The organism is Pseudonocardia yunnanensis, from assembly GCF_039534065.1.
GTDB lineage: Bacteria > Actinomycetota > Actinomycetes > Mycobacteriales > Pseudonocardiaceae > Pseudonocardia > Pseudonocardia yunnanensis.
The window spans coordinates 1-48120 of sequence record NZ_BAAAUS010000056.1; the positions used below are offsets into that span (position 1 = coordinate 1).

General features: G+C 71.5%; 38 protein-coding genes. 15 read left to right on the forward strand and 23 right to left on the reverse strand.

The window, feature by feature from the left end; all coding sequences use genetic code 11:
- Positions 1–286 precede the first annotated feature (286 nt).
- The 7 genes from ssb to ABD743_RS38875 all read left to right on the forward strand — a co-directional run bounded on the left by ssb (position 287) and on the right by ABD743_RS38875 (position 14196).
- A complete protein-coding gene (gene ssb / locus ABD743_RS38845) occupies positions 287–868 on the forward strand; it encodes a single-stranded DNA-binding protein (RefSeq protein WP_344728783.1) in 582 nt (193 codons plus the stop codon).
- 25 nt (positions 869–893) lie between these two features.
- Positions 894–2570, forward strand: a complete 1677-nt coding sequence (ettA, locus tag ABD743_RS38850; RefSeq protein ID WP_344728785.1) for an energy-dependent translational throttle protein EttA — start codon at positions 894–896, stop codon at positions 2568–2570.
- Positions 2571–2628: 58 nt separating this feature from the next.
- A complete protein-coding gene (locus ABD743_RS38855; RefSeq protein ID WP_344728787.1) occupies positions 2629–7353 on the forward strand; it encodes a hypothetical protein in 4725 nt (1574 codons plus the stop codon).
- A 149-nt stretch (positions 7354–7502) separates the two neighbouring features.
- Positions 7503–12266, forward strand: coding sequence for an NAD-glutamate dehydrogenase (locus ABD743_RS38860; RefSeq protein WP_379659349.1), 4764 nt, complete (start codon positions 7503–7505; stop codon positions 12264–12266).
- Positions 12267–12339: 73 nt separating this feature from the next.
- Positions 12340–12756, forward strand: coding sequence for an acyl-CoA thioesterase (locus tag ABD743_RS38865; RefSeq protein ID WP_344728791.1), 417 nt, complete (start codon positions 12340–12342; stop codon positions 12754–12756).
- Between the two features lie 46 nt (positions 12757–12802).
- The gene (locus ABD743_RS38870) at positions 12803–13429 is read left to right on the forward strand and encodes a DUF8185 domain-containing protein (RefSeq protein WP_344728793.1); all 627 of its coding nucleotides are present in this window, start codon (positions 12803–12805) and stop codon (positions 13427–13429) included.
- Between the two features lie 548 nt (positions 13430–13977).
- A complete protein-coding gene (locus ABD743_RS38875; protein ID WP_344728795.1) occupies positions 13978–14196 on the forward strand; it encodes a hypothetical protein in 219 nt (72 codons plus the stop codon).
- 84 nt (positions 14197–14280) lie between these two features.
- Here the strand turns inward: ABD743_RS38875 and ABD743_RS38880 are convergent, their stop codons facing one another.
- From ABD743_RS38880 to ABD743_RS38900, 5 genes are all read right to left on the reverse strand, one after another.
- On the reverse strand, positions 14281–15870 hold the full coding sequence (locus ABD743_RS38880) for a glycoside hydrolase family 13 protein (RefSeq protein ID WP_344728852.1): 1590 nt from the start codon (positions 15868–15870) through the stop codon (positions 14281–14283).
- A 48-nt stretch (positions 15871–15918) separates the two neighbouring features.
- Positions 15919–16302: a globin gene (locus ABD743_RS38885; RefSeq protein WP_344728797.1), complete on the reverse strand. Its 384-nt coding sequence runs from the start codon at positions 16300–16302 to the stop codon at positions 15919–15921.
- Between the two features lie 34 nt (positions 16303–16336).
- The gene (locus tag ABD743_RS38890) at positions 16337–17386 is read right to left on the reverse strand and encodes a mechanosensitive ion channel family protein (protein ID WP_344728799.1); all 1050 of its coding nucleotides are present in this window, start codon (positions 17384–17386) and stop codon (positions 16337–16339) included.
- A complete protein-coding gene (locus ABD743_RS38895) occupies positions 17383–19491 on the reverse strand; it encodes a prolyl oligopeptidase family serine peptidase (RefSeq protein ID WP_344728801.1) in 2109 nt (702 codons plus the stop codon). The genes ABD743_RS38890 and ABD743_RS38895 overlap by 4 nt, the downstream gene beginning before the upstream one ends.
- Before the next feature lie 97 nt (positions 19492–19588).
- Positions 19589–20248: a pyridoxamine 5'-phosphate oxidase family protein gene (locus ABD743_RS38900; RefSeq protein WP_344728803.1), complete on the reverse strand. Its 660-nt coding sequence runs from the start codon at positions 20246–20248 to the stop codon at positions 19589–19591.
- Positions 20249–20316: 68 nt separating this feature from the next.
- On the opposite strand from ABD743_RS38900, the gene pdxR reads away from it, so the two are divergent.
- Complete coding sequence (gene pdxR, locus ABD743_RS38905; RefSeq protein WP_344728805.1) at positions 20317–21699, forward strand: MocR-like pyridoxine biosynthesis transcription factor PdxR; 1383 nt, start codon at positions 20317–20319, stop codon at positions 21697–21699.
- Here the strand turns inward: pdxR and ABD743_RS38910 are convergent.
- From ABD743_RS38910 to ABD743_RS38920, 3 genes are all read right to left on the reverse strand, one after another.
- Complete coding sequence (locus ABD743_RS38910) at positions 21679–24306, reverse strand: MFS transporter (RefSeq protein ID WP_379659348.1); 2628 nt, start codon at positions 24304–24306, stop codon at positions 21679–21681. The two genes, pdxR and ABD743_RS38910, sit on opposite strands and share 21 nt — an antisense overlap.
- A gap of 88 nt (positions 24307–24394) precedes the next feature.
- Entirely contained in the window at positions 24395–26020 is a 1626-nt protein-coding gene (gene pruA / locus ABD743_RS38915; protein ID WP_344728807.1) for an L-glutamate gamma-semialdehyde dehydrogenase, read from the reverse strand.
- Positions 26021–26083: 63 nt separating this feature from the next.
- Entirely contained in the window at positions 26084–27748 is a 1665-nt protein-coding gene (locus ABD743_RS38920; protein WP_344728810.1) for a PucR family transcriptional regulator, read from the reverse strand.
- Positions 27749–27863: 115 nt separating this feature from the next.
- Here ABD743_RS38920 and ABD743_RS38925 point away from each other — a divergent pair, with 115 nt between their 5' ends.
- A complete protein-coding gene (locus ABD743_RS38925; protein WP_344728812.1) occupies positions 27864–28787 on the forward strand; it encodes a proline dehydrogenase family protein in 924 nt (307 codons plus the stop codon).
- A 77-nt stretch (positions 28788–28864) separates the two neighbouring features.
- Here the strand turns inward: ABD743_RS38925 and ABD743_RS38930 are convergent, their stop codons facing one another.
- Positions 28865–29323, reverse strand: coding sequence for a nitroreductase/quinone reductase family protein (locus ABD743_RS38930; protein WP_344728814.1), 459 nt, complete (start codon positions 29321–29323; stop codon positions 28865–28867).
- Between the two features lie 50 nt (positions 29324–29373).
- On the opposite strand from ABD743_RS38930, the gene ABD743_RS38935 reads away from it, so the two are divergent.
- On the forward strand, positions 29374–29874 hold the full coding sequence (locus ABD743_RS38935; protein ID WP_344728815.1) for a MarR family winged helix-turn-helix transcriptional regulator: 501 nt from the start codon (positions 29374–29376) through the stop codon (positions 29872–29874).
- Here the strand turns inward: ABD743_RS38935 and ABD743_RS38940 are convergent.
- The 6 genes from ABD743_RS38940 to ABD743_RS38965 all read right to left on the reverse strand — a co-directional run bounded on the left by ABD743_RS38940 (position 29859) and on the right by ABD743_RS38965 (position 36128).
- Positions 29859–30305, reverse strand: coding sequence for a pyridoxamine 5'-phosphate oxidase family protein (locus tag ABD743_RS38940; protein WP_344728816.1), 447 nt, complete (start codon positions 30303–30305; stop codon positions 29859–29861). The genes ABD743_RS38935 and ABD743_RS38940 overlap by 16 nt on opposite strands.
- Before the next feature lie 64 nt (positions 30306–30369).
- Positions 30370–30783: a hypothetical protein gene (locus ABD743_RS38945; RefSeq protein WP_344728818.1), complete on the reverse strand. Its 414-nt coding sequence runs from the start codon at positions 30781–30783 to the stop codon at positions 30370–30372.
- A gap of 144 nt (positions 30784–30927) precedes the next feature.
- The gene (locus tag ABD743_RS38950; RefSeq protein WP_344728820.1) at positions 30928–31539 is read right to left on the reverse strand and encodes an isochorismatase family protein; all 612 of its coding nucleotides are present in this window, start codon (positions 31537–31539) and stop codon (positions 30928–30930) included.
- Positions 31536–33413 (reverse strand): hydantoinase B/oxoprolinase family protein, encoded by a 1878-nt coding sequence (locus tag ABD743_RS38955; RefSeq protein WP_344728821.1) that lies wholly within the window; start codon positions 33411–33413, stop codon positions 31536–31538. Before ABD743_RS38955 ends, ABD743_RS38950 begins: the two co-directional genes overlap by 4 nt.
- A gap of 4 nt (positions 33414–33417) precedes the next feature.
- Positions 33418–35475: a hydantoinase/oxoprolinase family protein gene (locus ABD743_RS38960; protein WP_344728823.1), complete on the reverse strand. Its 2058-nt coding sequence runs from the start codon at positions 35473–35475 to the stop codon at positions 33418–33420.
- Positions 35472–36128, reverse strand: coding sequence for a GntR family transcriptional regulator (locus ABD743_RS38965; protein WP_344728825.1), 657 nt, complete (start codon positions 36126–36128; stop codon positions 35472–35474). Before ABD743_RS38965 ends, ABD743_RS38960 begins: the two co-directional genes overlap by 4 nt.
- 106 nt (positions 36129–36234) lie before the next feature.
- Between ABD743_RS38965 and ABD743_RS38970 the strand changes: the two genes are divergently transcribed.
- Positions 36235–37128: an isocitrate lyase/PEP mutase family protein gene (locus ABD743_RS38970; protein ID WP_344728827.1), complete on the forward strand. Its 894-nt coding sequence runs from the start codon at positions 36235–36237 to the stop codon at positions 37126–37128.
- Between the two features lie 31 nt (positions 37129–37159).
- Here the strand turns inward: ABD743_RS38970 and ABD743_RS38975 are convergent, their stop codons facing one another.
- Entirely contained in the window at positions 37160–37621 is a 462-nt protein-coding gene (locus ABD743_RS38975; protein ID WP_344728829.1) for a hypothetical protein, read from the reverse strand.
- 107 nt (positions 37622–37728) lie between these two features.
- Positions 37729–37956 (reverse strand): type II toxin-antitoxin system Phd/YefM family antitoxin, encoded by a 228-nt coding sequence (locus ABD743_RS38980; RefSeq protein WP_344728831.1) that lies wholly within the window; start codon positions 37954–37956, stop codon positions 37729–37731.
- A gap of 102 nt (positions 37957–38058) precedes the next feature.
- Between ABD743_RS38980 and ABD743_RS38985 the strand changes: the two genes are divergently transcribed.
- Complete coding sequence (locus tag ABD743_RS38985; protein ID WP_344728833.1) at positions 38059–39171, forward strand: D-alanine--D-alanine ligase family protein; 1113 nt, start codon at positions 38059–38061, stop codon at positions 39169–39171.
- 1 nt (position 39172) lies between these two features.
- On the opposite strand, the gene ABD743_RS38990 is transcribed toward ABD743_RS38985, so the two are convergent.
- From ABD743_RS38990 to ABD743_RS39005, 4 genes are read right to left on the reverse strand one after another with little or no spacing between them, the layout of a single operon-like run.
- The gene (locus ABD743_RS38990; protein ID WP_344728835.1) at positions 39173–40435 is read right to left on the reverse strand and encodes an Nramp family divalent metal transporter; all 1263 of its coding nucleotides are present in this window, start codon (positions 40433–40435) and stop codon (positions 39173–39175) included.
- A complete protein-coding gene (locus ABD743_RS38995; protein WP_344728837.1) occupies positions 40432–41124 on the reverse strand; it encodes a metal-dependent transcriptional regulator in 693 nt (230 codons plus the stop codon). The genes ABD743_RS38990 and ABD743_RS38995 overlap by 4 nt, the downstream gene beginning before the upstream one ends.
- Before the next feature lie 34 nt (positions 41125–41158).
- A complete protein-coding gene (locus tag ABD743_RS39000; RefSeq protein ID WP_344728839.1) occupies positions 41159–41731 on the reverse strand; it encodes a DUF3515 domain-containing protein in 573 nt (190 codons plus the stop codon).
- Positions 41732–41734: 3 nt separating this feature from the next.
- On the reverse strand, positions 41735–41974 hold the full coding sequence (locus ABD743_RS39005) for an Lrp/AsnC ligand binding domain-containing protein (protein WP_344728841.1): 240 nt from the start codon (positions 41972–41974) through the stop codon (positions 41735–41737).
- 74 nt (positions 41975–42048) lie between these two features.
- Here ABD743_RS39005 and ABD743_RS39010 point away from each other — a divergent pair, with 74 nt between their 5' ends.
- The 3 genes from ABD743_RS39010 to ABD743_RS39020 all read left to right on the forward strand — a co-directional run bounded on the left by ABD743_RS39010 (position 42049) and on the right by ABD743_RS39020 (position 45456).
- Positions 42049–43035, forward strand: coding sequence for a thiamine-phosphate kinase (locus tag ABD743_RS39010; protein WP_344728843.1), 987 nt, complete (start codon positions 42049–42051; stop codon positions 43033–43035).
- A 135-nt stretch (positions 43036–43170) separates the two neighbouring features.
- Positions 43171–43782: a TetR family transcriptional regulator gene (locus ABD743_RS39015; protein ID WP_344728844.1), complete on the forward strand. Its 612-nt coding sequence runs from the start codon at positions 43171–43173 to the stop codon at positions 43780–43782.
- 18 nt (positions 43783–43800) lie between these two features.
- Positions 43801–45456: an acyl-CoA dehydrogenase family protein gene (locus ABD743_RS39020; protein WP_344728846.1), complete on the forward strand. Its 1656-nt coding sequence runs from the start codon at positions 43801–43803 to the stop codon at positions 45454–45456.
- Between the two features lie 50 nt (positions 45457–45506).
- On the opposite strand, the gene ABD743_RS39025 is transcribed toward ABD743_RS39020, so the two are convergent.
- The gene (locus ABD743_RS39025) at positions 45507–47192 is read right to left on the reverse strand and encodes an L-lactate permease (protein WP_344728848.1); all 1686 of its coding nucleotides are present in this window, start codon (positions 47190–47192) and stop codon (positions 45507–45509) included.
- An 82-nt stretch (positions 47193–47274) separates the two neighbouring features.
- Positions 47275–47835, reverse strand: coding sequence for a DinB family protein (locus ABD743_RS39030; RefSeq protein WP_344728849.1), 561 nt, complete (start codon positions 47833–47835; stop codon positions 47275–47277).
- Positions 47836–48120 lie beyond the last annotated feature (285 nt).

Sequence of the window (48120 nt, forward strand, 5' to 3'; positions counted from 1 at the left end):
GCCCTCCAGCGCCGATGGTACTGCACTCGTTAGGGTGTGGGAGAGTAGGTCGCCGCCGACATCAAACGTTTTGTGGGCCCCCGCCGGAAGGCGGGGGCCCACTTTTTTGTGCATTTTTTGAGCTAGCTTCGCTGTCGGGGCCGACACTGTGCGCCGGCCCGCCGGTGCGGGCATGGAGTTGTCCACCTCGGGCTGCGGCTGTCCACAGAAGGGTCGACCGTCTGGTTCGGGCGGCTGCAGGAGCCCACTCTCGTTCTCGCGGGATCACCAGCGAGCAAGGAGAGAGATGCACGAGACCTACACCACCGTTGTCGGCAACATCGCCACCCGAGTGGATCTGCGCAACCTTCAGGACGGCACGGTTCTTGCGAGCTTTCGGGTGGCCACCACCGAGCGGAGGCGCGATCGCGACACGGGTTCGTGGCGCGACGGTGAGAGCCTCTACCTGCACGTCACCTGCTGGCGGGCGCTCGCTGAGAACGTGCATCGCTCGCTCGGGGTGGGCGATCCGGTCATCATCCACGGCAAGTTGTTCACCCGCAGCTGGGAGAAGGACGGGAAGCGCCAGAGCGCCGTCGAGATGGAAGGCCACACTGTAGGCCCCGACCTCGCCCGTTCCACGGCCGTGGTCGCTCGTCCTTCGCGGTCCAACGGTGCCGGGGCCCCGGCCGTCGTAGGCGACCCGGCCAACGGTCCGCAATCCGGCGGAACGGCGGAAGGTGCCGGCACCCGCCCACCGGATTCGGTCGGCGCAGAGGCGGGGTGGGAGTCACAGCCGGGTGCGCCGCATACCCGTGGACCTGCGACGACCGGTGGCAGCTTTCCTGCCATGCGGCCTGCGCCGCTGGAGGCGGGCGTGGGGGGCTGAGGTGGACGGAACTACCATCGTTGACGTGGCGGAGTTCATCTACAGCATGCAGAAGGTCCGGAAGGCCCACGGCGACAAGGTCATCCTCGACAACGTGACGTTGAACTTCCTGCCGGGCGCGAAAATCGGCGTGGTGGGGCCGAACGGCGCGGGGAAGTCGACCGTTTTGAAGATCATGGCCGGCCTGGAACAACCCAACAACGGCGACGCCATGTTGGCGCCCGGTGCCACTGTCGGCATCCTTCAACAGGAGCCGCCGCTCAATGAGGAGAAGACGGTCCTCGGCAACGTCGAGGAAGGACTGGGCGAGATCAAGCAACAGCTCGACCGGTACAACGAGATCGCCGAGTTGATGGCCACCGACTACTCCGATGAACTGATGGAGGAGATGGGGCAGCTCCAGGAGATCCTCGATCACAACGACGCCTGGGAGCTCGACTCCCAGCTCGAGCAGGCGATGGACGCCCTGCGGTGTCCGCCGCCGGATGCGTCGGTCAGCCAGCTGTCCGGCGGTGAGCGACGGCGGGTTGCGTTGTGCAAGCTGCTGTTGAGCAAGCCCGATCTGCTGCTCCTCGACGAGCCCACCAACCACCTCGACGCGGAGAGCGTCCTGTGGCTGGAGCAGCATCTGGCCGGCTACGCCGGGGCGGTCCTGGCGGTCACCCACGACCGGTACTTCCTGGACAACGTCGCAGAGTGGATCCTCGAGATCGACCGCGGACGGACCTACCCCTACGAGGGCAACTACTCCACCTACCTGGAGAAGAAGGCCGAGCGTCTCGCGGTCCAGGGGCGCAAGGACGCCAAGCTGCAGAAGCGACTCGTGGAGGAGCTCGCGTGGGTGCGCTCCGGGGCCAAGGCCCGGCAAGCGAAGAGCCGCGCACGTCTGCAGCGCTACGACGAAATGGCGGCCGAGGCCGAGCGGCACCGCAAGCTCGACTTCGAGGAGATCCAGATCCCCGCAGGGCCGCGCCTGGGCAACATCGTGGTCGAGGTCAACAACCTCGACAAGGGCTTCGACGGCCGGATGCTGATCAAGGATCTCTCCTTTTCGTTGCCGCGCAACGGCATCGTCGGCGTGATCGGGCCTAACGGTGTCGGCAAGACCACCCTGTTCAAGACGATCGTCGGTCTGGAGGAGCCCGATTCCGGCACCGTCCGGGTCGGCGACACCGTGCGGCTGTCGTACGTCGACCAGAACCGCGCCGGGATCGACCCGAAGAAGAACGTGTGGGAAGTGGTCTCCGACGGGCTCGACCACATCAAGGTCGGGCAGTCCGAGATGCCCTCGCGCGCCTACGTTGCCGCGTTCGGCTTCAAGGGGCCCGACCAGCAGAAGCCCGCGGGTGTCCTGTCCGGGGGCGAGCGCAACCGGCTCAACCTGGCCATGACCCTCAAGCAGGGGGGCAACACGATCCTGCTCGACGAACCGACCAACGACCTGGACGTCGAGACGCTGTCGTCGCTGGAGAACGCGCTCGAACAGTTCCCCGGGTGTGCAGTGGTCATCTCGCACGACCGGTGGTTCCTCGACCGTGTGGTCACCCACATCCTCGCGTGGGAGGGCACCGACGAGAACCCGGCGTCGTGGTTCTGGTTCGAGGGCAACTTCGAGGCGTATGAGAAGAACAAGGTCGAGCGTCTCGGAGTCGACGCCGCGCGTCCCCACAGAGTGACCCACCGTAAGCTCACGCGCGACTGAACGCTTACGCTCACCCGGCTGGTGGATCAGGATCAGCCGGGTGGCATCAGGAGGTCACGTGGGGTTGCCGGGCGGAGTTGCCAAAGCTGGAAAGCCCGACCTCCTCGCGGTTGCCTCCTCGCTCCGATGGGTCCGGCCGGACCTCACCGCGGCGCTCGCCGACCACGTACTCGAATGGGCTTCCGCGGTCGGCGAGCGGGACCTGTGGCTCACCGCAGCAGGATGGGCGTTGAACGCGCGCCTGGCCACAGGCGACGGGCGCACGATGGCGTCCGACATCGTGGAGGAACTGTCCCGGTGGGGCGCAGCGCCCCTGGCGGGCCCGTCCGCCCACCGGCTGCGCGTGGAGTTGGCGCTCGCGGCCGGCCGCGTCGGGGAGCGGGATCTCGCGCGGAGCCTCGTCGCGCCGGTCACTGCGGACGCCGCCGTACCGGAGGCACAGGCCGATGCGTTCTGCGTCCTCGCCCGGTGCGCGGTGGACGATGCCCCCGACCTCGTCGCCGATGCGCTGCGCCGAGCCGAGCAGGCATGGTCACAGGTGGAGGCTCCCTACGGGGAGATCGGTGCTGCATCCGTGGCCCTGATCAGGGCCGCAGCCCAGCGCGCGGCCGACCGGCCCGACACTGCGGTCGAGCACGCCGCTGAGGGGCTCGCCCGCTTGGAGCGCAGCCGGGGATCGGCGACGCCGGGCACACCGTCGGCGCACCTCGCCGCCGCCTTGGCAGCGGAGTGGATCTCGGCACTGCTCGACGCCGGTCGCGTGGACGAGGCCCGCGAGGGTTGCGTCCCGCTGATGCCGAGGCTCTCCGAACCCGCGCGGCCCAGTAGGCACCTCGCTCGTCTCCGGCTGACGGTTGCCAGAACGGTCACCACCGGCGGCGTCGAGACGAACACCGTCAACACACTGGAACAGGCTGCACGCGATGCAGCTGACAGTGATGTTCCGGACCTCGAGGCGGTGTGCCGCTCCGCACTCGCCGCCGTGCACGCGAAAGCAGGTCGGTCGGTCGCGGCGCAGGAGGTGATGCAGCTCGGTGACGCCGCCGAAGTACGTGACAGCGAGCGCACCGAAAGGCTCCACGCCGTGCTCGCGGCTCTTCCGGCAGCGACGCTGTCGACCGACGAACCCGCGAAGGCAGAAGAGAACAGGCGGAGTGCCGGCCACAACGGGGCCGTCCACCCGACGGACCCGCTGAACGACGACCTGCCCGGCGAGTGGACGGCCGGGTGGAATGACGCCTCCGACGAGTGCCCCATCGGCGACTTGTTGTTCCGGAGTCTCCGGTCCGGTCCGAACGGAACCGGGCACGGTGAGGAGGACGCGGCTCAGAGCGACCCGTTGGGAGCGGTCTGGTCCGACAGCAGCAGGCCGGGCGACCGCTGGCTGGAGAGTGACTGGCCGGGCGAGAGCGCACCGGCCACACCCAACGGCCGGCGCGGCAGCCGTCTCGATGGCAGGCCGGAAGACCACCTGCCCGCCCGCGCGGATTCGCTGTCGAGCGGCTCGGGTGCGGATCTGATCGCCGGCAGCGGTCGCGGAAGCCGGGATCGGACGCAGAGAGAGCAGCGCGGTGACGCCCGCCGGGCGGGCGCGGATTCGTCGAGCAGCTCGGGTAAGGATCTTTTCGGCTTCGGCCGTCGTGAGGGCCTGGGCCGGTCGGAGCGCGATCGTCGGCAGGACGACGAGCCGGGCGGCGCGGGCGACGACCTGTTCGAACCCGGCAGCCGCGCGCGGGGCAGGTCGAACGTCAACCCGCAGGACGACCCGGCAACCGGTGCCGCGGTGATCGATCGCGCCGGCCGCCGTCGCAACGGCAGCGGAAGTCCGCGGTCTGAGAACGGCCGGCGCGACGAGGACCCGCTGACGGGGTTGGACTGGTTGAACGGTGGTTCGAACGGCGCCGGGCGCAACTGGTCGAGGCTCGACCGTCGGACGGGTGCGGATCGTGTCAACGGTCGATCGGGCCGAGGCCGGTCCGACGACGGGATGCTGACCAGCGCGGAGTGGTTGGCGGGCGCCTCGCGCAAGGAGTTCGGCACCAGCCGTGCGGGCCGTGGTCCGACAGATGCCGAAGACGACCGGCCGATCGGCACCGACCGTCCGGCGGAGGGCCTGGACGGAGGCGCGCTCGGTGGCGCCGGTCGCCGTGACCACGGCCGGTCGGAGCACAACTCGCTGACTGCGGAGGACTGGCTGACCGGTCGGTCGGGCAGTGACGTTCGGCGCAATGGCCGGGGAAGTGCGCGGTCGGGCCGCGACCGCCAGGACGAGCAGCCGCCGACCGGAGTGTCGAACGGCCGCTCGTTCCGCAACGGCCTGGCCAACGGCCGCCGTATCGGTAGCGACAGCCGCGATCGGCAGGATCAGGACTCGCTGACCGGTGTGGACTGGCTGGCGGCCGCCCCGCGTCGGGACGAACTCGGGAACGGGAGCCGCTCGGGCGGCGACCGGCACCATGACGCGCCGCTGACCGGCGCGGACTGGCTGGCGGGCGACCTGCATGGGGACGTGCTCGGCAGGAGCGGCCGGCGCGGTGGGAGGCCGGATGACGATCTCCTGCGCGGTGAACAGGGCGGCGCCGACGGCCGTTCCGCCGGCACTCATTCCTCCGACGAGCGGGAGCGGCCCACGAACGGCACGTCGGGCTCGTGGTCGCGCCGGAGGGACGGTGGCGGCCGTGGCGCCGATCGAGCGCTGCGCGGCCTCGGCCGTTCCCGCGATGACCAGGGCGGAGACATCTCCGGTGGGCGTGGCCGACGCGATGAGCCCGGCCCGCGCAACGGGCGGCGCAAGCACCGGCTCGACGATCCCTGGGCAACCGGGCAGTGGTCGATCGTGCCGAGTGCCGACGAGCAGGGCGGAGGCGTTCGGAAAGGCCGTCGAAACGGCTCGGACGCGGGACCGGCCGCCACCCCGCCCACGCCGGAGCGCGAGTCCGCCGTCTCGGCCGTGGCGAACCCCGAGGCCTGGCTGAACGCTGCGCTTGCCGACCTGGAACGCATCCGGAAACGGCCGAAGCCCGCCGACGCGCCGCCCGCGCCGGAGCCTGTGGCTCCGGACGTCGACGGGAGCGTCGTCGCGATCGACGTCGTCAGGGACGGGCGCCGCTTCGCCGGCAAGCGCGCCGCTGCCGTCGTCCGGTCTTTGGCCGACCGGCTGGTCGACAGGTTGCCGTCCGGCGCCCGGCTCCGGTTCGACGAGGCGGACGCGCTCTCGGTGGTGCTCCCGGGATGGGACCACGGCGACGCGGTGGCCTGGATGCATCGGACGCTGCCCGGACTGCTGTCCGGCGTCACCTCCGGCGAGGACATGCCGGGAGCGCACCTGCGGGCCGCGGTGCACGACGGGGACGGCCCCGTCGGTGCGCAGATCATGCAGCGCCTGGACAACGTCACCAGCAGGTCGGCGACGACCGAGCGAAAGCACGCCGGCCGGGCCGGAAACAGCCGCAGTGCCAACGGGACCTGGGGCGATCTCGGCGCAGCAGCCCGCTCCGCGGCGCGGGACACCGGCACGGTGAACGGCTCGTCACGGCGGCGCTCCCGCGAGAGCAGCCCCGGCCGGACCAGGGACAGCGACCGGGGCGATCCCGGCGACTTACCGAGGAACGGCGCACCGGCGGCCCATCCGTTGCAGGACTCCCGGCGGGAGGAGCCCAGCGACGCACCGGGCAAGGGTGGACCTGCGGTCCGCTTGACGCGTGGCGCCGGCCGGGAGGATTTCAGCGATGCGCCGGGGAACGGTGCGTCCGCGCTCCGCTCGCCGGGCGAGACCGGCCGGGATGACGACGGTGATGCACTCAGGAACGGTGCGTCTGCGGTCCGGGCGTCCCGCGTTGCCGGCGGGAGTGATTTCGGTGCCGCACTGGGAAGCGGTGCCGGTCGGGAGGGCTCCGGTGACGAGCCGGCGAACGGTGTGTCCGCGGTCCGCTCGACCCGCCATGCCAGCGGGGCGGGCTCCTCTGACGCGCCGGGGAAGGGCGCGTCTGCGGTCCGTTCGCCCGGCGGTGCCGGCCGGGATGATGTCGGTGATGGACCGGAGAGCGGTGGCTGGGCGGTTCGTTCCACTCACGCCGCTCACGATGCCGATCACGAGGACTCCCACGACACGCCGGCCGAGGGCACATCGCCGTCCGGGTCGCAGAAGGGCGGCGCTCTCCGCAGGTTCTCGAGCCGGACTTCGGGGCGAGATGGCTCGCGGGTGGACGTCGCGTCGGGCGAGTCCTTCTCAGCCGGGGGCTCCGATGTCAGGGACTCGTCGGCTGCAGGCTCGCGGGGGGATCGTGCCGGACGCGTGTCGGGCTCCGCTGGAGGAAGTCGTTCGGCCGGTGCGACTGAGTCCTCGGACGGGCGGCCTCGGCCGGAGCGTGCGGGGCGGGAGTCCGGCGCAGGCGCGAAGAATGGCGCCGGTCGGCGTTCAGCGTCCGGGGCCCTGAATGGTTCTGCGCGAGACGCCGATCCCGCTGTGCCGTCACGTGCGCACGGCCCGGGGGAGGGCTCGCGGTCAGCGGACACGTCCTCGGGTGACGCCGCGAGCCCGTCCACGTCCGGGGGCGTGACGGAACGGGACCCGGACGGAGAGTCGGGGGCGGGCGGTCGGCACGAGGCCGGCGGTCGCACACCGTTCCGCGTGGCCGGGGAGGCGGGCTCCGAGGGCAACCGGCACCGCCGCAACGGCGCGGAGAACCCGTCCCAACCGGCGCAGGAGGAGGCCCGGTCGACGGAAGGTCTCGGGATCGCGGACCTCCTTGCGGGTGCCCTCGCTGCCTACCGGGGGATCTGAGCATGGGTCTGACCAGGCGTGTTCCCAACAGGCGGGAGCGGTCGTAGGGGCAACCGACCATTAGGCCGACGGGGCTAGGGTGGCAAGGTCGGCATGGGGGAACCCGTGGCGACCGGCCTGAACGACATGGCCGCCGTCGATCTCCGGAGTTGCCTGTGACGAGCCGGACCCGTGAACGGGACTCAGTTCCCGCGCCGGACCCCGAGCTGACCGACCTGGGGGCGCTCTACGCCCGCCACGCCCCCGACCTGGAGCGGGGCGATCATCTGCCGCTGCTGCGGGCCGCCGCGCGCGGGCACCTCCAGCTCGCCCGGCTACGGGCCCGTGGCGAGCCGCTGATCCGGGTTCGTGCCCCTGAGCCCGCCCCGGACTCCAGCGGCCAGGTGGGGCTCGTGGTGGAGATCGTCACCGACGACATGCCGTTCCTGGTGGAGTCGTTGCTGGCAGGCGTCGGCAGGGTGGGCGGCGATGTGCAGCGACTGATCCACCCCATCGTCGTCGTGCGCCGCACCGACGAGGGCGAGCTGACGGAGGTGCTGACGGAGGCCGACCCGGCCGCTCCGCCTCCTGGTGCGCTCGTGGAGTCGTGGATCCACCTCGACCTGACCCCCGCCCCGATCGACGCCGCAGAGCTCGAGCGCGAGCTCGGCAGAGTGCTGCGCGATGTGCGTGAGGTGGTCGACGACGTCGAGCCCATGGCCGCCAAGGCGCGGGAGGTGGCCGACGCGCTGCCTGCGCAGCCTGCCGTGGCCGGTGGCACGGACCCGGCCGACGTCGCGGAGCTGCTGCGCTGGCTCGCCGACGACCACTTCACGTTTCTCGGCTACCGCTGCTACACGGTGCCGGAGGACTCAGGGGAGCTGCGTGCCGTCCCCGAGTCCGGGCTGGGCGTGCTGCGCGGTGAGAAGGGGATCGCCGAGACCTTCACCCCTCAGGTCGACCTGGGGGACGGCCCGGGTGACGTGCTGGTGCTCACGCGCGCCAACGCGCTGAGCCCGCTGCGGCCCGTGCACCCGTACTACCTGGCCGTGCGCACCGTCGACGCCGACGGACGGCTCGTCGGTGAGCACCGCTTCCTCGGCATGCTCACGGTGGCGGCGCTGTACGAGAGCGTCCTCGACATTCCGGTCATCGAGCGCAGGGTGCGCAACGCCATCCACCGGGCCGGGTTCCCGCTGGAGTCCTACTCCGGTCAGCAGATGCTCGAGGTGGTCTCCGGGCTGCCGCGGGAGGAGCTGTTCAGCGCGAGCGAGCAGCGCCTGCACGACACGGCGGTCGGTGTGCTCGCCGTGGCCGGGCGGCGGGCGGTGCGGCTGTTCCTGCGGCCCGACCCCTACCGGCGGTTCATCTCCTGCCTCGTCTACCTGCCCCGCGACCGCTACACCACGGCGTCCCGGCTGCAGATGGCCGACGTGCTGCAACGCCGCCTCGGTGGGCGCAGCGTCGACCAGAACGCCCGCGTCTCGGAGTCGAACCTCGCGCTCGTGCACTTCACGGTGCACACGGATGCGAACGCGTCGGGCTTCGGTGACGTCGACGTGCAGGCGCTGCAGGACGAGCTGACCGAGGCCGCCCGCACGTGGGACGACCGGTTGCTCAGCCAGCCGGGGGCAGCGGGTTTCGCCGCGCTCCTGCCCGGTGTGCCGGAGCCCTACAAGGCTGCCGTGGCGCCGCAGCACGCCGTCGAGGATCTGCGCCGGGTAGCCGCACTGGCCGGTCCCGGCGCGTTCGATGTGCGCCTCTACTCCGCGCAAGGGCCGTCGGCCGGCACCGGGGACCGGCGGTTCAGCCTCTACCTGGCCGGGGCGCCCGCCACGCTGACCTCGGTGCTGCCGCTTCTCCAGCAGCTCGGTGTGGAGGTGCTCGACGAGCGTCCGTCGGAGTTCGTCCGGGCCGACGGATTGCGCTGCTGGCTCTACGACTTCGGGATTCAGGTCGACGACGCCACGAGCGCCGTGCTGGCCGAGCGCACCGACGAGGCGATCGAACGCGGCTTCTGCATGGCGTTCAGCGCTGCGTGGCGCGGTGACGCCGAGACCGACAGGTTCTCCGCGCTCGTGCTGCGGGCCGGGCTGCCGTGGCGTGAGGTCGCCGTGCTGCGCGCCTACGCCCGCTACGCCCGCCAGCTCGGCTCGCCCTACGGGGCGCAGTACATGGCCGACACGCTGCTCGCGCAGCCTGCCGTGGCGCGGGCCCTCCTCGCGCTGTTCCGGGCCCGGTTCGACCCGTCTCTCGACGACCGCGAGCGGGAGATGGACGCAGCGCTCACCGAGGTGCGGAGCCTGATCGACGCCGTGACGGGCCTCGACGCCGACCGCATCCTGCGCTCCTACCTGGCGATGATCACCGCGACGCTGCGCACCAACTGGTTTCGCGAGCGCCCCTTCTTCTCGTTCAAGATCGATCCGAACGCTGTGCCCGACATGCCGGCGCCACGGCCGAAGTTCGAGATCTTCGTGTACTCGCCGCGGGTGGAGGGCGTCCACCTGCGATTCGGGCCGGTCGCCCGGGGTGGTCTGCGCTACTCCGATCGACCGCAGGACTACCGCACCGAGATCTTGGGTCTGGTCAAGGCGCAGGCGGTCAAGAACGCGGTGATCGTGCCGGTCGGGGCCAAGGGCGGGTTCATCGTGCGCAGGGCCGACCCCGGCCCCGACGAAGTCGAGTACTGCTACCGCACCTTCATCTCCGGCCTGCTCGACCTGACCGACAACCTGGTCAGCCACGAGGGCAAGCCGAGCGTCACGATCGCGCCCACCGGCGTGGTCCGCCATGACGCGGACGACTCGTACCTCGTGGTCGCGGCCGACAAGGGCACGGCACGGTTCTCCGACACGGCCAACGAGGTGGCCGCGTCCTACGGCTTCTGGCTGGGCGACGCGTTCGCCTCCGGTGGGTCGGTCGGCTACGACCACAAGGCCATGGGCATCACGGCGAAGGGCGCGTGGGAGAGCGTCAAGCGCCACTTCCGCGAGCTCGGCATCGACACGCAGAGCCAGGAGTTCACCGTCGTCGGTGTCGGTGACATGTCCGGCGACGTGTTCGGCAACGGGATGCTGTTGTCGCCGCACATCCGGCTGCTCGCGGCGTTCGACCACCGGCACGTCTTCGTCGACCCGTCCCCCGACGCGGCCCGCAGCTTCGCCGAGCGGGAGCGGATGTTCGCGCTGCCGCGGTCGTCGTGGGACGACTACGACCGGTCGGTGATCAGCGCGGGTGGTGGTGTCTGGCCCCGATCCGCGAAGTCCGTTCCGGTCGGGCCGGAGATCCGGGCCGCGCTGGGACTCGCCGAAGACGTGTCGAGGCTGAGCCCACCGGAGCTGATCGCTGCGATCCTGCGGGCCCCGGCCGACCTGCTCTGGAACGGCGGGATCGGCACCTACGTGAAGGCGACGGACGAGTCGAACGCCGACGCGGGGGACAAGGCGAACGACGCCGTTCGGGCCGACGCCGCCGAACTGCGCGTGAAGGTGGTGGGCGAGGGCGGCAACCTCGGGCTGACCCAGCGCGGGCGCATCGAGTTCGCCCGCCGCGGGGGCAAGATCAACACCGACGCCATCGACAACTCGGCGGGCGTCGACCTCTCCGACCACGAGGTCAACATCAAGATCCTGCTCGACCGGCTCGTCGCAGCGGGAGAGTTGGACAAGAGCGGTCGGGATGCCCTGCTCGTCGAGATGACCGACGAGGTGACCGATCTCGTGCTGCACGACAACCGCGACCAGAACGCGGTGCTGGGCATCGCGCGGGCGCACGCCGCGGCGATGGTCAACGTGCACGGCAGGCTCACCAGCGACCTTGCGGTACGTCACGGGCTGGACCGGAAGCTCGAGGTGCTGCCCGACAAGAGGGGCTTCGCCGCGCTCGAGGCCGCGGGTACCGGCCTGAGCAGCCCGGAGCTCGCCACGCTGCTCGCGCACACCAAGCTCGACCTGACCACCCAGGTGCTGGCCACGGACCTTCCCGACAGCGTGACGTTCGCCGCCCGGCTCCCGGAGTACTTCCCGCACCCGCTGCGCATCCGCTTCCCCGCGGCGATCACCGGCCACCCGCTGCGGCGGGAGATCGTGACCACACAGCTGGTCAACGAGATGGTCGACGGCGCCGGCATCACCTACGCGTTCCGCCTCGGCGAGGAGCTCTCCGCCGACGCCGCCGACGCCGTGCGGGCCTACGCCGTGACCACCACCGTGTTCGACCTGCCTGAGCTGTGGGAGGCCGTGCGCGCACCGCAGATCCCGACGGCGGTGTCGGACGAGATCGTGCTGGAGACGCGGCGCCTGCTCGACCGGGTGTCGCGCTGGTTCCTCACCAACCGGCCGCAGCCGCTGGCCGTCGCCGCGGAGACTGCGCGCTTCGCTGCCACGGTGCGGGAGCTGCGCGCCGAGCTGCCGCGGCTGATGCGCGGCCGGGAGCTCCTCGCCGTCGAGAAGCGGTCGGCGGAGCTGCGCTCAAGCGGTGTGCCCAAGGACCTCGCGTTGCGGGCAGCGGCGCTGATGTACGGCTACGGCATGCTCGACGTCGTCGAGCTGACCGAGCTGGCGGAGCGCGACCGGGAGCCGCGCGAGCCGCGCGAGGTGGCCGCCCTGTACCTCGGCCTGTCCGAGCACCTGGGCATCGACGTGGCGCTGACCTCGGTCAGCGCGTTGGAACGCGGCGACCGCTGGCACGCGCTGGCGCGACTCGCGCTGCGTGACGACCTGTACGCGTCGCTGCGGGCGATCACTCTCGACGGACTGCGCGAGGCGGCGCCGGGCACTCCGGTGGATGCGGCCATCGCGCAGTGGGAGAAGGCGAACGCCTCCCGGTTGGTGCGGGCGCGGGCAGCGTTGCACGAGGTCGGCACGGCGGGGCAGCTCGACCTCGCGACCCTCTCGGTGATCTCTCGGCAGCTGCGAGGGCTCGCTCGCTGAGTCAGTGACAGGCCGGACGGATCGGGCACCCTGGGTGCCCGGCCGTCCGGACCGTCCTGAAAGGGTGAGTGGCGTGACTCGCTTCGTCACGCAGGTTCCCCTGCGCTGGACCGACCAGGACTCCTACCGGCATCTCAACCACGCCCGCGCGGTGACGTTGCTGGAGGAGGCGCGCATCGATCTGTTCTTCGAGACTGCGGCGGCGGAGGGGATACTCGGCTTCACCCACGGGTTGCTCGTCGCCGGTCTGAACATGGAGTACCGGCGGCAGATCCCGTATCGACCACACCCGCTGCGGGTGGGGATGTGGGTGGACGAAGTGCGTGCGGCGTCGTTCCGGATCTGCTACGAGATGCACGACGGACCGGAGGCGAGCGATCCGGTGGCCGTCGAGGCCTGGACCCGGATGGCCACCTTCGACCTTGCGGCGCAGCGGCCGCGACGGCTGACCGCCGACGAGCGCGTTTTCTTGGGGAGATGGGCCGCATGACCCGCCTTGTGACCGCCGACGTGCTTTTTCCCGCGGAGGGGGAGTCATGACAGCGCTCACCGTTCCCGACCCCGCCGAGCGCGGCGATCTCGGAGCTTTCGTGGCGCGGGTGGTCCGGCTCGACCAGGCGGCGATCGTGCGGCTGCGGGCGAGCGGCGGCACCGTCACGGCGTGGGCCACCACCCCGTTCGACGTGCTGGCATCGCGCTCGGTGCACGGCACACTCGATCCCGCCGACGTCACGGTGCCGGGCGCCAGTCTGCTCACGGCGCTCACCGTGGACCGTGCCGAGACGGTCGACCCTGGGGCCGGTGGGCTGTGGCCGGGCGACCTGCCGCCGGACGAGGGCTGGGCCCCCGTGGACGACGTGCCGGCCGCGGAGGTCGACGCGGTGACCGAGCGCGGACTCGCGCTGGCCAGGGAGAACGCGGGACCGCTCGGTCCGCCGGCCTCGTTGCTGGATCAGACGGTGCTCACCGTGACCAACTCGGCGGGGCCCGTGGTCAAGATCCCGCTGCGCTGCTTGTTCGCGCTGTCCGGGATGGGGTTCCTGGGCGACGCGGACGCCGGCGCGGTACGTGTCTCGGCCACCGGAAGCTGGCTGCGGCTCGACGCCCGCTACGGCGCTGTGGTCCGTCGCCGCGTCACGACGCTGCCTCTGCTGCTGGCCTGACGGCCGTCGGATGCGTCACTCGGGTCTCGGCGGTGGCGTCGACCGGACCATCCCGCGCCCTCGGTGATCTTCTCCGGCAGAGGTTGAACGCGATACGGGAGAGGGTTCGACAGGGCGAGCGAGGTGGTCGCGCGGGTCACGCCGGCGCAGTCGGAGAGGCGCGGGGTGATCAAGCTGTCGGGGGGCCTGCCGGATCCTGCGGTGTTCCCAGCAGCGCGGGTCGCTGCGGTCACCGCGCATCTCATGAGGACCGATCCGGTGGCCGCGATGCAGTACTCCCCGACCCGGGGTCTGGCAGGCGTCCGCGAAGCGATCGCGGACTGGCGCGAGACGACCGGTGACCGGCGACCCGGAGATGACGAGCTGATGGTCACCAGCGGCGCCATCATGGCGTTCCGCGGTCAACACGCCGATTTCCGGCGCACCGGCACAACGCCTGCCCAGCGCGAAGTCGTTCCTCGACCAGTACGTGGCCGCCGGGTACCCCGAGCCAGAGAGCGTCTATGGGTCGTTGGCCTTCGACTCGGCCAATGTGGTGATCGGATGCGTTGGCGAAGGTCGTCAGCGGCGGCGATTTCACCAACTCCCGTCGGCAGGAGCTGATCGACGCGGTTCAGCGGACGAATCTCGAGGGCGCCACCGGCCACGTGTCGTTCGACCGGTTCGGCGACACCACCGACAAGGTGCTCACCGTCTATGCGGTGCAGGGTGGCGAGTTCGTGCCGGTGGAGACCGGCACCCTCGAGGGCGGGGCACCCGCACACTGACGCTCGCGCTGTGGGTCTGTGGGGTGGATCTGTGAGTGCCTGTGCTGGGCGGCGCCCATGCGGCGGCGAGAATTCCGAACGGCGTCAGGCCAGCCAGGCTGCCGTGTCCGGTGGGAGAAGTTTGCCCTTCAGTGGGCCGCTGGCCAGCAGCAGATCGCCCGGTGGGAGTGGGACGGCGTCGGTGGAGGCGTTGAGGGCGCACACCAGGGTGGAGCCGGCACGGCGGAACGCCAAGCAGCCGCTCGGTGCCCCGAACCACTCGACTCCGTCGCCTGTGAAGGCCGGATGCGATTTGCGCAGTTCCACGGCCCGGCGGATCAGCGACAGCGTGGAGGTGGTGTCCTCGAGCTGGCCGGCCACGGTGAGCTCGCCGTACTCCGGTGGCATCGGCAACCACGGCTGGCCGCTGGTGAAGCCGTAGCCGGGCGCGTCGCCTTCCCACGGCATGGGCACGCGGCAGCTGTCGCGTCCGCGTTCGGCGTGGCCGGAGCGTTCCCAGATCGGGTCCTGCAGCTCGGCGTCGGGCAGTTCGGCGTCCGGCAGGCCGAGCTCCTCTCCGTTGTAGAGATAGACCGCGCCGGGCAGCGCGAGCTCGACCAGCGTCATCGCCCGCGCCCTCGCTCTGCCGAGCGCGCCCCCGCCGTAGCGGCTGACCGGACGGGGCGCGTCGTGGTTCGACAGCGTCCAGGTCGGCGGGGCGCCCACCCGCTTCACCGCGGCGAGCGAATGCTCGATGGCCTCCCGCACGGCGCGGGCGTCGAAAGGCGCCCGCAGGAGCCGGAAGTTGACGCCGAGATGCAGCTCGTCGGAACGCACGTAGCGGGCGAAGCGCTCGTCGTCGCTCACCGCGATCTCGCCGATCGCCGTGCGCCCGGGATAGTGGTCGAGCACCGCACGGATCATCCGGTGCACGTCGTGCACGCCGTCGTGGTCGAAGCGCGGGTCGCCGTCGATCGCCGCCAGCAACCCCACCGCGGCAGCCTCGTCGCCGCGCCGATCGTCGGGCAGTCCGTCCGACTTGCTCATTCCGTGAGCCATGTGGACGCGGAAGCCGTCGATCCCCCGGTCCAGCCAGAAGCGCAGCGTCTTCTCCAGGTCTGCCCACACCTCGGGGTTGGTCCAGTTCAGATCGGGCTGGTCGGGCGAGAGGAGGTGCAGGTACCAGCCGCCGGGAGCCCACTCGCCTGCGGAATCCAGGTCCAGCGCGCGCGTCCAGGCCGGGCCGCCGAACACGCTCGTCCAGTTGTTCGGCGGTAGCTCGCCCTCGTCGCCCCGGCCCCGGCGGAAGTGGTAGCGCGCTCGCTCCGGGCTGCCCGGCACGGAGTCCAGGGCCGCGCGGAACCATTCGTGCTCGGTGGAGGTGTGGTTGGGCACCAGGTCGATCGTGACGCGCAGGCCGTGCTCGTGGGCATCGGTGACGAGCGCGTCGAACGTGCGCAGGTCGCCGAAAACGGGGTCGACGCTCCTCGGGTCGGCGACGTCGTAGCCGTGGTCGGCCATCGGCGAGGTGAAGAACGGCGTGAGCCACAGGGCGTCGACGCCCAGCAGTTCCAGATAGCCCAGCCGCGACCGGACGCCTTCGAGGTCGCCCACGCCGTCGCCGTCGGAGTCCGAGAACGACCGCAGGTACACCTGGTAGATGACGGCGTTCTGCCACCATTGCACGGACGAGATCTTGCCAAACCCGTGCTGATCAGAGGCTTGTGCCGCCCCGGCCGGTCGTCAGAAGTCGCTGTTGACCATGCTCGCCGCGGCGTAGGTCAGGTATTGCCACAGCTGCGCGCGGTGTTGCTCCTCCAGCCCGGCCTCGTCGACGGCGATCCGCATGCAGCGCAGCCAGGCGTCCCGCTGGATCGGGCCGACCTGGAACGGCGCGTGCCGCATCCGCAGCCGGGGATGTCCTCGCTGCTCGGAGTAGGTGCGCGGACCACCCCAGTACTGCTCGAGGAACATGCGCAGCCGGACCTCGGCTCCGTCGAGGTCGTCCTCGGGGTAGAGCGGGCGGAGCACCTCGTCCTCGCGGACCTGCTCGTAGAAACGAGACACGATCTTGTCGAAGACCGGTGCTCCGCCAACTTCGGCGTAGAAGTTCTGGGGATCGGTCACGCGTCCATCATCCTCCGCTTCCGGGAGCCGCGTCTCACGGCACCGACGGACGGAACGTCGTGGTTGCGGGGATCACGCCGGGGCGGGGTACGCCGGCGTCGTCGAGGGCGTCCGTGATCGCTGCGTTCAGGGCCCGCTGCACGGCGAACTGCTGGCCCGGCTTGACCTTGACCGTCATCCGTAGCGTGACGCCTTCCGGCCCGACCTTCTCGACGCCCAGCACGTCCGGCGCTTCCAGCACGGACTCGGCCACGTCCTTCTCCGCCACCCGCGACTGGGCGGTGGTCGCGACGATCTCGGTGGCCTCGGCGATGACAGCACTGTGCGCGAGCGGCAGGTCCACGACGGCCACGGCATAGCCCTGGCTCTTGTTGCCGACCCGGAGGATCTCGCCGTTGCGGACGTACCAGACCGTGCCGTTGACGTCGCGGACCGTGGTGATGCGTAGCCCCACGGACTCGACCACGCCGCTCGCCTCGCCGAGGTCGACGATGTCACCGACGCCGTACTGGTCCTCGAGCAGCATGAACATGCCTGAGAGGAAGTCCCGGACGAGGTTCTGCGCGCCGAAGCCGACCGCGACGCCGACGATGCCGGCCGAGGCGAGGATCGGACCCAGCGCCACGCCGAACTCGGCCAGCACCATCACCGAGCCGATCAGCAGGATCACGACGGAGCTGAGCGAGCGCAGCACCGATCCGATCGTGCGGGCCCGCTGCGCGCGCCGTTGTGACACCGGAGCGCTGCCGTTGCCGTTGCCGGTGGCGGACGGCGCGCGGAACCGCGGGGCGCGGAACCGTGGTGCCCGGCCGACGAGCCGGGTGAGCCGGGAGCTGGTGGCGCCGTCGACGATCTGGTTGATGGCCCGGTGGATGAGGAACCGGGCCGCGCACGCGAGCAACACGATCAGCGCGACGTGCAGTGTGCCCGTGATGATCGCGTCGGCGGAGCGGGCCAGGAAGTCGTTGTTGGTCAGCTGGTAGATCGCTGCGCACAGCGAGCCGGCGTCGTCGGCGCAGGCTGGGCGCACGGGGAGGAAGGACTCGGCGAGGGGGCTGCCGGGGATCGTCGCGAGCACGGTCACGAGAGCTCCAACCCGGTGTGAACGGCCAGGAACGCCAACTGGTCGGTCGCGAGTGCAACGGTGCGCGAGACGGACCGGGCACCGTGACCGACGTCGGTCTCGCGGCGCAGCAGGACAGGGCGGGTGAGGGGGTCGCCGGTGGTGTCGTGCTGCAGGGCGGCGCACATCTTGCGCGCGTGCAGAGGGTCCACCCTGGTGTCGGAGTCGAACACGGTGAACAGCACCGCCGGGTACGCAACACCCGGCCGGACGTGGTGGTAGGGCGAGTAGGACAGCAGCCAGCCCAGCTCCTGGGGGTCGGCGGCCGTGCCGTACTCGTCGTTCCAGGTGCGGCCGAGCGAGAACTCCTCGTAGCGCACCATGTCCAGCAGCGGGGCCGAGCAGACGACGGCCCGGTAGAGCTCCGGTCGCTGGGTGAGCGCTGCCCCGACGAGCAGCCCGCCGTTGGAGCCGCCCATGATCGCGAGCGACCCGGCCGTGGTGTCGCCCGCGTCGATCAGCGCGGCGGCCGCGGCGTGGAGGTCGTCGAACACGTTCTGCTTGTTGGCCCGGTTGCCGGCGAGATGCCAGTCCTCGCCCTCCTCGCCACCGCCGCGCAGCGAGACCAGCGCGTAGACACCACCGGCGGCCACCCACGCCAGGGCCTGCGCCGTGTAGGCGGGCTCGCGGCTGATCCCGAACCCGCCGTAGCCCGTGACGAGCGCCGGTCGGGTGCGGGCCGGTCCCTCCGGCGCGATCACGAACATCCGCACGGTGGTGCCGTCGGCCGAGGTGAACGCCCGGTGCTCCGTGCGGACCGCGGGCACGGTGACCGCGCCGGGGGCGGCGGCCTCGAGCGTGGTCTCTCCGGCGGCGAGATCGAACCGGTGCACCTCTGGTGGGGTGACGAGGTCGGTCCAGCCGAGCCAGACGCGTCCCGCCTGCTCCGGCGTGTCGCGGTCGGCGACGGTGAGCCCGGTGAGCGATCCGGTGCCGGGCAGTGGCACGGTGCGAACCGGTGCCCCGTCAGCGGCCGTGTGCAGGGCCAGCTCGGCTACCGCGTGCCGGGCCCTGGCCAGCACCAGCAACGGTTCACCGTCGGTGCCGGGCGCAGGCTCCAGCCGCCGCACCGCCTGCAGCACCGAACCGGTGTCCTCGCCGACCAGCTCGCGCCAGTGCTCGCGGCCGGGCGTGCGCGGATCGGTGACGGCGAGTCGCCAGCGGGGCGCGCTGTCCGTGGTGTGCAGGTACAGCAGCCCGTCGCGCTCGACCCAGGCGTTGCACTGCACGTCGTCGTCCTGGGTGAGCAACGGCGTGAGGTGCCCGGTCTTCTCTCCGAGCTCGGCGATCCAGACGCTGTCGCGACGCGCCGTGCCGACGTTGCCCGTGACGACGAGCCACGCCCCGTCCCGGGAGATACGCACGCCGTAGTAGGTGTGCTCGTCGTAGAGCCCCGGACCGTCGACGAGCTCGTCGTGCTCTGCGGGCGTGCCCACACGGTGGCGCCACACGCGCCGGTGGAAGGCCTGCTCGCCGTCGGGTGCCTCGTCCTCCTCGACCATCCGGACGAAGACGAACTCGTCGCCGCCGGGTAGCCATGCCACGTCCGAGTAGCGGCAGCGATCGATCGGGGGCTCGACCTCCTCACCAGTCTCGACGTCGAGGACGTGCAGCACGGAGTACTCGTCGCCGCCGCTGGAGAGCTGGTAGGCCAGCCGGCGGCCCTCGAGGTCGGGCACCCAGGCGTCGAGGGTGGTGAGGCCGGTGGGGTCGACAGCGGTCGGGTCGAGCAACATCCGCTCGGTGCCGTCCGCCTCGCGGACATGGAGCACGGCGTGTTCCTGGCCGGGCTCGCGTCGGGTGAAGAACGACCGGCCGGCACGCCACAGCGGCGCCGACACCGACCCGGCGGAGAGCAGGTCGGTCAGCGTCGCGGCGAGGCCGTCGCGGCCGGGAAGGGCATCGAGGTGCTGTCTGGTCAACCCGTCCTGCGCGGCTGACCAGGTGCGGGTGCGGGGGTCTTCGGGGTCTTCCAGCCAGCGGTAGGGATCAGCAACCCGATACCCGTGCAGGTCCTCGACGAGGTCCAGCCGCTCGGCGTCGGGGTAGGGGCGGGGGGCGTCCACGCGGGCCGAGGTTACGTGACGCCGATCAGTGCTCCCCGCCCCCTCCAGCTCACCGTTCCGGAGCCATAGTGCTGTCAAATACCCCGTCTCGACAGCATTACGGCTCCACAACCAGGGTTCTCTCGCTTACGTGTGCTGGCGCAGTGGCGGTGGGCGGGAGCGTGGGGCAGGGTTCGGGCGCTCCGAAGACCGTGCGCACCGGCAGCACCCCCGCCCACCGGCCGCCCGTCTCGATGTCCGTCTCGTCGTCGCCGGGCGGACCTGTGCGCACCTTGACGCTCGCCTCCGTCAGATCGATGCCGAACACCGCGGTGGCGGCGAGCTCGCGAGATGACGGCTGCCGGGCGTGCTCCCACGAGCCGGGGGAGAGCTGTTCGACGATGGCCCGCAGTGCGTCGAGCCGTTCGGTGGGGTCGGTCACGGCCCGCGCCGTGCCGTGCACGACGGCGCTGCGGTAGTTCATCGAGTGGTGGAACACCGAGCGGGCGTAGACGATCCCGTCGAGGTGGGTCACCGTCAGGCAGACCGGCGCGCCGTCGACGATCCGCAGGTAGCCGGCCCCGGTGGACCCGTGCACGTAGACGGTGTCCCCGATCCGTCCGTAACCGGTGGGCAGCACCACCGGGGCGCCGTCGCGGACCAGCCCGAGGTGGCACACCAGCCCCGCGTCGAGCACGGCGTGCAGGTCGTCCCGGCTCGTGCGGGCCCGCTCGCGTAGGCGGGTGACGGTGCTGCGGAGGGTGGGGGAGAGGCTCACGCGCCCATCGTGGGCCGGCAAGTGGCATCGTGGCAGAGCCAATCCCGTCCGCGTTTGAAAGGCCACTGATGGAGCTGCCGCCGCTGGCCCTCGACCGGAACGCCGACCGGCCACTCGCCGTGCAGCTCGCCGACGCGTTGCGGGCGGTCACGGCGGGCGGCGGCCTGCGGGCGGGGGACCGGTTGCCGTCCACCCGCGAGTTGGCTGCCACCCTCGGGGTCAGCCGCACGGTCACCGCCGCGGCCTACGACCAGCTGCTCGCCGAGGGCTGGGCCGTGGGGCGGCGCGGAGCGGGCACGTTCGTGGTCGGGGCGCCCGCCGGCCCTCCCGGCCCTGCCCGGCCCACGGCTCCGTCCCGACCCGGCAGGGAGCGCAAGCTGCGGCCGATCTCCCTGTGGCCGGGCACCCCGTGTCTCGAGGTGCTCGACCGCGCCGCCTGGCGACGGGCCTGGCGCGCGGCGGCCGATCCGCCACCGGACGCGGCTGCGGAGCCCGTCGGCGTGCCGGCGTTCCGCGCCGCCGTGGTGGAGCACCTGCTGCGCCACCGGGGGCTCGCGGTCGACCCCGCGCAGGTGCTCGCCACCGGCGGCAGCACAGCGGCGGTCGCCGAGCTGGCCCGCACACTGCCGCCCGGCTCACGGGTCGCCGTCGAGGAGCCGGGGTACCAACGCGCGGTCGCCGCACTCCGGACGGCAGGGCTCGTGGTCACGCCGGTGCCGGTGGACGCGGCGGGGCTGGTGGTCGAGGCGCTCCCGGCGGGGCTCGCGGGCGTCTACTGCACCCCGGCGCACCAGTTCCCGCTCGGGGCGCGGCTCTCGGCCGCCCGCCGGATGGCGCTCGTGGAGCGGGCCCGGGCCGAGGGGTTCCTCGTGATCGAGGACGACTACGACGGCGAACTGCGCTACGACGTCGCCCCGCTACCGCTGCTCGCCGCGCTCGGCCCGGACGTCGTGGCCCACCTCGGCACGGCGAGCAAGTTGCTGACCCCGACCCTCGGCGTCGGCTGGCTGATGGCACCTCCCGCCGTGCGCTCCGCCGTCCTCGACCTTCGCGATCACACGGGCACGCGGCCCGCGCCTGCCGGGCAGCGCGTGTTCGTGGCCCTTGCCGCACACGGTGACCTGGCCCGGCACCTGCGGCGGCTGCGCCGGGAGCTGTCGCAGCGACGGGCAGCCGTGGCGGACGCGGTGCGCACCGCCGGTCACGTCGTGGAGGGCGACGCTGCCGGCGCCCACGTCGTCGTCCCGCTTCCGGACGCCGCAACGGAACGTGCCGTGATCGACGCGGCGGCGGCCAGGGGTGTCACCCTCGACGGGCTGGCCCGCCATCACGCCGGGGATCCGGGACGGGCGGGAATCGTCCTCGGATACGCCGAACCACCGCGGTCCGCCCTGGAGCGCGGACTCGCGGTGGCCGGGGACGTGCTGGCGTTACTGAACGCGAACCGCTGAGCCGGCGTCGACGGGCGCGCCATTGTTGCCGCCGAGGTTCAGGTCGACCCTGCACTGCTCGCCCGCGGGCAGCTGCACCCGCGCCGCGTTCTGCGCGGTGGCGACCACCGTGTAGTCGCCCGGCTCGAGCCCGACGATCTCGAACGTTCCGTCCGGACCGGTCGTGGCAGCGGCCAGGGTCTCACCGTCGGCGCGGGTGACGGCCACAGTCGCGAACGGCTGGGGTGCGCCGCCGGCCCCGGTCACCCGGCCGCTGAGCAAGGCGATCGTGGACTGCAGCAGCACCTCGACCACCGTGGGCACGTCGGCGGTCACCTCCACCGCGGCGGCGCCCGGGGCGTGACCCGGGAGGCTCGCGGTCACGGTGGTCCGGCCGGCGGGCAGCCCGGCCAGCGTGAACGTGCCGTCGGGGCCGGTGTGGGTACTGCCGACAACGCGGCCCGACGCGTCGGTGGCCAGGGTCATCGCGTCGGCGAGAGGAGCGCCGTGGCGGGCCGCGCGCACGGTCCCGGTGACGGTGCCGTCACCGCGCAGGGCGAAGCGGTGCACGGCGCCCGCACCGTTGATCACGAGCGCCGTGACGTCGGGGCGGAAGCCGGGTGACGTGGCCACGGCCATGTAGGCACCAGGTGCCAGCCCCTGCACGGAGAACCGGCCGTCCTGGTCGACGCCCGAGCGCGCCACCTGGCGTCCGTTCGCATCGGTCAGCGTGACGACGCCGTCGGGGACGGCGCTGCCCGCGGCCGTGCGAACTTCGCCGAGCATCTCGCCCACCGCAGGCGTCAGCACCCGAGGTGCAGCCTGGTGCCGGGGCTCGGTCGCGAAGTCCTCCACGAGCTCGGACGGGCCGATCCCCGCCTCACCCGCCACAGAGGCGAGCTCCGCGCCGACCGAGGTGGTCTCCGCCGTGCGCCGGGCGCCGATGAACCACGAGGCCACGGCGGCGAGCACACACGCGCCGATGGCGAACCAGAAGGCCACGGTGAGGCCGTCCTGGAACGGTCCGGAGATCAGCTCCGGGAAGAAGCTGCGGCCCGTGAGGAACGAGGCCTGGTCGGGCGGCAGCGTCGGCAGGACGTCACCGAGGAGCTGCTGCACGGGGTTGTAGCCGAGGAATGCGGCGAACAGCACGGCGACGGGAGGCAGCGCGGCCACCCGGCTCGCGTCGGCCGCGGGCACCCCGTGCTGCAGCAGCCCCTGCTCCAGCACGGCGGGCAGGTGCTGGGACAGTCCCGCGATCATCAGGCCGAAGAACAGGCCGATGGACAGCACCGTGGCCGAGTTCTGGAAGGTCGCGGTCATCCCGGCGCCCGCGCCCCGCGAACTGGCAGGCAGGCTGTTCATGACGTCGGCCCGGTTCGGTGACGTGAACAGGCCCATACCCACCCCGTTGACCAGCAGGATGGCGGCGAAGCCGAGGTAGGGAAAGTTGATCGGCAAAATCTCGAGCAGCACGAAGCTCAGGCCCGAGACGAGCATGCCGGCGGTGGCGAGGCCGCGTCCGCCCATGCGGTCGGCGAGCACACCCGACACCGGTGCCGCGAGGAGGAAGCCGACCGTCAGGGGCAGCATGTAGATGCCCGCCCACAGCGGGGTCTGCTCGAAGCTGTACCCGTGCAGCGGCAGCCAGATGCCCTGCAGCCAGATGATCAGGATGAACTGCAGGCCGCCACGGCCGAGCGCCGCCAGGAAGCTCGCGAGGTTGCCGAGGGTGAACGGGCGGATGGTGAACAGCGAGAGCGCGAAGAGCGGGCTCGCCACCTTGGCCTCGATGTAGCCGAAGATCCCCAGCACCACGAGGCCGCCGATGATGCAGCTCAGCACGAGAGGGCTGGTCCAGCCCATCGTGTGGTCGCCGTACGGCTGGATGCCGTAGGTGATGCCGACCAACAGCGCGATGAGGCCGACGGCGAACGTGACGTTGCCCCACCAGTCCATCTTGGCCGGATTGCGCTGGCCGGTGTCGCGCAGCTTCAGGTAGGCCCAGACCGTGCCGAAGATCCCGAACGGGATCGAGACGATGAACACGAGGTGCCAGTTCACCGGCGCGAGCACGCCGCCGAGCACGAGGCCGATGAACGAGCCGGCGATCGCCGCGACGCCGTTGATGCCGAGCGCCATGCCGCGCTGGTGCACGGGGAACGCGTCGGTGAGGATCGCGCTGGAGTTCGCGAAGAGGAACGCGCCGCCGATGCCCTGGATGACGCGCCAGCCGATCAACCACATCGCGCCTGCGCCACCGCTCTGCCAGGTGATGGCGAGCAGCACGGACGCGACGGTGAAGATCGCGAATCCGAGCGTGTACATCTTGACGCGGCCGTACATGTCGCCGAGGCGGCCGAACCCGACGACCAGCACCGCCGTGACGACCAGGAAGCCCATGATCATCCACAGCAGGTAGCTGGTGTTGGTGGGCGCCAGCGGGTCGAGGCCGATGCCCCGGAAGATGTCGGGCAGCGCGATCAGCACGATGGAGGAGTTGATCGTCGCCATCAACAACCCAAGGGTTGTGTTGGAGATGGCGATCCACTTGTAGCTGGAATCCGGCTCCTCTGCGCCCGCCGGTCCTCCCGATCCCGGTCCGCGCTCCGCCACTGCCGCTGTCACTCGACCACTCCCGCCGGGCCCGAATAATTACTTGTCCCATGCTAAACACATGGGGCTTCGGGGATGTTCCGGAGGGGCGTCCGGGTAGTTATCCCTGGTGGGGGTAGCCCGTGGCCGTCGGCGGGACGAAGGTCTCCTTGATCGTGCGCGGGCTCACCCAACGCAGGAGGTTGTAGATCGAGCCCGCTTTGTCGTTTGTGCCCGATGCGCGGCCGCCGCCGAAAGGCTGCTGACCGACGACGGCGCCCGTTGGCTTGTCGTTGATGTAGAAGTTACCGGCGGCAAACCTGAGCGTCTCGCTAGCGCGGGCGACCGCGGCCCGGTCCCGGGCGATCACCGCACCCGTCAGCCCGTAGGGCGCGCCGCGGTCGACGTGCGTCAGCACCTGGTCGAAATCCCCGTCGTAGAACACGTGCACGGCGAGCAACGGCCCGAAGTACTCCGTGCGAAACATCTCGTGGTCGGGGTCGGAGCCGACCACCAGCGTCGGTCGGACGAAGAACCCCGTCGAGTCGTCGGCCGTGCCACCCGCCACGACCTCCACCGACGGGTCGTCGTGGGCCGCCCGCTGCGCCGCCGTCACCTTGTCGTACGCCCGGCGGTCGATCACCGCGCCGAGGAAGTTGCGGAAGTCGGTGACGTCGCCCATCGGGAGCGCCTCCACCTCGTCGACGAGGTCGTCGCGCAGGCGGGACCAGACCGACCGGGGGACGAACGCGCGTGAGGCGGCCGAGCACTTCTGACCCTGGTACTCGAAGGCACCGCGGACGAGCGCGGTGCGCAGCACGTCGACGTCGGCCGAGGGGTGGGCGACCACGAAGTCCTTGCCGCCCGTCTCCCCGACCACGCGCGGGTAGGTGGCGTAGGAACCGATGTTCGCGCCGACCTGCTGCCACAGGTGCTGGAAGGTGGCCGTCGAACCGGTGAAATGGATGCCGGCGAGCGCACGGTCGGCGAGCAGCACCTCGGAGATCTCCCGGCCGTCGCCGGTGAGCAGGTTGATCACACCGGGCGGCAGCCCCGCCTCCTCGAGCAGGCGCATCGTCATCTGCGCCGCGAGGCCCTGGGTGGGGGAGGGCTTCCAGATCACCGTGTTGCCCATGAGTGCGGGTGCGGTGGGCAGGTTGCCGGCGATCGCGGTGAAGTTGAACGGAGTGATCGCGTAGACGAAGCCCTCGAGCGGCCGGTAGTCCATGCGGTTCCACACGCCCGCGCCGCTGTTCGGCTGGTTCTGGTGGATCTGACGCGCGAAGTGCACGTTGAAGCGCCAGAAGTCCGCGAGCTCGCAGGCGGAGTCGATCTCCGCCTGGATCGCGGTCTTCGACTGGCCCAGCATCGTGGCGGCGTTCATCCGGTCCCGCCACGGTCCCGAGAGCAGGTCGGCGGCCCGCAGCACCACGGCGGCGCGCTCGTCGAAGGACATCGCGCGCCACACCGGCGCCGCCCGCAGCGCCGCCTCGACCGCGGCCTTGGCGTCCTCGTGACCGGCATTGGCGTAGGTCCCCAGCACGTGCCCGTGGTCGTGCGGGGCGACGACATCGATCCGGGGGCCACCGGGCATGTGCCGGCGTCCGTCGATCGTGACGGTCAGCTCGTGGTGCTGCCCGCCCAACTCGGCGAGCGCGGCCTGCAGGCTCGCACGCTCGGGGGAGCCGGGTGCGTAGTCGCGAATGGGCTCGTTGCGCGGCGGCGGCGTGCTGGTGATCGCGTCCATGGCGAAGCCTCCCCGGGGTCAGGTGACCAGAACCCTAGGAAGGTGCGCGGCCCGGCGGTTCATTCAGACGGATGACGATGCGCATCCGTCCTTGTCCGGTCGGACAACTCCGGGGCGCATGCCGTCGGACCGGACCGCCGCGAGCAGCTGCAGGTGGTGCATCAACCGTGCCCGGGGCTCGTCGAGGCGCAGTCCGCCCACGGCCACCGCCCGACGCACCCGGTACCGCAACGTGTTGGGATGCACGGTGAGCCGTTCTGCGGCCACCCGAACGTCCCCCATCGCGTCGAGCCACGCGAGCACCGAGCCGACGAGGTCGCTGCCGTGCTCGCGGTCGTAGGCGGCAAGGAGTGTCACCGCCGGATCGCGCAGGTCGGGGCTCGCCTCCAACAGGGCGAGGGTCTGGTTGAGCAGCACCTCGGCCCGCAGGTCGGAGAAGGCGGCAACGGTCGGGTCGCCGGGGCCGTCCGGCATCGCGTCGAGCACCCGGTCGGCCTCCCCCCGTGACGTCGCCACGCCGGCGAGCCCGGCCACCGCCGAGCCGATCCCGGCCTGCACACGCACACCGGCGCGCCGCAGCGTCATCGCCGCCACCTCGCTGCACATGGCCAGGAGCGCGGAATCCGGGCGGTCGCCCGGCGCGTCCGGGAGCACGGCGTACACCCGTGCTCCGTCCGACGCCGTGAGCGCGGCCCGGCGGTAGGTCGCGGCGTGCACCGAGACGACGTCGGTGAGCTCGGCCAGGCTGAGTTCGTGGGTCGCCGGGTCCCCGGCCGGCAACGACCCACGGTCGCGGACGGCGAAGGCGACCACGAGCGCCGTCGTCCGCTCGGCCAATCCGAACACGCCGGCGACCAGGCCCGGGTCCGTCCGGCCGTCCAACAGTCCGGTCACCAGTTCGCGGCTCCACCGTGCACCCGGGGTCTCCCTGCTGCGGCGGCGGATCAGGTGCCCGGCCGCCACGCGTGCCGCACCGAGCAGCACGTCCGCCGCACGCTCGGCGAACGGCGTGGCGCCCTCCTGCACCCAGATCGTCCCCAACTGGCGTTGACCTGCGTGGATGCCGACGGCGAGCCTGCGGCGGACGCCGAGGTCGGCGTGCTCGTCGACGTGGACCACCTCCTCGCCGGTGCGCAGCCGGTCGAACACCCCCCACTCGCGCAGCATGCGCAGGTAGTCGGGTGGGCCCTGCCAGCCCAGGATGGACAGCCTGCGCAGCTCGTCGACCTGCGCGGCGTCGCTGTCCGAGCGCGAGTAGGCGAGCACCCGGCTGGCCGTGTCCTCGATGCTGACGATGCCGTGGGTGAGCAGCGCCACCGTCTGGGCGAGCGAGAACAGCTCGCCCGGGCCGTCCTCCGCAGGGTCGCCCCCGCTGTCCAGGACGTCCCTGGCCAGCGACTCCAGCCGTTCCCAGCGGACGTCGGGCCGCACCACGAGCAGCGGGACGCGCGCCGCTGACGCTGCGGCCCGGAGTTCGTCGACGGCGTCACCGGCCTTGACGGCAACGGCGGCGGCGCGGCCGCGGGCCACGGTGCGCACGGCCGCCACGGCGTCGCGGCCCCGGGCGCCGATCACCAGGACGAGCTGCCCCACGTACTGGTCCGGTTCGTCGTCGGGGTCGACGATCGTGAGCCCCGTGACGGGCACGTCGAGCCCCCTGGGTGACTCCACGACGTCGACCAGCGGTTCGCCGACGGCGGCCAGAACCTTCCGCAGGGTGGTGTCCACGGGCGATCGCCCCTTCGTCGCTCTGGCAGCCATGTCGACTCGGACGAGCGTTGCTCCCGAACCTTATCCAATCGGACAAGACTGGCCCGCACGCGCCGGATCTACGGTCCTGCCCATGCTCCGTAGCGCCCTGCTCGCCGCCGCGCGGTCGCGGGCCGTCCGTGCCGCGGTCGAGGCCGGCCCGTTCGACCCGCTGGTGAACCGGTTCGTGGCCGGCACCACCGTGGACGACGCGATCACGGCGGCCCGCCGGATCGCGGCCGACCGGCTCGTGACCGTCGACCACCTCGGCGAGGACACCACCGACCGGGCGCAGGCCGAGGCGACGGTGGTCGCCTACCGGAAGCTGCTGGGGCGGCTGCGCGAGGAGGGCCTGGCCGACCGGGTGGAGGTGTCGGTCAAGCTCTCCGCGCTGGGCCAGAGCCTCCCCGTCGACGCCGACAAGATCGCGCTGGACTCCGCGCGCCAGATCTGCGAGGCGGCCGCCGCGGCCGGCACCACCGTCACCGTCGACATGGAGGACCACACCACCACCGACTCGACGCTGGGCATCGTGCGTGACCTGCGGGTGGATCACCCGTGGGTCGGCGCGGTGCTCCAGGCCCAGCTGCGCCGCACCGAGGGCGACTGCCGCGACCTCGCCGGACCGGGCTCGCGGGTGCGGCTGTGCAAGGGCGCCTACGACGAGCCCGGCTCGGTCGCTTTCCTGCGCCGTTCGGAGGTCGACCGCTCGTACGTCCGCTGCCTGAAGATCCTGATGGCGGGGCAGGGTCTGCCGATGGTGGCCACCCACGACCCACGGCTCGTCGAGATCGCGCGCTTCCTGGCCGGGCGTGGCAGCCGCACGGCGATGGACTACGAGCTCCAGATGCTCTACGGGGTGCGGCCCCGCGCGCAGTCCGAGCTGGCGGCCGAAGGGCTGCAGGTGCGCGTGTACCTGCCCTACGGCACCGAGTGGTTCGGCTACTTCATGCGGAGGCTGGGCGAACGCCCGGCGAACCTGGCCTTCTTCGCGCGCTCGCTGCTCACCCGCGGCTGATCGGCGTCCTCGCAGCACGCGGGCGTCCTCGCAACGTGCCGGCGGGTTGCGAGGAGGTCAGACAGGCTGCGAGGCCGTCAGGTCCGCACCTCCGCGCGCGGGCGGATCTCGAAGACGGCCACCTGATCGGCCGCCGCGGCGAACTGCTCGGGGGTGCCCTGCTCGACGAGCCCGAGGCGCACGAAGAAGTCGACCCCGCCGGGCACCTCCGTCGGAAAGGCCCGCATCACCGTCCGGCGCAGGTCCGGGTCGGTCACCTCGGTCAGCGCGACGTCCTCGCGCCGTCGCCCGCGGGCGAGCTCGCCCCGGCCCGCCGCTCGCGCGTTGCCGGCCCAGTCGGATCGCGGCAGGCCCGCGACGACGTAGCGGCGCCCGTCCACCACGAGCGGCGAGACGGGGGTGGCACGCGGGAGCCCCGTGACCCGGCCCGGGACGGTCAGGACGTGGATCGTCCCGAGCGGGAGGCCAAGCCGCTGGAGGGCCTTGACGAGCCGGTTCGCCACGGGGAGCCAAGACGGTAGCTGCGATGCACCCATGAATATTCCTTCGACAGTCGAAATGATGACTCGAGGCTAGACTCCTTCGAGTGTCGAAGCAATTGGTTGTCGAGCGGGCCGCTCGGGCCGCCGAACGGTTCGGGAGCGCAGCCGACGCCGTGGACGCGGCGGCCGCCGACCTGCTCGGCGTCAACCGCACGGACCTGCGCATCCTCGGCGCGGTGGCGGACGGCGCGCTCACCGCAGGGCAGGTCGCCGCCGCCGTCGGGCTCAGCCCCGCCGCGGCCACCACGGCGATCCAGCGGCTCACGGCCCGTGCGTACCTCACCCGCGAACCCGACCCGGACGACCGCAGGCGCGCCGTCGTCGCGCTGACGCCGTCGGCTCGGCGGCGCGCGGAGGAGATCTACGGGCCGGTGGGGGAGGCCGGCGCGGGCGAGCTGCAGCGTTACACGGTCGCCGAGCTCACGGTGATCGCCGACTTCCTCGAGCGCGGCCGGGCTTTCCAGCTGGCGCAGGCCGAGCGGATCCGTGGACTGGTCGGAAAAGCACCGGCGGACGAACCGGGCGTGGGTCAGGCGTTGCCGTAGACGTGATGCGGCTCCACCAGCACCACCACCCGGCGCTCGTCGCGCATCACGCGGTCGTAGGTGTCCCAGTCGTCGTGCGTGCCGCCGGCGCCGGTGAACACCTCGCGCAGAAGGATCCGCAGGCGCTCGTCGTCGATGCCGTCGACGGGATCGTCCGGACCGATGAGCTCGCTCATGCCGTCGGCGCCCGCCCACTGCCACCCGGCCCGCCAGAGGATCGAGGTCGCGGGCCGGGCCCGCAGATTGCGCAGCTTCACCGGGCCGTAGGTGACGTACCCGACGACGGGCGTGCCGGTCAGCGGATGGTTCACCACCCCCGCGTTGACCAGCGACGAGTGCGGAGTGCCGTCAGCCCGCACGACGGAGACGCTCGCGAGCCCGTTCTCCTTCGGCACGATGCGGTGGATGGGAGCCAGGTCGGGTGCAGCCATGCGAGCGAGTCTTGCACCCTGCGGACCGGATCGCCGTCCCCCGATACGTGCTCGCAGCGGAACCTCAAGCGATGCGGCGCACCGCGGCGTCGGTGCTGAGGAAGAGGCCGCGCAGCCCCATCTCCGCGCGATCACAGGTGAGCGCCAGTGCACGCCTCCACTCGCGGTCGGCCGGCAGCACCGCGTCGGGGCCCCGGCGTTCGAGCGTGAGGATCACCGAGCCCGGACCGAGATCGGTCGTGAGCTCGTCGCGCAGCCCGGACAGAACCATGGCGAGGCCGTCGAGAAGACCGGACTCCGGGTGCTCGGGGATGTCGGAGATCGGCATGACGACGGGAGACTGCCGGCAGTCCCCGTCGACGAACATCATCCAGAGTTGGCGGACCACGGCCGCGGTGCCGACCAGGTCGGTGACGCGCCGGAGCACGTCGGCGTCGGTGACCAGGAGCGGGGCGTCTGCGGCGTTCGGAATCGGCATGACCACGAGGGTGACGACCGACCGAGGTCCGTGTGGCCGTTCCGAACAAGCTGTGGACAACCACCCCGCCATGATCGGGGTGAGATCCGGTTATCCGCCCTCGCGAGGGCAGATAATCGGATCTCGTGGCGATCTTCGGGGCGGTCAGGGCGCGAGGTGTTGCAGGGCCTCCGCCAGGTCGATCACGTCGGCGTACTTGGCGTCGAGGTCGGTGAGGTTGGACTCGTGCAGGGCGGGTGAGCGGTCGGCGCACGCCTGCCGCACCACTTGCGGGCGCAGCCCGTGGCCCAGGGCGTCGGTGGCGGAGGCGCGGACGCAGCCGGACGTCGAGACGCCGCAGACCACCACCGTGTCCACGCCGAGGGCGTGCAGGGTGGGGGCCAGCGACGTGGCGAAGAACGCCGAGGCGTACTGCTTCACGACCAGCGTCTCCCCGGGCAGGGGCTTGAGCGTCAGCTCGCCCCAGCCTCCGGCCGCGCCTTCGGCGAACGCGGTCAGCGCGGGCACCTTCCGCACGAAGAGCCCGCCGTCGACGAGGTCGGGGGAGTATCGCACCACCGTCCAGACGACGGGGTGGCCCTTCGCCCGCGCGGCATCCACCAGTTCGGCGGTGGCAGCCACCGCGGGTGCGGGTTCGGGCAGCTCGAAGGGTCCGCCCCGCTCGGTGTAGGCGCGGACCAGGTCCACCACCAGCACCGCGGGCCGGATGCCCCACCCCACGCGTCCCGAGAACGAACTGCCGTGCGGGCCGGTCACGAGTTCGACCAGACGGGGCGCTTCGGCGCAGGCAGGCCGGTCTCCGCTTCACAGCGTTCGAGGAGCTCGTCGATGGGCGGGCCCATGTCGAACACCGGCAGCTCCGCGGGACGGTCGGCGCGCAGGCGGTCGCGCAGCTCCGCCGTGGCTGCGTCGTCCACCTCGCCTGCCTCGGAGACCACCACGCCATAGCGCTGCGCACCCGCCGCCGTGACGAGCCCGCGCCGCACCTCCAGCGCGACGAGCGCCGGGTCGCGCTCCAGCGGGTCGCCCCAGCCACCCCCGCCCCACGTGACGAAGTGCAGCACATCGCCGGGGAAGACGGGCACGTCGTGGCACTTCGAGGGGAGCACCTCACGGGTGCCGTCGACGCGGTCGATCCACTTCGTGCCACGCGCGCCGGGTGTGCCGCCGTTGACGCCCCACGGGTAGGTCAGCCATCGGTCGTCGTGGATCGCGATGGTGCCCGGCTCCTCGAACACGTACGCCACGTCGACGCCGTTGCCCCCACGATGGAGCCCGGCGCCACCGGTGTCGGCGATCGTCTCCCACTTCTCGATCCGCAGCGGGTAGTAGGACTCCAGGTACTCGCACGGGATGTTGACGAAGCTCGGCCACAGGGAGTGGCCGTCGGGTCCGTCGCCGAGCGGGCGTCCGGGGATGCCGCCGAAGCCGATCGAGTAGAGCTGGAACCACTCGCCCTTGCGGTCGCCGCCGGAGTAGTGCCCCGAATACATGAAGTGTGGGGACGAGGAGAAGCCCGCGGCGTTGAGCAGCGCCGGGTTGGTCTGGCCGAGGAGCCCGCCGAACAGGTCGAACACGCGGCCGATGCCGTGGTTGCGCCCGTTGAGCGACGCCGGGTGCTTCGGCTTCCAGTACGAGCCGTCCGGGATCGTGACGTCGACCAGCGGGTAGAACCCGTCGTTCCAGAGGATCTGCGGGTCGGCCACCGTGATCATGTAGATCCCGAAGAACATCCGGGTGAGGTTCTCGTTGATGTAGTAGTTGATCGGCCCGGCGGCCTGAGGGCTCGACCCGGTGAAGTCCAGGTGCACCTTCTCGCCGGTGCGGGTGAGCGAGAGCTTCAGCTCGTAGGGGCCGTTGCCGACGCCGTCGTCGCAGATGTAGTCGGTGAACGAGAGGGTCTTGCCCTCCTCGAACACCATCTCCAGCAGCACCTTCATCGCGTCGTAGTTGCGCTGCAGCAACGCGTCGAGCGCGGACAGGTAGGTGGCCGTGCCGAACCGCTCGCACATCTCGACCACCCGCCTGCCGGCTGTGCGGCAGGCGGCGACGAGACCGTTGAGGTCGGCGCGGTTCCAGTCCGGCATCCGGACCTGATTGAGGATGATCCGCAGCGCATCCTCGTTCAGCACGCCCTTGCGATAGAGCTTGAAGGGCGGGATCACCACGCCCTCCTCGTAGATCGTGCGGGCGTCGGTGGGCATCGAGCACGGCGTCTTGCCGCCGACGTCGGACATGTGCCCGAACATCGACGCCCAGCCCACGACGCGGCCATCGTGGAAGATCGGCATGACGATCAGCCAGTCGTTGGCGTGGCTGATCGCGGCGCCGCACGCGTACGGGTCGGACGTCAGCAGGACATCGCCCTCCTCGACGGTGTCGTCGAACCCTTCGAGGAAGTCGGGCACGGAGAGCCCGAACTGGCCGACCACCATCTTCCCGCTGGGGTCGCCGATGAGCGGGAACTCGTCGTGCTGCTCCCGGATGCCCGGCGAGAGCGCCGTGCGGAAGAGCACCTCGTCCATCTCGTAGCGGGCGTTGCGCAGCCCGTTCTCGATGAGGTCGAGGGTGACGGGGTCGACGCCGGTCTTCTCGATCTCACCGGTTGCGGTCTCGATGATCCGTGCCATGCGCTCAGCCCTCCACGGGGTTGATCAACAGGCTGCCGGACGGGTGCACCGTCGCCGTGTGACCGGGCAGCACGAGGGTGGTGGAGTCCATCTCCGTGACGATCGCGGGCCCGGTGATCACGTCCCGGGCGCGCAGCTTGGTGCGGTCGTAGACGTGGGCGTCGACCTGCCCGCCGGAGACGTGGATCGGGTGCGTGTCGAGCAGCGCGGCTGACGGGTCGCCGTCGCCGTCGGGCAGGTGGGTGGCCGCCACCTGCGGGCGCGGTCCCGACACGGTGGCGCGGGCGTTGACCAGTTCGTGGTCGGTGCTGAGCAGGAACGAGAACAACCGCTCGTGCTCCAGATCGAATGCGCTGGCGAGCGTGGTGAGCGCCGACGCGGGGTCGTCGAGCCAGCGCGGGTCGACGTCGATGCCGATCTCGAAACCCTGGCCGTGGTAGCGGACGTCCACCTGGTAGGTCGTGGTCTGGTCGGGCCCGGCGACGCCCTGCTCGGCGAGCCGCCCGCCCGCCTCGGTGGCCAGCTCGCGCAGGATGCCGGCGAGGTCGTCGCCGGTCAGGTCGTGGAAGCGACGCAGCACCGTGCGGGCCGACTCGCTGCGCTTGGACGTGGTGGCGTCACCCAGCGCGCAGAGCACGCCCGGTGACGGCGGCACGATCACCGGCCACGCGCCGGTCAGCTTCCCCAGTGCGTTGGCGTGCAACGGGCCGGCGCCGCCGAACGCGACGAGCGCGAAGTCACGTGGATCGAACCCCTGCTGCACCGATACGAGTCGCAGGCCGCCGAGCATGTTCTCGTTGACGATGTCGACGATTCCCGCGGCCGCCGCCTCCGGGGTGGGCAGTCCCATCGCTTCGGCGACCTTGCCGACGGCGTTCCGCGCGGCGTCGACGTCGAGGGTGATCTCGCCGCCCGCCAGCGACGACGGGAGGTAGCCGAGCACCACGTTCGCGTCCGTGACGGTCGGCTCGGTACCCCCCTTGCCGTATCCGGCGGGGCCGGGGTCGGCGCCCGCGGACTGCGGGCCGACGCGCAGCGCCTTCGTCAGCTCGGGCACGTGCGCGATGGAGCCTCCGCCCGCGCCGACGGTCCGGACGTCCACACTGGACGCTCGCACCGTCAGGTCGCCGACCTTCGTTTCCCGGCCGATCCGCGGCGTGAGGTTCTGTACGAGGGCGACGTCGGTGGAGGTGCCGCCCATGTCGAACGTGATCAGGTCGGAGTAGCCGCACTGCTCGGCGGTCCACACCGCCCCCGTGACGCCGCCCGCGGGCCCCGAGAGCAGCATCGTCACGGGGGCGGCGATCGCGGCGTCCGCCGTGGACAGCCCGCCGTCGCTGCGCAGGATGGCCAGCTCGCCGGCCACGCCGCCCTCGGCGAGCTTGCCCGACAGCGTCTCGACATAGCGCTTGACCTGCGGCTGCACGTACCCGTTGGCCACGGTGGTGACGGTGCGCTCGTACTCGCGCAGCTCGGGTAGCACGTCGGAGGAGAGCGAGACCGGCACGCCGGGGAGCATCTCTGCCGCGATCTGCGCGATGCGCCTCTCGTGGGCGGGGTCGGCGAAGGAGTTGATCAGGGCGACGGCCAGCGCGTCGATCCCGTGGAGCTTCGCCAGCTGCGCGCGGACGTCGGCCTCGTCGAGATCGCGGATCACGGTGCCGTCGGAGGCGAGGCGCTCGTCGACCTCCACGGTGTTCTCCAGCGCCGCCAGCGGCTCCGGCTTCGGCCAGATGATCCAGCCGGCCAGACCGCCCGGCACGTACGAGCGCGCGATCTGCAGAACCTGCCGGAAGCCCTTCGTCGTGACCAGCCCGACGGTGGCGCCCTTGCCCTCCAGGATCGCGTTGGTGGCGACCGTGGTGCCGTGCAGCACCTGGGCGACGTCCGAGAGAGCGATCCCGGCCTCGTCGCACACCTTGCCGATGCCGTTCAACACGCCCACGGCCTGATCGGACGGCGTGGAGGCGGTCTTGGCCCGCCACGTGGTGCCGCTCGCCTCCTCCACCAGCAACACATCGGTGAAGGTGCCGCCGACGTCGACACCGAGGCGATAGGTCATGGAGCCTCCTGCTCACGAGCGACCCGCAGCATCACGGTGCGGGCGTTCTGGATGTGTGCGGTCATGACGGCCTGCGCCCACGTCGGATCGCCCGCCCGGATCGCGGCGACGATCTCGACGTGGTGGGCCAGGCTGCGGCGCAGCGAGGCGTCGTCGTAGGCGTGGAAGTTGCGGAGCTGGATCGGGGCATGGATGGCGCCGGCGAGTGCGGTGGCCAGCGCAGGCTGGCCGGCCACCACGACCAGCCGGTCGTGGAACCTGCGGTTGAGCGGCACGAGGGCGTCGAGGTCCTGGTCTGGCCCGGGCAGACCGACGTCGAGCATCGTGCGCGCCAACTCGTCGAGGACGGTGATGTCGGCGGCGTCGGCGCGTGGGACCGCGAGCGCGGTGATCCGGGGTTCGAGCGCGGAGCGCAGGTCGAACACGCCCTCCAGCTCGGCCACCGTCCAACTGGCAACGCGCGCACCGCGGTTGGGAACGATCTCGACCAGGCCCTCCGCGGCCAGCCTGCCCAGCGCCTCGCGCACCGGCGTGCGGCTCACGCCGAGACGTTCGGCCAACTCCACCTCGCCGAGGCGGGTACCAGCGGCGAGGTCACCGCGCAAGATCAGCTCCCGCACCGCGCCCACGGCCCGTTCCGACGCCCTCGTCACACAACCTCCCCGGCTGATTGTGTGCAAAATAGGCCCAGTGGTCACCCCATGGCAAAGCATGATGGCCATGCCTTAACTTGTTGTATACAAATTGGGAGGTTTGGACGTGGGAAAGCTCTTGCGACAACCCACCGCGCCCAGGGCCCGGTTGCGCGAACTGCTGGCCGGGCCGCAGCCCGTGACCGCCCCCGGCGCCTACGACGCGCTCTCGGCGCGGCTCGTGGAGGAGGCCGGGTTCGACGTCGTATACATGACCGGCTTCGGCACCACCGCCTCCCTCATCGGGCGCCCCGACGTCGGGCTCCTCTCCGCCGCCGAGATGATCGACAACGCCCGGCGCATCGTCGCAGCGGTGGACGTCCCGGTGATCGCGGACGCCGACACCGGCTACGGCAACGCGATCAACGTGGTGCGCACCGTGCAGGCCTATGAGCAGGCCGGCGTGGCCGGGATCCACCTCGAGGACCAGGTCATGCCGAAGAAGTGCGGCCACATGAGCGGCAAGGCCGTGGTTCCGGCCGAGGAGATGGTGGGCAAGCTGCATGCTGCTGTGGCCGCCCGTCGCGATCCGGATCTCGTGATCATCGCCCGCACCGATGCCGCTGCCGTCGAGGGGCTGGACGCGGCGATCACGCGGGCGCGTGCGTACGCCGAGGCGGGCGCGGACATGCTGTTCGTCGAGGCGCCGACCAGCGAGGACGACATCGCGCGGGTGGCGCAGGAGCTGAAGGGTGTGGCTCCGCTGGTCTTCAACTGGGCCGAGGGCGGCCGCACCCCGCCGATCCCGCTGGAGCGGATCGGCGACCTCGGGTTCGCCCTGGTCCTCTACCCGATCGGAACCCTGCTGGCCGCGACCGCCGCCATCCGGTCCCTGCTGGCGACGATCCGGGCCGACGGCACGCCGGCCGCGGCGTTGCCCGGGCTCCCGTCATTCGGCGAGTTCACCGACTTCATCGGGCTGCCCGAGGTGCTCGATCTGGAGCAGCGCTGGGGCAGCTGAGCCGGGCCGTCGCCGACGTACCGATCGAGGATCAGGCCACGGTGCCGACGAAGATCTCGGGCGGGCAGCCGAAGCCGTAGGGGTCGGGCATGAGGTCCTCGGCGTTGCCGCTCGCGGGCAGGATCTTCTCGCCGGAGACGTCGACGATCAGCTGCGTGCCCGCACCGTCCTCGATGAGCGCGGTGCCGTCGGTGTTCTGCTGGACGAGCTTCGCACCGGCGAACCGGGCGGGGTCGACCACGGGGTTGCCGACCCGCTCCGCCTCCGCCCGGCATGCCGGCTCCTGGGCCTTGAAGAACGCCACCGCGTCGGGCGCGGCCGTGACCGTGGTGGTTGCTGTCGGAAAGGTGGTGGGCGCGGCCGAGGTCGTGTCCTGCGCAATCGGCGCGGTGGTGGGCGCGGCAGTGGTGGCCGGCGGCGTCTCTCCGCTCGAGGTGCACCCGACGAGGGCCGCAGCCGCAACCAGGCCGATGAGCACCGCACGAAGCCGCATACGTCGAAAATCTATTGTGGACCGTCGAGCCGATCTACCGCCGTACGTAGGCAGATCGCCCCATTTCTGTGGTTCGTCGTGTCCGGGTCGGAACGACGCTCAGAGCCTCAGATCGAAGGCTCGCTGCAGGTGTTCGGGAGGGGCTCGTCGAAGTCCGCGGGCACCTCGAGCAGCCCGGCATCCCGTCCGAGGACGCGCGGCGTGCGCCGCTGTACCGGCACGAGGCGTGCGACGGGCTCCCCGCTGCGGGTGATGACCACCTCCTCGCCCTCCGCCACTCGGCGCAGGAGATCGGAGAGCGCCGTCTTCGCCTCATGCAGCCCGACTTCGACCATGGACCCCATCTTGGCTAACTCGGTAGCTGAGTCGACGCGGTCCCGTGATCGGGGGCGGCCCCGATCGGTGCCACCGGCTCCGCCCGCCTAGTCTCGGACGTCATGAGCCGGGACAAGGTGCGGGTGGCCGTGGTGTTCGGCGGCCGCAGCAGCGAGCACGCCATCTCCTGCATCTCCGCCGGGTCGGTGCTCTCGCACCTCGACCAGGACCGCTTCGAGGTGGTGCCGGTCGGCATCACCAGGTCCGGGGCCTGGGTGCTCGGCACGGACGACCCTCGGGAGTTGGTGATCGCGGGCCGTGAGCTCCCGTCCGTCGACGAAACGCGCACCGCACTCGCGCTGCCCGGCGACCCGACGCGTGGCGGGCTCGTTGTCCTCGACCCGGATCGCGCCGGCGAGGTCTTCTCCGGTGTCGACGTCGTGTTTCCGGTGCTGCACGGTCCCTTCGGCGAGGACGGCACGATCCAGGGCCTGCTGGAGATGGCCGGGGTGCCCTACGTCGGCGCGGGCGTGCTCGCGAGCGCGGCCGGCATGGACAAGGAATTCGCCAAGAAGCTGCTGGCGGCCGACGGCTTACCCATCAACGACCTCGTGGTGCTCCGGCGCGGCACCGACACCGTCACGCCCGAGCAACGCGATCGCTTGGGCCTGCCGGTGTTCGTGAAGCCCGCCAGGGCCGGGTCGTCGGTCGGGATCACGCGGGTCACCGACTGGGCCGACCTGCCCGACGCCATCGCCACGGCCCGCGAGCACGACCCGAAGGTGCTGGTGGAGGCCGCGATCGTGGGCCGGGAGGTCGAGGTCGCCGTCCTGGAGTTCCCGGACGGAACAGTGCGCGCGAGCGTGCCGGCCGAGATCCGGATCGTCGGCACCGGTGCAGGCGGCACCACCCCCGAGTTCTACGACTTCGAGGCCAAGTACCTCGACGACGTCTGCGAGTTCGACATCCCGGCCAAGCTGGGCGACGCGGAGTCCGAGCGTCTGCGGGAGTTGGCCGTGGCCGCGTTCCGGGCGCTCGACGGCCAGGGTCTGGCGCGTGTCGACTTCTTCGTCGGGCCGAACGGCGAGGTCACCGTCAACGAGGTGAACACCATGCCCGGGTTCACCCCGATCTCGATGTTCCCCCGGGCGTGGGCGGTGACCGGCCTCGACTACCCGGCGCTGCTCACCACGCTCGTGGAGACGGCGCTCGCGCGGGGCACCGGCCTGCGCTGACTCAGACCCCGGTGATCGTCCGCCAGATGAGGAAGCCGTTCAGGAGGATGATCACCGCCGCGGCGAGCCCGGCCACCGCGGTGGTGAGCCGCCGGTTGACCAGCTCGGCCATGATGTCGCGCTTGCGGGTGAGCAGCACCAGCGGCACCAGCGCGAACGGGATGCCGAACGACAGCACCACTTGGGAGAGCACCAGCGCCTGGGTGGGGTCCACGCCGATGCCCAGCACCACGAGCGCGGGGGCGAGGGTGAGGAGCCTGCGCAGCAGGAGCGGGATCCGGCGGCGGATGAACCCCTGCATCACCACTTGCCCCGCATAGGTACCCACCCCGGACGAGGCGAAGCCCGAGGCCAGCAGGGCCAGTGCGAATGCGAACGCGGCGGGCTGGTCGAGCACCCGGGCGAGGCCCGCGTAGACGCCCTCCAGGGTGTCGGTGTCCGGCACACCGCTGCCGAAGAACAGCGCCGCGGAGATCACCAGCATCGACGCGTTGACCAGCCCGGCCAACCCCATTCCGATGAGGACGTCGATCTGCTGGTAGCGCAGCAGGAAGCGCCGTTCGCTCACGGTGGTGGCCGGGATTCGGGTGTTGGTGAGCGCGGAGTGCAGGTAGATGACGTGGGGCATGACGGTGGCCCCGAGGATCCCCGTGGCCAGCAGCAGGCTGTCGGTGCCCTCGAAACGGGGGACGAGCCCCGCGGCTGCAGCGGTGGGGTCGACGCCGATGCGCAGCACCGTGCTGAGGAACCCGAGCAGGATGACGCCGAAGAGGCCCGCGATGGCCAGCTCGAACGGCCGGTAGCCGCGGCCCTGGAGGCCGAGCAGTGCGAACGCGACGACCCCGGTGATCACCCCGCCGGTGAGCAGCGGGATCCCGAACAGCAGGTGCAGCGCGATCGCTCCGCCGATCACCTCGGCCAGGTCGGTGGCGATGGCCACGAGCTCGGCCTGCACCCACATCACACGGGTCACGGGCCGTGGGAACCGCTCGCGGCACATCTCCGGCAGGTTGCGCCCGGTGGCCAGCCCGAGCTTGGCCGACAGCGTCTGGATGAGCATCGCCAGCAGGTTCGCGGCGACGATCACCCACAGCAGCAGGTAGCCGAACTCGGCACCGGCCGAGAAGTTCGTGGCGAAGTTGCCGGGGTCGACGTAGGCGATCGCGGCGACGATCGCCGGGCCGAAGAAGGCGAGCCGGCCCCGTACTCTGCCGCGGGCCCGCAGTTCTTCGATGGTGGACGGGGCGGGCTGCGTGGCCGTCACGACTGCGGCATTTCGACGCCGGGGGACTCGTCGACGATGTGGCCGTGCACCAACCTCGTGAGCGGATCACCGAGGGGGTGACGCTCGTCGCCGATCCGCACCCAGCGCGGACCTCCGAACGGGGCCTGCTCCTCGACGCCGACGACGACCCCGGGCACGACGCCGAGGTCGCCGAGGTAGCGCAGCGCCGCGCTGTCACGGTCGGAGACGCGTTCGACGAGGAACCGCCGACCGGCCGGCACGGTGGACAGCGCCTCGCCCCAGTTCTCCTCGTGCGGCCCCTCGCGCGGCGGGATGGGGTCGCCGTGGGGGTCGTGGGTGGGGTGGCCGAGCGCGGCGTCGATGCGCTCCTCGAGCCGGTCGGACAGGGCGTGTTCCAGCAACTCGGCCTCGGCGTGCACCTCGTCCCACGGCACGCCGAGTGAGCGGGCGAGGAAAGTCTCGAGCAGCCGGTGGCGACGCACCACGCGGAGCGCAGCGCGTTCGCCGCTGGCGGTGAGCTGCAGTGACCGGTGGTCCGGCCGCGTGATCAGCTCGCCGTCCTCCAGGCGTTTGACCATGGATGAGACCGACGGCGACGAGACGTGCAGCTCGTGGGCCAGCTGGCCGGTGGTGACCGGGCCTTCGCGGTGGGCGAGGTGGAATATCGCCTTGAGGTAGTCCTCGGTGGCCCGCGACATAGTCACCATGAAGAGCGATGGTAGACGCGTCTAACGACTCCCGCTAGCGCACTCTCACGGGCGCGGCCGGCAGCTCTGCGCGGATCACGTCGGACAGCTGCTGGAGGGGACCGCTGCCGGAGTCGACCGGTTCGGTCACCACCACGTAGACCGGACGATCGACGGCCACGTAGGTGACGACCTCGGGGTTCGGTGCGTCGTCGGAGAGTTGCAGCCACCGCACGCCGTTGATCTCCAGGAGCGCCGACGCCGGGTTCAGCTCGGACGGGCGCGGGAGGCCGCAGCGCAGCACCACGGGCTGGGGCGCGGCCGCCCACGCATGCACGCCGGGCTGCGCCGGCTCGGCCTGCGGGCGGGTCGGCAGGGTGCCGTCTCCGGACGACAGGCCGGCCGGGAGCGCGGCCAGCAACTTCGTGCAGTCCGGGCCCGCCGCGTCCGGTGCATCCACCGGCACCACCGCGAGGGGTCCGGTCTGCGGTGGCGCGGGTGTGGGCTCACCGACCCCACGGACCCTCGCTGTGATGGAGATCGCGGCCACGGCCACGGCGAGCAGCAGCGGCAGCGCGATCGCGATCACGACCGGTAGCGAGGGCCGGGAACGGACGGTGGGAGCCATGGCTCAGCAGGCTAGGTGCACCACTGGGCACGTCAGGGTGCGGGTGATGCCTCCAACGCCCTGGACCTGGGCAACCACGAGCTGACCAAGGAGGTCGACGTCATCGGCCTGGGCGCGCACGATCACGTCGTAAGGTCCGGTGACGTCCTCCGCGGACAGCACGCCCGTGATGCCGGAGATCTCCGCTGCGACAGCAGCGGCCTTTCCGACCTCCGTCTGGACCAGGATGTAAGCCTGCACCACGGCGTGCCCCTTCCACTTCGGTTGAGCTCTCCGGGGTAGGAAAGTCGGAAGCCGAACGTACCGGAGGTACCGCTGTGCCGACATCGTTCCCGCCCCCCACCGGGGACGCCGAGGCGGAAGACACACTTTCGACCCTCGGCGAGTTCGGGCTCATCGCCCGGCTCAATGCCGGCCGCGCCCAGCCCGCAGGCACGCTCCTCGGTCCCGGTGACGACGCCGCGGTGGTGGCCGCGCCCGACGAACGTGTCGTTGCGTGCACCGACGTGCTGGTCGAGGGCGTGCACTTCCGGCTGGACTGGTCCGCCCCCGACCAGGTCGGACGCAAGGCGGCAGCCGCCAACCTGGCCGACATCGCGGCGATGGGAGCGGTGCCCACCGCGTTGCTCGTGGGGCTCGCGTGCAGCCGGGACACGCCCGTCGAGACGCTGACGGCCCTGGTGGACGGGCTGTGGGCGGAGGCAGGTGTCGTGGGCGTCGGCGTGGTCGGTGGCGACGTGGCTGCGTCACCGACGCTGGTGCTCTCGGTCACCGCGCTCGGGACGCTGGAAGGGCGGGCCCCGGTCACGCGGGCAGGGGCGCGGCCGGGCGACGTCCTGGCGATCTGCGGACGCGTCGGGTGGTCGGCCGCGGGTCTCGCCGTGCTGGCTCGGGGGTTCCGATCGCCGGTGGCGGTGGTCGGTGCGCACCGCGTGCCGGACCCGCCCTACGCGGCTGGACCGCAGGCGGCGAAGGCCGGCGCCACTTCGATGATCGACATCTCGGACGGGCTGATCGCCGACCTCGGCCACGTCGCACGGGCGTCGGGCGTACTGCTCGACGTGCGCAGCCGCGCCTTCGACGTGCCTGCCCGGCTGGTGGACGTCGGCGCCGCGCTGGGCGTCGACCCACTGCAGTGGGTGCTCACCGGCGGGGAGGACCACGCGCTCGCGGCCACCTTCTCGGGTCCACTCCCCGAGGGCTGGACGGAGATCGGCACGGTCCGGGCCGGTGACCCCGCCGTGCTGGTGGACGGGCGGCCCTACGAGGGGCCCCCGGCCGGATGGGACCACTTCACCCGCTGAGGCGGGTGCAGCTACGGGCGTCGGCTTTGCGCGACCGGCGGCGTGACGGTGGGCACGTGCCCGGGCGTCGTGAGTGGGCCCGGTGCTAAGTTTTCACCGTCAGCTCTGACGGTGAAAATGGGGTTGGGAGTGCTCGTGACCACGCGCGACGACCAGCGTGCGGCGACCTACCGACGGATCGTCGACGTTGCGGTGGAGTCGCTCGTGGAGTCCGGCTTCGCCGCGACGACCACGGTGGAGGTGCAGCGCCGAGCCGGCATCAGTCGCGGCGCGCTCCTGCACCACTTCCCCATGAGGGAGCAACTGTTCACCGCGGCTGTCAACCGGCTGGTGCAGGTCAACCTCGAGGCCATGTGGGCGGAGCTCGCAGCCGCCCCGGCAGACGCCGATCCCGTGACGCGTGGCGTGTGGGTGATGCGACGCGCGAGCCGGCGCCCGTCGTTCGGCGCGGAGCTCGAGCTGTGGGGAGCCGCTCGCACCGACGAGCGGCTGCGTACGGCCCTACGCGCTGCAGAGCGTGGCGCTCTCGCTGAACTGCACGCCGTGATCGACGCGATTTTCGGCCTCGAGATCACCGCCCGGCCCCACTACCCGATCGTCGTCGACCTGACCGTCCAGCTGATGCGCGGGCTGGCGATCAGCGCGTCGCTGCAGGAGCGGGTCAGGGAGGACGAGCCACTGATCGACCACTGGGCGGACATCGTCCGCGGACTCCTCGCCGCCGACGCCGTACGACCCGATTCCTGAATCCGGAGGTGTCCCGACATGCCACCCACGCACGAGGTCGCCAACCAGGTACCACCGCTCGGAGACGTCGACACGGCCGCCGACCCCGCGTTGCTGGAGGCGCTGCACCGGGAGGACGCGGGCTGGGCCGAGGCGGAGGTCCACGCCGCCGGCAGGCTCGCCGGGAGCGAGCAGGCCCGCGAATGGGGCCGGCTCGCCAACGAGTATCCGCCGGTGCTGCGTACGCACGACCGCGTCGGACATCGGATCGACGAGGTCGAGTTCCATCCGGCTTGGCACGAACTGCTGGGCACGGCCGTCCGGTTGGGCCTGACCGCCGCCCCGTGGGGCGACGACCGGCCGGGAGCGCACGCTGCCCACGCGGCGACCACTCTTGCCTGGACACAGGTCGAGGCCGGGCACATGTGTCCGGTCGGGATGACCTACGCCGCGGTGCCGACCCTGCGTCACGCCCCGGAGCTCGCCGCCGTCTACGAGCCGTTGCTCGCCGCGCGGGAGTACGAGCCGGGGTCGCGCCCGCCTGCGCAGAAACAGGGACTGCTCGCCGGGATGTCGATGACGGAGAAGCAGGGCGGCTCGGACGTCCGCACCAACACCACACGGGCGGTGCGGGCAGCCGATGGCACCTACCGCTTGACCGGGCACAAGTGGTTCACCTCGGCACCGATGTGCGACGTGTTCCTGGTGCTCGCCCAGGCACCCGGCGGGATGTCCTGCTTCCTGCTCCCTCGGATCCTGCCCGACGGCAGCCGCAACCGGATGTACCTGCAGCGGCTCAAGGACAAGCTGGGGAACCGGTCGAACGCCTCGGCTGAGCTCGAGTACGACGACGCCGTGGCCTGGCTGGTCGGTGAGGAGGGCAACGGGCTGCGGCTGATCCTGGAGATGGTCGACAACTCGCGCCTGGCCGTCACCGTCTGGAGTGCGGCCGCGATGCGTGCGGCCACGGTGGCCGCCGTGCATCACGCCACGCACCGCAAAGCGTTCGGTGCCTACCTCCATGACCAGCCGCTGATGCGCAACGTGCTGGCCGACCTGGCGCTGGAGAGCGAGGCCGCCACCGCGCTGGTGATGCGGATCGCCGGCGCCACCGACCGTGCCTTCGGTGGCGACGACAGCGAGGCGGCGTTCCGGCGGATCGCGGGGGCTGTCGGCAAGTACTGGGTCTGCAAGCGCACCCCGGCCCATGCAGGAGAGGCGCTGGAGTGCTTGGGCGGCAACGGGTACGTCGAGGATTCGGGGATCCCGCGCCTGTACCGCGAGGCGCCGCTGAACTCGATCTGGGAGGGCTCGGGCAACGTCATCGCGCTCGACGTCCTGCGAGTGCTGCACCGCGAGCCCGACTCGGTCGTGGCGTTCCTCGGAGAGCTCGACACCGCCCTCGGCGCCGACCGCCACTACGACTCCGCCGTCGCGCGCCTGCGTTCCGAGCTCGCGGCAGTGCAGGCGGCCGGCCCGGGGGATCCGGCCGTCCAGTTCGGGGCGCGGCGCCTCGCGGAGCAGATGGCCCTCACGCTGCAGGCGTCGTTGCTCCTGCGCCACGGCCACCCCGCGGTAGCCGACGGCTTCTGCGCATCCCGCCTGGCCGACGACCGGGGCCACACGTTCGGCGCACTCCCCGTGGGAGCCGACGTGGGGCCGGTGATCGAACGGGCCCAGGTCAAGGCTGCGTAGTGCTCGTCGGGAGGGGCTCTCGTCACAGCGACGAGAGCCCCTCCCGGTCGTTACGGCAGCATCCAGCCCAGCACCGGCGTGGACTGCAGCGTGATGAGCACCGCCAGCACGAGCAACATCCCGAGGCTCCAGCCGATCACCTTGCGCAGGATCACGCCCTCCTGGCCCTCCAGCCGCACGGCGACCGCGGCGATCGTGAGGTTCTGCGGCGAGAGCATCTTGCCGAGCACACCGCCGGAGGAGTTGGCGGCCGCCAGCAGTTCGGGCGGCAGCCCAGCGCCCTGAGCGGCGGTGACCTGCAGCGAGCCGAACAGCGCGTTGGCGGAGGTGTCGGAACCCGTCACGGCCACACCGAGCCATCCGAGCACGGGCGACACGAACGCCAATGCGGCCCCGGCACCCGCCACGAACAGCCCGATCGCGGTGGTCTGGGCCGAGGCGTTCATGACGTAGGCCAGTGCCAGCACCGCCGCAACGGTGAGGATGGCCCATCGCAGCTCGGCCACGGTGCGCCCCCAGATGGCCAGCGCCCGCCACGCCCCGACACCCAGGATCAGGGCGACGATGATGCCCGCGATCACCATGAGCGACCCCGCGGTGGTCAGCCAGGTCAGCGAGAACGAGGTGGTGCTGTGCGGCTTGCCGTCGGTGCCGATGACGTCGAGGAACGGCCAATGGAAGGCGAGCTTCAGGGAGTCGAGCGCAGGCTTGAGACCCGGAAGCTGGGCCAGCGCGAAGACCACCACGATGATCACGTACGGCGCGTAGGCCTTGCGCACCTCGGCGGGTGAGTCGGGCTGGGTGGCGGTGCCCGGACCGCCTGCGGCGGCCACGGCGGGGCGGCGGGCAGCCCACACAGCGTGCGGCTGCGCCCGCGCCAGCAGGAACACCGCGACCGCGCCGAGCAGCGACGCGACGATGTCGGTGAGCTCGACGGAGATGAAGTTCGATGTCGCGAACTGTCCGACGGCGAACACGACCCCGCACACGACGGCAGGCAGCCACGCCTCCCGGACGCCGCGCTTGCCGTCGACGATGAACACCAGCACGAGCGGGACGAACAGCGCGAGCAGCGGCGTCTGGCGACCGACCATGGACGCGACCTGATCGAGCGGCAAGCCGGTGACCCGGGCGAGCGTGATCACCGGGACACCCATCGCCCCGAACGCGACAGGCGCCGTGTTGGCCACCAGCGCGACCACCGCCGCCTTCATCGGCTTGAACCCGAGCGCCACGAGCATCACCGACGTGATCGCGACCGGCGCGCCGAACCCGGCGAGGGCCTCCAGCAACCCGCCGAAGCAGAACGCGACCAGGATCGCCTGCGTGCGCTCGTCGATCGAGAGCGCGCCGAAGCTGCGGCGCAGCACGTCGAAGTGGCCGGTGGCCACGGTCATGTTGAACACCCAGAGGGCGTTCACCACGATCCAGAGGATCGGGAAGAGCCCGTAGAAGGCTCCGTGCGCTGCGGCCGACAGGGCCATCCCGAACGGCATGGCGAAGCCCAGAATCGCCACCACCAACGCCGCGGCAAGCCCCGACAGCGCCGCCCACGGCGCCCGGACCCGCAAGACTCCCAGCAGCACGAGCACGACGGCGAGCGGCACCACCGAGACGAGCGCCGAGAGTCCGAGGGAGCCCCCGACGGCCTCCGGGTTCTGCTCGTAGGCGGCCAGGACGATGTCGGTTGTCGGGGGTGGTGAGGACGGCAGTATCAGCGCAACGGTGGGCCACATGGTGGCGCAGTGTGCGTCTCCGCTTCTAATTCAGCACAGCGAGGTACCCCATTCAGGCTAATCGCTTCGATCCGATCACCCGTTAGATCCCTTTTGCCCGATACAGATCGCGCAGTACGAGAATCTCCGCGGAGTGGTGAATCGCCTCCCGATTGATGTGGAGCACGAGCGTGGCCATCGGGTGCTCGGCGTACGGTCCCTCGGCGGGCCCCACCGCCCGCTCCAGCGCCTCCGCGTCGAGCCCACGCACGCCCGTGATCCAGGCGGCGTACGTCTCGTCGAGCTGGCGCAGCGCCTCGTCGGCCGTGGGGGCGTAGACGAAGCTGTCGTAGTCGAGCTTCGGTGCGCCGAAATGCGACCCGGCCCGTGCCCCGAAGACCCCGACGATGATGTGCGCGAGCCGCCACGCAATGGTGGTGACCGGCGGCGGCACGGGCTCGGGGAACGCGAACTCGATGGTGAACTCGCCACTTCCTGCCTGCACCGGCGCACTCGACGTGCCGCGCGGACGCACGCTCCAGGAATCCGGAGCGGGCTCCCAGAAGTACTCGTCGTCGGTGAGCCCGCGCAGCCTCGGCCGCACATGACCCTGCCAATGCCAATCCAGCTGCTCGACGAGCTGGGTGGTCCAGTCGATGCCCATGGGCAGACGATATGGAGAAACTCCGACAAAACACCGAGCCCACACAGCCGCCCGGCGACGAACGGCCCGCTCGTCCGATAGATCCGCCCGAAAGGACCGCTCGTGCAGCCCTGGCGGGGCGGGGCGGGCGAACTGCACGAACGGCACTCTGGTCCGATAGATCGGCACGGCAGTGCCGCTCGTCCAGCCCTGCGCTGGGGCCCGCGGAGGCGTGAGCTGTACGAGGGTCGCGTCCCGTCGAGTGGTGTAGCTCGGTCCGGGTGAGGCTCTGCGGTTCAGATCATG

What these genes read in the sequence shown, in the direction of transcription:
- ssb (WP_344728783.1), top strand. Translation starts at nt 287, where the DNA reads ATGCACGAGACCTACACCACCGTTGTCGGCAACATCGCCACCCGAGTG.
- ABD743_RS38870 (WP_344728793.1), top strand. Translation starts at nt 12,803, where the DNA reads ATGACAGCGCTCACCGTTCCCGACCCCGCCGAGCGCGGCGATCTCGGA.
- pdxR (WP_344728805.1), top strand. Translation starts at nt 20,317, where the DNA reads ATGGAGCTGCCGCCGCTGGCCCTCGACCGGAACGCCGACCGGCCACTC.
- pruA (WP_344728807.1), bottom strand. Translation starts at nt 26,020, where the DNA reads ATGGACGCGATCACCAGCACGCCGCCGCCGCGCAACGAGCCCATTCGC.
- ABD743_RS38925 (WP_344728812.1), top strand. Translation starts at nt 27,864, where the DNA reads ATGCTCCGTAGCGCCCTGCTCGCCGCCGCGCGGTCGCGGGCCGTCCGT.
- ABD743_RS38930 (WP_344728814.1), bottom strand. Translation starts at nt 29,323, where the DNA reads ATGGGTGCATCGCAGCTACCGTCTTGGCTCCCCGTGGCGAACCGGCTC.
- ABD743_RS38940 (WP_344728816.1), bottom strand. Translation starts at nt 30,305, where the DNA reads ATGGCTGCACCCGACCTGGCTCCCATCCACCGCATCGTGCCGAAGGAG.
- ABD743_RS38945 (WP_344728818.1), bottom strand. Translation starts at nt 30,783, where the DNA reads ATGCCGATTCCGAACGCCGCAGACGCCCCGCTCCTGGTCACCGACGCC.
- ABD743_RS38955 (WP_344728821.1), bottom strand. Translation starts at nt 33,413, where the DNA reads ATGGCACGGATCATCGAGACCGCAACCGGTGAGATCGAGAAGACCGGC.
- ABD743_RS38960 (WP_344728823.1), bottom strand. Translation starts at nt 35,475, where the DNA reads ATGACCTATCGCCTCGGTGTCGACGTCGGCGGCACCTTCACCGATGTG.
- ABD743_RS38975 (WP_344728829.1), bottom strand. Translation starts at nt 37,621, where the DNA reads ATGCGGCTTCGTGCGGTGCTCATCGGCCTGGTTGCGGCTGCGGCCCTC.
- ABD743_RS38980 (WP_344728831.1), bottom strand. Translation starts at nt 37,956, where the DNA reads ATGGTCGAAGTCGGGCTGCATGAGGCGAAGACGGCGCTCTCCGATCTC.
- ABD743_RS38985 (WP_344728833.1), top strand. Translation starts at nt 38,059, where the DNA reads ATGAGCCGGGACAAGGTGCGGGTGGCCGTGGTGTTCGGCGGCCGCAGC.
- ABD743_RS38995 (WP_344728837.1), bottom strand. Translation starts at nt 41,124, where the DNA reads ATGGTGACTATGTCGCGGGCCACCGAGGACTACCTCAAGGCGATATTC.
- ABD743_RS39000 (WP_344728839.1), bottom strand. Translation starts at nt 41,731, where the DNA reads ATGGCTCCCACCGTCCGTTCCCGGCCCTCGCTACCGGTCGTGATCGCG.
- ABD743_RS39020 (WP_344728846.1), top strand. Translation starts at nt 43,801, where the DNA reads ATGCCACCCACGCACGAGGTCGCCAACCAGGTACCACCGCTCGGAGAC.
- ABD743_RS39025 (WP_344728848.1), bottom strand. Translation starts at nt 47,192, where the DNA reads ATGTGGCCCACCGTTGCGCTGATACTGCCGTCCTCACCACCCCCGACA.
- ABD743_RS39030 (WP_344728849.1), bottom strand. Translation starts at nt 47,835, where the DNA reads ATGGGCATCGACTGGACCACCCAGCTCGTCGAGCAGCTGGATTGGCAT.